The 50,003-nt window shown below is 32.1% G+C and carries 42 protein-coding genes and 3 riboswitches; of the genes, 5 read left to right on the forward strand and 37 right to left on the reverse strand.

The window, feature by feature from the left end:
• Window positions 1–167: 167 nt before the first annotated feature.
• The 20 genes from C661_RS24510 to C661_RS0119460 all read right to left on the reverse strand — a co-directional run bounded on the left by C661_RS24510 (window position 168) and on the right by C661_RS0119460 (window position 19,261).
• Window positions 168–296 carry a hypothetical protein gene (locus tag C661_RS24510; protein WP_017416994.1) on the reverse strand — a complete coding sequence of 43 codons (129 nt, stop codon included), beginning with the start codon at window positions 294–296 and terminating at the stop codon, window positions 168–170.
• A gap of 101 nt (window positions 297–397) precedes the next feature.
• On the reverse strand, window positions 398–1,471 hold the full coding sequence (gene cobT / locus C661_RS0119370) for a nicotinate-nucleotide--dimethylbenzimidazole phosphoribosyltransferase (RefSeq protein ID WP_017416995.1): 1,074 nt from the start codon (window positions 1,469–1,471) through the stop codon (window positions 398–400).
• Window positions 1,472–1,670: 199 nt separating this feature from the next.
• Window positions 1,671–2,459: a sirohydrochlorin cobaltochelatase gene (locus C661_RS0119375; RefSeq protein WP_017416996.1), complete on the reverse strand. Its 789-nt coding sequence runs from the start codon at window positions 2,457–2,459 to the stop codon at window positions 1,671–1,673.
• 235 nt (window positions 2,460–2,694) lie between these two features.
• A complete protein-coding gene (locus C661_RS0119380; protein WP_017416997.1) occupies window positions 2,695–3,204 on the reverse strand; it encodes an ECF transporter S component in 510 nt (169 codons plus the stop codon).
• Window positions 3,205–3,288: 84 nt separating this feature from the next.
• A complete protein-coding gene (locus C661_RS0119385; protein ID WP_017416998.1) occupies window positions 3,289–4,053 on the reverse strand; it encodes a cobalt-precorrin-6A reductase in 765 nt (254 codons plus the stop codon).
• Window positions 4,050–4,766: a precorrin-3B C(17)-methyltransferase gene (gene cobJ / locus C661_RS0119390; protein WP_017416999.1), complete on the reverse strand. Its 717-nt coding sequence runs from the start codon at window positions 4,764–4,766 to the stop codon at window positions 4,050–4,052. The genes C661_RS0119385 and cobJ overlap by 4 nt, the downstream gene beginning before the upstream one ends.
• A 155-nt stretch (window positions 4,767–4,921) precedes the next feature.
• Window positions 4,922–6,028, reverse strand: coding sequence for a cobalt-precorrin 5A hydrolase (gene cbiG / locus C661_RS0119395; RefSeq protein WP_017417000.1), 1,107 nt, complete (start codon window positions 6,026–6,028; stop codon window positions 4,922–4,924).
• Window positions 6,009–6,788, reverse strand: a complete 780-nt coding sequence (cobM, locus tag C661_RS0119400; protein ID WP_017417001.1) for a precorrin-4 C(11)-methyltransferase — start codon at window positions 6,786–6,788, stop codon at window positions 6,009–6,011. The genes cbiG and cobM overlap by 20 nt, the downstream gene beginning before the upstream one ends.
• A 127-nt stretch (window positions 6,789–6,915) precedes the next feature.
• Complete coding sequence (locus C661_RS0119405; RefSeq protein WP_017417002.1) at window positions 6,916–7,599, reverse strand: cobalt-factor II C(20)-methyltransferase; 684 nt, start codon at window positions 7,597–7,599, stop codon at window positions 6,916–6,918.
• A 56-nt stretch (window positions 7,600–7,655) separates the two neighbouring features.
• On the reverse strand, window positions 7,656–8,222 hold the full coding sequence (gene cbiT, locus C661_RS0119410) for a precorrin-6Y C5,15-methyltransferase (decarboxylating) subunit CbiT (protein WP_017417003.1): 567 nt from the start codon (window positions 8,220–8,222) through the stop codon (window positions 7,656–7,658).
• 142 nt (window positions 8,223–8,364) lie between these two features.
• The gene (gene cbiE, locus C661_RS0119415; RefSeq protein ID WP_017417004.1) at window positions 8,365–8,967 is read right to left on the reverse strand and encodes a precorrin-6y C5,15-methyltransferase (decarboxylating) subunit CbiE; all 603 of its coding nucleotides are present in this window, start codon (window positions 8,965–8,967) and stop codon (window positions 8,365–8,367) included.
• 8 nt (window positions 8,968–8,975) lie between these two features.
• Window positions 8,976–10,121 carry a cobalt-precorrin-5B (C(1))-methyltransferase CbiD gene (cbiD, locus tag C661_RS0119420; RefSeq protein ID WP_017417005.1) on the reverse strand — a complete coding sequence of 382 codons (1,146 nt, stop codon included), beginning with the start codon at window positions 10,119–10,121 and terminating at the stop codon, window positions 8,976–8,978.
• A 115-nt stretch (window positions 10,122–10,236) separates the two neighbouring features.
• Window positions 10,237–10,866 (reverse strand): precorrin-8X methylmutase, encoded by a 630-nt coding sequence (locus tag C661_RS0119425; protein ID WP_026051133.1) that lies wholly within the window; start codon window positions 10,864–10,866, stop codon window positions 10,237–10,239.
• 20 nt (window positions 10,867–10,886) lie between these two features.
• Entirely contained in the window at window positions 10,887–12,353 is a 1,467-nt protein-coding gene (locus tag C661_RS0119430; RefSeq protein ID WP_017417007.1) for a cobyrinic acid a,c-diamide synthase CobB, read from the reverse strand.
• Between the two features lie 11 nt (window positions 12,354–12,364).
• Window positions 12,365–13,333: a porphobilinogen synthase gene (gene hemB / locus C661_RS0119435; protein ID WP_017417008.1), complete on the reverse strand. Its 969-nt coding sequence runs from the start codon at window positions 13,331–13,333 to the stop codon at window positions 12,365–12,367.
• 252 nt (window positions 13,334–13,585) lie between these two features.
• Window positions 13,586–15,046, reverse strand: coding sequence for a uroporphyrinogen-III C-methyltransferase (gene cobA, locus C661_RS0119440; RefSeq protein ID WP_017417009.1), 1,461 nt, complete (start codon window positions 15,044–15,046; stop codon window positions 13,586–13,588).
• Window positions 15,046–15,927 carry a hydroxymethylbilane synthase gene (hemC, locus tag C661_RS0119445; RefSeq protein WP_017417010.1) on the reverse strand — a complete coding sequence of 294 codons (882 nt, stop codon included), beginning with the start codon at window positions 15,925–15,927 and terminating at the stop codon, window positions 15,046–15,048. The genes cobA and hemC overlap by 1 nt, the downstream gene beginning before the upstream one ends.
• Window positions 15,896–16,555: an NAD(P)-dependent oxidoreductase gene (locus C661_RS0119450; protein ID WP_017417011.1), complete on the reverse strand. Its 660-nt coding sequence runs from the start codon at window positions 16,553–16,555 to the stop codon at window positions 15,896–15,898. The genes hemC and C661_RS0119450 overlap by 32 nt, the downstream gene beginning before the upstream one ends.
• A 55-nt stretch (window positions 16,556–16,610) precedes the next feature.
• Window positions 16,611–17,729, reverse strand: coding sequence for a pyridoxal phosphate-dependent aminotransferase (locus C661_RS0119455; RefSeq protein ID WP_017417012.1), 1,119 nt, complete (start codon window positions 17,727–17,729; stop codon window positions 16,611–16,613).
• A gap of 257 nt (window positions 17,730–17,986) precedes the next feature.
• Window positions 17,987–18,158: riboswitch (cobalamin riboswitch) on the reverse strand.
• A 179-nt stretch (window positions 18,159–18,337) separates the two neighbouring features.
• A complete protein-coding gene (locus C661_RS0119460; RefSeq protein ID WP_017417013.1) occupies window positions 18,338–19,261 on the reverse strand; it encodes a LysR family transcriptional regulator in 924 nt (307 codons plus the stop codon).
• A gap of 160 nt (window positions 19,262–19,421) precedes the next feature.
• On the opposite strand from C661_RS0119460, the gene C661_RS0119465 reads away from it, so the two are divergent.
• Both C661_RS0119465 and C661_RS0119470 read left to right on the forward strand, forming a co-directional pair.
• The gene (locus C661_RS0119465) at window positions 19,422–21,047 is read left to right on the forward strand and encodes an FAD-dependent oxidoreductase (protein ID WP_017417014.1); all 1,626 of its coding nucleotides are present in this window, start codon (window positions 19,422–19,424) and stop codon (window positions 21,045–21,047) included.
• Between the two features lie 88 nt (window positions 21,048–21,135).
• Window positions 21,136–22,089 (forward strand): ferredoxin-like domain-containing protein, encoded by a 954-nt coding sequence (locus tag C661_RS0119470; RefSeq protein WP_017417015.1) that lies wholly within the window; start codon window positions 21,136–21,138, stop codon window positions 22,087–22,089.
• A 263-nt stretch (window positions 22,090–22,352) separates the two neighbouring features.
• Here C661_RS0119470 and cbiB read toward each other — a convergent pair whose 3' ends face one another.
• Window positions 22,353–23,312, reverse strand: coding sequence for an adenosylcobinamide-phosphate synthase CbiB (gene cbiB, locus C661_RS0119475; protein ID WP_017417016.1), 960 nt, complete (start codon window positions 23,310–23,312; stop codon window positions 22,353–22,355).
• A 33-nt stretch (window positions 23,313–23,345) separates the two neighbouring features.
• On the reverse strand, window positions 23,346–24,845 hold the full coding sequence (locus tag C661_RS0119480) for a cobyric acid synthase (RefSeq protein ID WP_017417017.1): 1,500 nt from the start codon (window positions 24,843–24,845) through the stop codon (window positions 23,346–23,348).
• Window positions 24,846–25,072: 227 nt separating this feature from the next.
• Window positions 25,073–25,254, reverse strand: a riboswitch (cobalamin riboswitch).
• A 243-nt stretch (window positions 25,255–25,497) separates the two neighbouring features.
• Between C661_RS0119480 and C661_RS0119485 the strand changes: the two genes are divergently transcribed.
• Window positions 25,498–27,789 (forward strand): ATP-binding protein, encoded by a 2,292-nt coding sequence (locus C661_RS0119485; protein WP_017417018.1) that lies wholly within the window; start codon window positions 25,498–25,500, stop codon window positions 27,787–27,789.
• A 64-nt stretch (window positions 27,790–27,853) separates the two neighbouring features.
• Here C661_RS0119485 and C661_RS22975 read toward each other — a convergent pair whose 3' ends face one another.
• The 3 genes from C661_RS22975 to C661_RS0119500 all read right to left on the reverse strand — a co-directional run bounded on the left by C661_RS22975 (window position 27,854) and on the right by C661_RS0119500 (window position 33,077).
• A complete protein-coding gene (locus C661_RS22975) occupies window positions 27,854–30,583 on the reverse strand; it encodes a YhgE/Pip domain-containing protein (RefSeq protein ID WP_017417019.1) in 2,730 nt (909 codons plus the stop codon).
• 375 nt (window positions 30,584–30,958) lie between these two features.
• Entirely contained in the window at window positions 30,959–31,525 is a 567-nt protein-coding gene (locus tag C661_RS0119495; protein WP_017417020.1) for a TetR/AcrR family transcriptional regulator, read from the reverse strand.
• A 367-nt stretch (window positions 31,526–31,892) separates the two neighbouring features.
• A complete protein-coding gene (locus tag C661_RS0119500; protein WP_017417021.1) occupies window positions 31,893–33,077 on the reverse strand; it encodes a cation:proton antiporter in 1,185 nt (394 codons plus the stop codon).
• 105 nt (window positions 33,078–33,182) lie between these two features.
• Window positions 33,183–33,300, reverse strand: a riboswitch (Fluoride riboswitch).
• Window positions 33,301–33,458: 158 nt separating this feature from the next.
• Between C661_RS0119500 and C661_RS0119505 the strand changes: the two genes are divergently transcribed.
• Complete coding sequence (locus tag C661_RS0119505) at window positions 33,459–34,031, forward strand: 5-formyltetrahydrofolate cyclo-ligase (RefSeq protein ID WP_017417022.1); 573 nt, start codon at window positions 33,459–33,461, stop codon at window positions 34,029–34,031.
• Window positions 34,032–34,233: 202 nt separating this feature from the next.
• Here the strand turns inward: C661_RS0119505 and C661_RS0119510 are convergent, their stop codons facing one another.
• The 7 genes from C661_RS0119510 to C661_RS0119545 form a co-directional block, all read right to left on the reverse strand.
• Window positions 34,234–35,298, reverse strand: coding sequence for a serine hydrolase domain-containing protein (locus C661_RS0119510; RefSeq protein ID WP_017417023.1), 1,065 nt, complete (start codon window positions 35,296–35,298; stop codon window positions 34,234–34,236).
• Between the two features lie 98 nt (window positions 35,299–35,396).
• Window positions 35,397–35,969: a GNAT family N-acetyltransferase gene (locus C661_RS0119515; protein ID WP_017417024.1), complete on the reverse strand. Its 573-nt coding sequence runs from the start codon at window positions 35,967–35,969 to the stop codon at window positions 35,397–35,399.
• A 168-nt stretch (window positions 35,970–36,137) separates the two neighbouring features.
• A complete protein-coding gene (locus C661_RS0119520; protein WP_017417025.1) occupies window positions 36,138–36,938 on the reverse strand; it encodes a GNAT family N-acetyltransferase in 801 nt (266 codons plus the stop codon).
• 114 nt (window positions 36,939–37,052) lie between these two features.
• On the reverse strand, window positions 37,053–38,483 hold the full coding sequence (locus C661_RS0119525) for a serine hydrolase (RefSeq protein WP_017417026.1): 1,431 nt from the start codon (window positions 38,481–38,483) through the stop codon (window positions 37,053–37,055).
• A 196-nt stretch (window positions 38,484–38,679) separates the two neighbouring features.
• The gene (locus C661_RS0119530; RefSeq protein ID WP_017417027.1) at window positions 38,680–39,912 is read right to left on the reverse strand and encodes an alpha/beta hydrolase; all 1,233 of its coding nucleotides are present in this window, start codon (window positions 39,910–39,912) and stop codon (window positions 38,680–38,682) included.
• A gap of 943 nt (window positions 39,913–40,855) precedes the next feature.
• Window positions 40,856–42,142 (reverse strand): DUF5667 domain-containing protein, encoded by a 1,287-nt coding sequence (locus C661_RS0119540; protein ID WP_017417029.1) that lies wholly within the window; start codon window positions 42,140–42,142, stop codon window positions 40,856–40,858.
• A gap of 251 nt (window positions 42,143–42,393) precedes the next feature.
• Entirely contained in the window at window positions 42,394–43,017 is a 624-nt protein-coding gene (locus C661_RS0119545; RefSeq protein WP_017417030.1) for an HAD family hydrolase, read from the reverse strand.
• Window positions 43,018–43,662: 645 nt separating this feature from the next.
• On the opposite strand from C661_RS0119545, the gene C661_RS0119550 reads away from it, so the two are divergent.
• On the forward strand, window positions 43,663–45,498 hold the full coding sequence (locus C661_RS0119550) for an APC family permease (protein WP_017417031.1): 1,836 nt from the start codon (window positions 43,663–43,665) through the stop codon (window positions 45,496–45,498).
• Between the two features lie 125 nt (window positions 45,499–45,623).
• On the opposite strand, the gene C661_RS0119555 is transcribed toward C661_RS0119550, so the two are convergent.
• From C661_RS0119555 to C661_RS0119575, 5 genes are all read right to left on the reverse strand, one after another.
• Window positions 45,624–46,481, reverse strand: a complete 858-nt coding sequence (locus C661_RS0119555) for a diguanylate cyclase domain-containing protein (RefSeq protein WP_017417032.1) — start codon at window positions 46,479–46,481, stop codon at window positions 45,624–45,626.
• Window positions 46,478–46,828 carry a hypothetical protein gene (locus tag C661_RS0119560; RefSeq protein ID WP_017417033.1) on the reverse strand — a complete coding sequence of 117 codons (351 nt, stop codon included), beginning with the start codon at window positions 46,826–46,828 and terminating at the stop codon, window positions 46,478–46,480. Before C661_RS0119560 ends, C661_RS0119555 begins: the two co-directional genes overlap by 4 nt.
• A gap of 249 nt (window positions 46,829–47,077) precedes the next feature.
• Window positions 47,078–47,341, reverse strand: coding sequence for a hypothetical protein (locus C661_RS0119565; protein WP_017417034.1), 264 nt, complete (start codon window positions 47,339–47,341; stop codon window positions 47,078–47,080).
• A gap of 335 nt (window positions 47,342–47,676) precedes the next feature.
• Window positions 47,677–48,477, reverse strand: a complete 801-nt coding sequence (locus C661_RS0119570; protein WP_017417035.1) for a class I SAM-dependent methyltransferase — start codon at window positions 48,475–48,477, stop codon at window positions 47,677–47,679.
• Between the two features lie 488 nt (window positions 48,478–48,965).
• Entirely contained in the window at window positions 48,966–49,916 is a 951-nt protein-coding gene (locus tag C661_RS0119575; protein WP_017417036.1) for a TDT family transporter, read from the reverse strand.
• Between the last annotated feature and the right edge of the window lie 87 nt (window positions 49,917–50,003).

Here is a 50,003-nt window from a genome sequence, read left to right on the forward strand (position 1 = left end):
AAATGATTTTCTTCCCATAATTCAAACTCCTTTCTCCGTACATTTAGTTTTTGGAGAAAAGTTTTAATTATTCGGTATAAGTTAAACATTCGTCAAGGAACCCTATATAGGGAACCAGAGTTTAAGCTTAACTTATACACGAGTCCTACCCTGGTTCCCTTAAGGGTTTATGAAGCTGAATAAGCTAAAATTCTATCATGGAACCCTATACCAGCAATAATACCGTAAATTGATAAATGGTATTCACCATACTTTTCTGAAGCTAGCAATAGTTCATCTAAAGATATATGAACCATGATTCCTGCCACCATAGCGAATAGTATTTCAAAGGTTACATCATTAAAGAATCTTTATAGTAGAGCAAAACCTACTATGTTAGTTTCACTACATTTTTTAATTATTTCTTTCTTATATCCACAAAGTGTTCACTAGCTATAGCAGCTTCTTGGAAGGTTGCCATGTTATTCATTACCCTTGTAGCTGCAATTACTATATTGTGTACTAAAGGGCAGCCCGTTCCTTCTCCTAGTCTCATATTTAAATTTAATATTGGCTCTAAGCCAAGGTTTTTCATTACTATCTTCTGCCCTACCTCTACAGCACTGTGAGATGGTATCATGTAATCTTTAACTAGTGGGTTTATCTTCCACGCAACAAGAGCTGCAGCTGATGAAATTATTCCATCTACAATAATTGGAACTCTATAGTATGCAGCTCCAAGGAAGCACCCTACTAACCCAGCAATATCAAAGCCCCCTACCTTCGCTAATACATCAATAGGATTTTCTTTACTTGGCTTATTTAATTCAAGAGCTTTCTCTATAGCTCTTTTCTTTTTCTCAAAGCCTTCTTCAGTTAATCCTGCTCCCATTCCTACAGCCTCTTCTGAAGAACAACCAGTTAATGCCATTATTATAGCACTACTTGTACTTGTGTTGCAGATTCCCATTTCTCCTGTACCAATGATTTGATAACCCTCTTTTACTAAATCACCCACAACTTCTATTCCTGCTTCAATGGCCTTTATAGCTTCTTCTTCAGTCATGGCTCTGCCCTTGCACATATTCCAAGTACCGTATCTTATCTTTTTATTTATCACTTGTGGATGGTTAATGTCTCCCTTTATTCCAATATCCACAACTCTTATATCCATATTGGAAGTGCTACACACAGCATTTATTCCGCATAGACCTCTAGTGAAATTCAAAGTTTGGCTTTGTGTTAAGTCTTGAGGACAAGTACTTATTCCTTCATCCCAAATCCCATTATCTGCGCACATTATAACATTACAGCCCTTTGAAACTTCATTATGTAGATTTCCTGTAATTCCTGAAAGCTGAATTGCAATATCCTCTAACCTACCAAGACTTCCTATAGGTTTAATAAGGTTATCTAGTCTTGTTGCAGCCGCCTCCATAGCACCTTTGTCCAACTCTTTTATCTCTCTAATAACTGTTGAATATCTCTCCATTTTATCCCCTCCAAAGTAATAACTTTTAAATTAAAAACCCTTTTAATAAGGATTATTAATACTTTATAACATATCCAAGTAATGATATATAAATACTAAAATTTAAATTGATTCTATTCTATGTAAAAACTTCATATTACTTTCCTTTAGGCATCTGAAAATAAATAACAAGTCAAAGATACCTTATGAGTTTAATGAATTAATTACTAATAATCTTCTCTAATAATTTAACGTAAAGCTGTTGGAAACTTTTTACCTCTCCAAGCCCTTTAAGAATACAATTTACCTTAAAGCCTTCTCCTTCTAGGATAGATTTCCAAGAATCTTCTTCATCTGAAGCCATATCATTTCTTCCGTGATCACCACAAACTAACATAAAAGGTATTAGGTTTAAAACTGTATAATTATTTCTCTTTAATAGTGGTATTATCTCTTCAATCGTAGGATATCCTTCAACTGTAGCTATGTGGACATTGGTAGCTCCCATATTCTGTGCTACAGTTTGTAGTTGGAAATAGCAAGCATTAGCCTGATGAGTTGTACCATGAGCCATTAATATGACTCCCTCTTCTTGACTATAGTGAGCTATTTCTTTTCTTAGAGCTTCAAAGGCATTAATATAATCCTCATTTTTGTAAAGTAGTGGAGTTGAAAGTTCTAGAACTTTAAAGTAATTTAGCTCCTTCATAGCATTTACTGCATGTTGAATTTTATCATATTCTTCTCCAAATATAATGTGTAATGGCTGAACATAAACCTCTTCATAGCCATCCTTATGCAATCTTTCAAGTGCTTCTGTAACATTATCAACATGATAATCGTCTCTATTTTTAAGCTTTTTTATAATCATATTTGAAGTGAAGGCCCTTCTTACCTCAAATTCCATAAAGGTTTCTTTAATTGCATTTTCTGTTGCTTCGATAGAGTTTTTCAAAGCATCCTCATAGGATGTTCCAAAACTTACTACTAATATAGCTTTCTTATTCATAGGTTTTTCTCCTCAACATTGTATTTTTCAAATCATGGATAAACTTATTTTAATTAATAACTTAAAACTTAGCTTTTATTGCTACAAAAAATATTCCTTGAATCCAGCTTTAAAGTATTACCTTGAATTCTTATCTGAGCTTCAAATAGAATTTTTTATCTTATCCCTTACCAAAACCTTAAGGTGTCCAAGGTAGACTGGGTATTAATTAAATGCTAGTCTTAGTTCTTTTTACTTATAGATTGGCGTTATATTTTTCCTTTATTGCTGTTGGCATAAAATAATAAACCATAAATGCTAACAATACATTTATTGCTGAAACCACTGTTAAAATTGGAATTAATCCGTAAACCATATCTCCTAAGATTGGTAATAATACTAAAGTCGATATTGGTCCATTAAATAATGTTCCTACAATGATAGCTACAAAGGCAGCAATGAAGAACCCATTTTTTCTTAGGAATTTGTAAGCGTAAAAAGTTGCTGCCATGGTTATTGCCATATTTACTGAAATAATTAAGTGTACTGGTAAGGATAAAGGAAAACCACTTAAAAGTGCAGTAAACAAATGTCCTATTACTGCTACAATAGCTCCACTTACAGGTCCCATAAGTATTGTTGCAAAATATGCTGGCATTGCATCAAAAGCTATGCTTCCAAAAATTTTTATGTTAGCACCTACAAAGCTTAACGCAACAAAAAGTGCTAAAAGCACAAGTTTTTTTATATTAAAATTAGATTTCATTTTTTTCCTCCTAATAATTTTTTATTAACACATTATTTTTTTAGGATGTAGATATCCACACTACATTAACATTTCAAGGTTTGTTTAAGCCAAAGTTGATAAAATATACTGTTCTAGTAAACTCAAATCTTTAAATATTACAGGATACTCTACCTTTGGTCTTCCAATGAGAATTATTTTTATATTACATTCAATAGCTCCTTGAAGCTTTTCTAAAGTTCCACCTTCAACTCCGCTATCCTTGAGTAAAATCCCTTCAATATCATAATCTAATATAATTGCTTTGTTTAATTCCTTTGAAAAAGGGCCCTTCATTGCAATAATATCCTCAACTGGAACTGCTAACTCTTCACATTCCTTTAGCACTTGGGCTGTAGGCAGTATCCTATGAATAATTCTGTTTTCTAGGTTTAAATTTATTAGAGTTTTAATATTTCTACTGCCTGTAGTGTTTAACAAATTTCCCTTAAAGGAAAGAACTTTAGGAAGGTCACAGTAATCCTCTATATAATGGAGGTTTTCATGTTGTAAAAACTCCTCTACTACAGAAGGTCTTTCATATCTTATATACTTAATAGAAAGTTCTTTGCAAACTTCCAATGCATTTTTAGTTATTTCCTTTGCATAAGGATGAGAACCATCAATAAGAGTATGTACTCCCTTTTCTTTTAGCAAAGCCCTTAATTCTTCTTTTGTAAGAGGCTTATCATTAAGATATTTAAATTTATAATCCTTTAATAAGCTTCCCCCATAGGAACTAGAAGTGGATACCAAAATATCTTCTGTATATTTGTTTAGCATATTTAGTATTAATTTTCCCTCACTAGTTCCTAGGATTAATCCAATCACAGTTTGTAACCCCTTGGAGTAACAAATTTATCCTCTTTATAATAACTGCTGCTATTTCCTATAATAACTATGGACATCATATCAACCACTGAATCATCAAAGGTTTCCAATGTAAAGTTATGTACTTCTTGTCCAGGTCTTAAGGCATTTTTCACTACTGAAACTGGTGTATTTTCATTTCTATATTCTTTTATGATATTTATACATTCCATTAAGTAATGAGGTCTTCCAATACTCTTCGGATTATAAAGAGAAATTACAAAATCCCCATCTGCTGCCATCCTTACACGTTTTTTTATTAATTCATAAGGAGTTAATAAATCACTAAGACTTATGTTGCAATTATCGTGCATTAATGGTGCTCCGAGAACTGATGCAGCTGCTGAAGATGCCGTTACTCCTGGTACTACTTCTACATCCTCTCCCTTAGCCATTTCAAGAATTAACCCTGCCATACCATATATTCCTGCTTCACCAGTGCTGATAATTGCTACAGTGTTATCTTTGCATAACTGAAGTGCTTGTCTGCATCTTTCTTCTTCACCCTTCATTCCAGTAGAAACAACTTCTTTTCCTTCAATTAAATGTTCGATATAAGCAATGTATTTGCTATATCCGACAATAATATTGCTCTCTTTTATAGCTTCTACAGCTCTTAAAGTCATATGTTCTTGTCCACCTGGACCAATTCCAATTACATAAAGCTTTCCCATAACTTGCTCCTTTTTATATTGATTTTAATTCGATTTTCTTTATAACATCTATCATCTATTATGATTATAAGTAATAGTTTTTACTTAGCACTTTTCTTCTTACCAACATGTTCCAACCTGAAGAATCACGCAAAGTGCCTTAGCTTATATCTAACCTAATCTATTTTACCAATTGCTAAGGTCATACCATTAAAGCTTTCTTTTTCATGAATAACCTTACCTTGTGCTAGTTCAATAACTGGCTCACAAACCGCTCCAACTCCAAGGGTTTTTCTTACAAAATCGCTAGTTTTATATTTATGCTCTATGGGTTTAATTTCTTCTGGAGTAAAAGTGCTTATTTCTACCCCTAAACTTTTGCTAAGGTTTAAAATTGCAACCTCTTCTTTTTTAATAGAAACCGTGGCAATACTTGCTACTGCTTTCTCACTTATATTTTTTTCATCAAGGGAAGTTTTAACTGCCAACTTCATTTCTTCAGGTGAAAAATTTTTCTTACACCCTATACCTAGAATAATGTGTTTTCTTATAAGTTTTAAAACTGGCATATTTCTTACTTCTTTTTCAAGGGGCAATATTTTTTTTGAAGTTACAATTACAAGTCCTTGTATCTCCTCAATACTGCCTTTGCTAATCTCCCCTTGTGTCTCTAATTCTACCTGTCTTACTTCTTTATTCCCTTGCAAAGTATTTTCCTGTGCTAAAATATTCTTAGGAATACTTAGGTAGCCTTTCGGGCAACCTATTGCTTCTTCTTCATCTATAAATCCGACTGCCTTACCTTCTACCAGCAGTGCTGCAATTTCTTTCGCCTTATCCATGTTCTCAATATAAAGGTTATTATTCACCGCTATCATATCTGGTGCTACTACCTCTAAATTATCTGTAGCTGTAGTTATAATTGCCTCACAACCTAATATTTCACTAATTACTTTTGTAAGGTTATTAGCTCCACCAAGGTGACCACTGAGTAACGAAATTGCATATTTAGAACAGCTATCAATTACTATTACTGCAGGATCACTTTTCTTACTCACCACATGAGGGGCTATTCCCCTTACTGCAATCCCTGTAGAACTAATGAAAATCACTGCATCATTGTTTTCAAAGGCAACTTTACAACACTGTTTAAAATTAAAATCCTTATCCTTACTATTAAATACCGTAAGACTTAGACTCTTAAACTTATTTGCAAAGTGCAAAGAAAGTTTGTTTATTATTTTATCCCCTAGGGCTGTTACACTAATTATGGCTATTTTCATTTTTACCCGTCCTAAACATATGGGTGAAGTTTTCATCGTATAATAAGCTTTTTTCATAGTTGCAGTCTATAAAATCACCAACTAATATTTGAGCTTGCTTTGTGATATTTGCTTCTTTAACTTTTTCAGCTATATCATCTAAAGTTCCTATTACTACCTTTTCATCTTTCCAAGTAGCTCTTTGAATAACAGCTACAGGTACATTTCTTCCATAACCCTTTCTTAACTTCCCCACTACCTTTTCTATCATTCCAACTGATAGGAAAAGTGCCATGGATGCTCCTATTGAAGCTAATCTTTCTAAGTCCTCTTTTTCTGGTACTGGAGTTCTTCCTTCCATTCTAGTTAAAATTACAGTTTGAGATACACTTGGAAGAGTAAACTCTCTATTAATAGAGGCTGCTGCTGCAGTAAAGGAACTTACTCCAGGAACTACTTCATAGTTAATATTTAGTTTATCTAATTCATCCATTTGCTCTTTAATTGCCCCATATATAGCTGGATCTCCAGTATGTAGCCTTACAATTTTTTTATTTTTCCCTTTTGCTTCAACTATAGTTTCTATAACCTGATTCAAGGTCATTGCAGCAGAATCATGAAGCTTTACATCTTCCCTACAACCCTGAAAATGCTCTCTACTTACCAAAGATCCTGCATAAATAATTACTTCCGCCTCTTCAAGAAGTTTTCTTCCCTTTACGGTTATTAAATCTGGATCCCCAGGTCCTGCACCAATAAAATATACCTTACCACTATCCATCTCTGTACCTCTTTCCTATATACGTGCTATTTTTATATTCTTATCTTCTTATATTGTGATCATGTTATCTTGTTGCATTGCTGTATTCTTATATTTTTATATTGTTATATTCTTATGTTGCTACTTCTTATATTTCCTCATTCCTATGAGCTATTATTAAAGTCATATAGTCTTTATTGTTTAGTATTTCTTCTCTAGTATGGAAGATTTCCTGCCCTTCTCTATAAGCTCTTTTTACTGCAAAGTATTTAAAACCTTCTTTATCTAAGTAGTTTAAAACTTTTTCTTCTTGGTTATAAAACTTCATAACTACTATATACTTCTCATCTTTTACTCTCTCTATTTGGCTTCCTGGTACAATAAGAAGTGGTTCATCTCCAATTACAAGAATCTCTCCTGCAAGGCTAGCACTTGCACAGAAAGAGGTGATTCCTGGCACTGTTTCTGTAGTATAATTTTGTTCTCTTATGTATTTTAAAAGATAAATATAGGTACTATAAATAAATGGATCTCCTATTGTTAAGAATCCTACATTTTTTCCTTGCTGCAAATATTCTTCAATGGTTTTAAAAGCTTCATAAACCTTTTCCTCTTTATCAGGCTTTCCCATTGGGAAATGACTTATTATCACCTTTTGATGTGGCTTTATAAAGTTTTTTGCTGTTTCATAGGCAATACTAGCTCCCCCACCCATGGCACTTGGTGCTATGATTATTTCACAGTTTTCTATTACTTTTATTGCTTTAAGGGTAAGTAAATCCTCTCCCCCTGGTCCAACTCCAATTCCATATAATGTTCCTAATTTACTCATATTCTTCCTCCAATATCTAAGCATCTGAAAATAAATAATAAATCAAAGAAGATGCCTTAATTTGCCTTCGTAGCCGTAACTATAAAAATAGGGTTTTGTGCCTTCAGCATATAGCTGCTTCCAACGGTTTTTGATACTGCAACTTGCATACATTCTACTAAATATCCCAATGTTTTTAAGGTTTTCATAGCCTTGTGTAAATTATCAATAGTTATAAAGTTGAGAACCATTTTTCTTCCTGGCATTAACATACGTCCATATTCCTTGATAATAGCTTCAATATTTCCACCGCTACCCCCTATGAATATTCCATGAAACTCACCTTTAATTTTGGGTAATACCTCTAAGGCTTCCCCTTGAATTATTTCTACATTTTGTGCCTTGAACTTTTCCTTATTAACCTTTATAACCTCTAGTGCTTCACTATCCATTTCAATAGCAGTAACTAGTCCCTCTGGGCAGCACTTTGCCATTTGAATAGAAACACTACCTGTACCAGCACCTATATCAAGAAGGTTAAAATTCTCTTCTAGCTCTAATTTTGTAATGGTTAAAATTCTAACCTCTTCTTTAGTCATAGGGCAATTGCCCCTAATGAATTCTTCATCTTTTATAAACTTCACAATATCACTCCACTTTTATACTAAATCTTTATATATATGTTCTAATAAATAACCTACATTATAACCTTTAGAGTCATCTATATTTGACAACTGCTTGGATGTAGAAAGTTAATTAGAGCTTATATATTAATAAAATAACTTTCTAGTGTCTTTCAATATAGATTACAGATAAATTACTATAATCACCCTCAATAATATCCTTAGGACATCCCGCTGTTATTTTTTCATTTTCGTAAGAAAGATTTTCTCCCACCACTACTTCACAGCTTACTTGATTTTCTATCAAAAGCTTGCATAGTGCTTTTGGATTTCTCTCTTTATCCGTAAGCCAAATAGATTTTTTATATTCTCTTACCTTGGTGACAAAATCTTCTTCACGACCATGAACACTGGATAAGTAAGCATTTTGCCAACTTTTGTTTATCTTACTCATTAAATATTGGTAAGAGCTAATTCCAGGAATAACTTGAACTTCTCCTGAATAATCTCTATTGATGTAATCTGTAATTCCGTAAAAATTAGGGTCCCCTGAGGCCACAAGAGCTATGGTCTTATTAGAATTTTTTTCTAAGGTCTCCATGATATCCTTAAGTGTGGCTTTAGCTTCTTTTTTATTATCTATAAACTCTAAGCTTTCCAATGCTCTTCTAAAGCCAAGGATTAAATCACAGTTTTCCATTATCTCTATAGCTTTTGGCAAAATGTAATCTCTATGCCCTGGCCCAAGACCTACTATGTATACCATGAAACTCCTCACTTTCTTGAGTCATATAAAACTCCCTTTTTCATAGAGTACATTATGACTTCAACCTGAATGCTTTCATAAGAATATTGTTCCATTTTCCTTTTTACTTTTTTTCCAATGGATTCATATAAACCTTCATAGCCCTCCCCAAGAAAGTTAACTGCACCCTCTGTGGTTTTTTCTTCATAGACTCTTCTAACTAAATCATTTGGATATCCAAGAAGTGCTAACTCTAAAGCTAAGGTTTCTAGTCTTACATCACAAACTCTGCTATGGGTGTTAAAGGCTCCACTAGCGATTTTACAAACTTTACCAATATGACCTACCAGAGTAATTTTCTTAACTTTTCTAGCCATTAAAGTATCTAAGGCAAAACCTACGTAATTTGATATGATTACCATGTTTTCTTCCTTTAGGCTTAGCTCCTTAGCCATATTCTCTCCCATGTTTCCAAAAAGTAAGGTTAACTCCTTGTGTCCACTAGCAAGTTTTTGACTTATCTCTAGCTTAATAGATTCTGTTAAAGACTCCTCAGACATGGGCATTACAATTCCTGTAGTACCTAAAATAGAAATTCCACCTAAAATATTTAATCTTGGGTTAAAAGTCTTTTTTGCAACCTCTTCTCCTTTAGGTACCATAATTGTAATCTCTACCCCATATCCCTTTGGTAATACTTCTCTAACACCTTTTTCTATCATTATTCTAGGAACAGGATTTATAGCTGGTTCTCCTTTTTTAATATAAAGGCCTTCTCCACAAACTACTCCTACTCCTGTTCCCCCTTTTAGTACATATCCTTCTTTACCAAGGGTAGCTCTTGCTTTAATTTCTAATCCATGAGTGCTATCTGGGTCATCGCCCCCATCTTTAATTATTGAGCATTCTACATAATCCTCACCAAATACCACATTAATTATTGAAAGGGTTAATACTATATTCTTTGGAGTATTAAAGGTTATACTCGTAATTACCTGTTTACTATCTCTTAAGCTGTAAACCTGTTCTCCATTGTATTTGTCCGTTATTTTTTTTCCTAATAAATTTGTATAAAGCATCATGGTAGCTGCTTTTGCAGCACCAGTAGCTGCTGACCCAGTAGTAAATCCACACCTTAATTTTTTTCCATTTGCTTCAACATATAAATCTAGCATTTTTCTCACCAACTTTTTACATTGCTTTCCTTAGATTTTACTTAAAAATCTCTATTTTAAATCCAAAGTTCTACCAGGTACCCCTATACTAGCCCTACTCTTCCTTTAACAAGTTTTAGTCTCTTTGAACTAGCATATACATAATAGCGTTCACAATGGCTGCTGCCACATTACTTCCACCCTTACGACCTCTTATAGTTATGTTTGGTATATTATATTTTAAAAGTTCTTCCTTACTTTCCTTTGCTCCAACAAAACCAACTGGAGCTCCAACTACAAATTTAGGAGTTACTTTTCCTTCTCTTACTAAGTCTAATAGCTTGAATATAGCTGTTGGTGCATTTCCAAACACAAAGAACTCTACTCCCTCTTCCACGGCTTTTTCAACGCCAGCCATAGAACGGGTAATTCCTCTTTCCTTTGCTATTTTTGCAACTTCTTCATGGGCAACATAGCACTTTACCTCACAGCCTAGCTTCTTTAGTGCAGCTTTGTTAATGCCAGAAAGAGCCATATTGGTATCTGTATAAATTGTTGTTCCACCCTTAAGTAAAGTTTTTGCACTTTCAATGGCATCCTCACTTATATGGACTATGTTTTGATAATCAAAATCTCCTGTTGTATGTATAGTTCTTTTAACAATTAAAAGTTCTTCCTCACTGAAATTGTGTGGAGCCATTTCTTTCCCAATGATTTCAAAACTTCCTCTTTCTATGTCCATAGGGTTTTTAATATATTCCATAATCATCAATCCTTATAACTAAATTATTTCTTTTTCTTATATTCAATAGCCTTATTAATCAGCTGTTTTAAAAAATCTATATTACTAAAAAAATGCACATGTCCATAAGCCCCTAGGGTGTTTTTCTTAACATAACCACAATTCCACTGCTTAACTTCATTAGCATAAGTAGTTTTTTCTAGTGTATAAACTTCCTTTTCTTCTACCTCTACTTTAGATTTATGAAATTCATGGCAATGAATACTAGTACCAAGCTTTATTAATGGATTTTCTTTTTCAACCTTTATCTTTGCATATCCAAAGTTTTGCAGGGTTTTTGTCAAATAGGAGTGACCTTTAAAAAATCCTACAGTGTCATACTTGCTATCTTTATCAAAAGGTATTATTCCTTCTGTTAGATACATAAGTCCTCCACACTCTGCATAACAAGGTAATCCTTCCTCTAATGCTTTCTTTATTGAGTTAATCATTGACTTGTTTTTACTAAGGTCCTCTACAAAAACCTCTGGATATCCCCCTCCAACATATAAAAAGTCCAAATCTTCTGGAATTTCCTTATCCTTTAGAGGGCTAAAGTAAACTATTTCTCCTGTTTGAGCCAGTAACTCTAAATTTTCCTTATAATAAAAACTAAAGGCTTTATCCCTTGCCACACCAATCTTAAGGTTATGGTTATCCATAGTAAACTTTTCATTATTATCATTAACCTTGCATTCTTGTGAGCGTTCTTTGTTAAAGAAATTACTTGAGGAGTTTATAAAACTTTGTTCACTGTGTTGCTCTATGTTACTTTTACTTACATTGGATTCTTTAGAAAAGTCTTTTATAAGAGCTTCCATATCTACATTTTCCCTAATATATTCACTACAAAGCTCTATCTTCTTCTCTAAATCCTGAATTTCAGAAGCTTGTACTAACCCTAAATGCCTTGATTCAAGAGCTAAAGCTTCATCCTTTGGAATATATCCATAAACCTTTAAGGAAGTAGATTTTTCAATAATAGTTTTCAAAAGCTTATAATAAGCACCTGAAATATTATTTAGTATTACCCCTTTAATCTGAGAATCTTTCACATGTTCATCACAGTAATTTATCATTCCTTGAAGCTCAGCAGCTAAAGTTGCACTTTGTGCTTTTGGGCTTAGAACTAAAATCACTGGTAAGTTCAAGACCTTTGCTACATGAGCTGTAGAGTACTGAGAGTCAATTCCCTTACCATCATATAGTCCCATTACTCCTTCAACTACCCCTAAGGTGCCTTGTCCTCTGGAATAGGCTTCTAAAACTCCCTGTTTTCCCATTAGAAACAAATCCAAATTTCGTGAAGGTTTTTTAGTTATAACCCCATGAAAAGCCGGGTCAATATAGTCTGGACCAACCTTAAAACCTTGTACCTCATAGCCCATTTTTATAAGGGCTCTCATTAATCCAACAGCTATGGTGGTTTTTCCACCACCACTGCTGTTAGAAGCAACAATAATACTTCTCATATTGCTATTCCTTACATTTCATTAAGCCATTTACATGCATCAATGGCACAATAAGTTATTATAATGTCTGCTCCTGCTCTCTTAATTGAGGTAAGCATTTCAAGAGTTGCATTTCTCTCATCTAAAAGCCCATTTTCTACAGCGGCTTTAAGCATTGCATATTCTCCACTTACGTTATAAGCTGCAATTGGCATATTGAATCTATCCTTAACTGCTCTTATAATATCTAAGTAGAATATTGCAGGTTTTACCATAACAATATCTGCACCTTCTTCTATATCTGACTCAACTTCTCTTAAAGCTTCCATATAGTTTGCTGGATCCATTTGATAAGTTTTTCTATCACCAAATTGTGGTGCAGAATCCGCTGCTGCTCTAAATGGACCATACATTGCAGAGCTATATTTAGCACTGTAACTCATAATAGGTATACTTTCAAAGCCATTTTCATCTAATACTTCTCTTATAACACTTACTCTTCCATCCATCATATCAGAAGGTGCTACCATATCTGCTCCAGCTTTTACATGGGATAGTGCAACTTTTGCAATATATTTTAAGCTTTCATCATTGTGAACTTTTCCATCAACTATAATTCCACAATGTCCATGGCTTGTATATTGACACAAACAAACATCAGTAACTACATACATATCTTTGTCTAGCTCTTTTATCTTTCTAACTGCTCTTTGAACTATACCCATTTCTTCAAAAGCAGAAGTTCCAACTTCATCCTTATGATCTGGTAGTCCAAAAACCATTATTCCTTTAACCTTAGCTCTTTTAACTTCCTCTACTAATTCTCCTAATCTATCCACTGACCAATGATACTGTCCTTTAAGAGAAGATATTTCTTCTTTAATATTTTCTCCTTCCACCACAAAAATCGGTAGTATAAAATCATTTGGGTTTAGTATAGTTTCTCTCACTAAACTTCTTATTGCTGCATTCTCTCTTAATCTTCTATGTCTTTTGTACATAATATTTCCTCCTAGAATAACTATTTTTCAAAATAATATTTTTTCTAAATAAGTTGCTTTATCTGGTTTTTACCTTTATTTCAATAATTTAATTTCATATTAATATAATTTTTTTAATTTTTATAATAACTGTCACCCTTTAATAGCATTTTAGATTGTTAAATTTCTTTTCAGCTAGAGATGGTACTCTTCATTAAAATTAAACTTCATTGAAGGTTTAATTTTATTTAGAAGTCTATAAACAAACTGAACTTATTCATTATTTAAAAGGTGTTTTATAACTCCTTCATGACTACTTTCCTTACACTGCCCATAGTGTATTCCCTGTCTGTCTAACTCTTTAGAGGTTATAGGTCCAATGGATATAACCTTTTTTTCTTTTATGGCTTCTATGCCAACTAAAGTTATCATATTTTTTACAGTGCTAGGGCTAGTGAAAATTACGGTATCAACTTCTTTAAACTGACCAAGATTATTATTCTCTCCAAGAACAGTTTCATATATGTGACAATCATCAACTTCACAACCTACTTTAGTTAATGCTTCTACCATGTAAGGTCTTCCATTTTTAGACCGTGGTAATAACACTTTATCTCCAGGTTTTAAAATTGGTTCCATAACTTCAAACAACTTTTCACTTACATATTCATTAGCTGTTAAATAAGGTACTATTCCTCTTATTCTTACCGCCTTATCACTAGAAGGTCCTATGGTTACAAACTTTGCCCTTATAGTTCTTGTATCTATATTTTTTTCCATTAATGCATCGAAAAATATATTGGCAGCATTAACACTGGTTATAACTATATAATGATACTCCTCTAATTTATGTAGAAAAGGTTCTATATTAGCTTTAGTTTCACTGATTTTAATTGAGTTTATCTCAGTAACTTCAGCACCTAACTCCTTTAACTTTTCACTGATTTCCTCACTTTGTTCCTTTGTTCTAGTAATACAAATATTTCTTCCAAAGAGAGCTTTCTTTTCAAACCAGTTAAGCTTATCATGAAATTTCACTACTTCCCCAATAACAATAATAGCTGGATTTGCTAGTCCCTTAGCTTTAGCTAAAGTTCCTATATCCTTTATAGTTCCTGTAGCCTTTTTTTGCTTCGAGGTAGTTCCTCTCATTACTACAGCAGCTGGGGTACTTCCATCCATTCCATTGCTAATTAGCTCTGAGGTTATTCTTTCTAAGCTTTCAAAGCTCATCATAAATATTAAAGTACCTTTAAGCTTAGCTATTATAGAAAAATCCAAATTCAGTTTGTCTACACTCTTTCCAGTAAACACATGAAAACCTTGAGCTATTTTTCTGTGGGTCACAGGAATACCACCATAGTTTAAAACTGAAATTGGTGAGGTTATGCCTGGAACTACTTCAAACTCTATATTTTCTTCTATAAGAGCTAAGGCTTCTTCTCCTCCACGACCAAAAATGTAAGGATCTCCACCTTTTACCCTGCCTACTGTATGACCTTGTTTTGCTAAAGTTACAAGCATTTCGTTAATTTCATCTTGAGTTTTATAGTGGCTTCCTGGTTCCTTACCACAATAATAAATCACTGCATCTTTATTTACATACTTAAGAATGCCTTCCCCTGAAAGCCTATCATACATTATGGCTGTACATTTTTTCAGCACTTTTATTGCCTTTAAGGTAATGAGGTCTTCATTACCAGGGCCACCTCCAATTAAATATACTTTACCCATTAGTTCCTCCCACTGGTAAGTATTTTATCAGCAAGTTCCTTACCTAGATTTATATAGTCTTCTTTATTCCCACTTACACTATCCTTAATAAGCTTTCCTTCTACCTCATAGATACCCACTACATTTAGTGTATTCCCGTGAAGAGTTGCATAAGCTCCAATAGTGCAATTGCAATCTCCCTTAAGTTCTCTCATAAAGCTTCTTTCAGCTTCAACACAAAGCCTTACTATTGGATTATCTAAAGTCTTGAAAGCTTCACTATTTTTGCAATTCTCATGAATTTCTATTCCAAGAGCTCCTTGACCAATGGCTGGCACCATTTCATTTGGCTCAAAATAATCTGTAATGATGCTCTCCATACCAAGTCTTTTTAGTCCTGCAGCTGCTAGAATAATTCCATCTAGATTCTCACGTTCTATCTTATCAATCCTAGTTTGCACATTTCCTCTAATTGGAACAATTTCAATATCTGGTCTTAGTAGTTGAAGTTGCGATGCTCTTCTTTTACTACTAGTTCCTACTCTTGCTCCTTGTTTTAAATCCTTAAATTTTACACCCTTCATAGAAACAAAGGCATCTCTCACATCTTCCCTTACAGGCATGGCTGCAATTTCAAATCCCTCTGGCATTTCATAGGGCACATCCTTCATGCTATGAACTCCTGCATCAGCATGCCCCTCTAATATTGCTTTTTCTAGTTCCTTAATAAATAAGCCCTTACCACCTATTTTATCAAGAGTCACATCTAATCTTTGATCTCCTAAAGTATCTGTTAAGACTTTTTCACAAGTAATATTATGAAACTTCTTAACAATCTCTATAACATAATCGGTTTGCACTAAGGCTAACTTACTCTTTCTTGTAGCTATTTTCAAATTCAATACTCTCACCCCCGTAAAATAAATCTAATACTTTCTCACCGTAACTCCTTTGAAAGAAAAATAAAAAGTCTTCGGAAGAAACAAAATCTAAAACTTCTAACCTTTTAGGAAAATCCTTCATACGCCTTCTCAGCTCAGTTACAAAAGAAATATAATCATCATAGGTAGCTATGTAATTCTTTATTTTATTAGCTAAAAATTGTGAGGTTTTAGGGCTCTTACCTTTAAGCCTTACTCCTACACTAGTTTCCTTACTTGAGGTCGTTGCACATAGGGTTGCCATTGATTCTTCTGGTATTGTGGTATCAATATAAACTTTGCAATTGCTATCACATAATTCTCTAATGTGCTTATTTATCCTGTTGTCACTAGTGCAAATCACAACTAAGTGGCAAGTGTTAATAAGATAATCCTCAAAATTCCCTATTGTGATCTTTAGCTTTTCAGACTTTAAGCTGAAAAGTTCTTCCTTAAAGCTTGGTGCAATACAGTGTACTGTAAACCCCTTTTTTAAAAAGGATTTAGCTTTAACTAAGGCTGATATTCCACCACCTACTAATAGTACCTTTACCTTCTTAGCATTTAAACAAAGAAAAGTAAAATCTTCAGAATTATTCTCTTTATTCATAGTACTTCCTCACTACTAATACTTCTTTCTTGTTACAGATTTTTATGAATTAAAACTATAGTGATCTTTCAATATCTTTTAATTCCTCAATTAAAATTTCATTAGCTTTTCTATCCTTTATTGCAAGCCTTACATATGAATTATCTAAACCTACGTAGTTATTACAGTTTCTTATTAGTATTCCTCTTCTTAGCATATTTTCATAAAATTCACTACTGCTAATATATTTTAACTTACAAAGAAAATAGTTTCCGTAACTTATGTACACTTTCTCAATAAATTCTATGGTGGAAAGGGCATTGTGCATAAAATTTCTTTCGTCTTCTATCCATAGCTTAGATTCTTCTATAAACCCTTTATCCTTTAGAGCATACTTAACAGCTAACTCTGCAAAACAATTTACTGACCAAGGATTTTGATTATTTTCAAAATACTCAAGTATATTTTTATTCCTAGTTATACCGTATCCAAATCTTATTCCTGGCATACCATAAAACTTAGTAATTGCTCTTATAATTACTAAAGAGCTATATTTGTCTATATATTTAATAAGACTTTTATCATAATCTAATACAAACTCTATGAAAGCTTCATCTATAATAACAAGCTTATGCTGCTCTTCACACTTCTTCAGGATAGCTTCAAAGTTTTCAAAATTAATAACGCATCCATTGGGATTATTGGGATTACCTATAATCAATGCCTCAGTATTTTCTACAGCTAAAAGAATTTCCTTGTAATTATACTCCATATTTTCATTAACATAGGCATAGTTAATTTTCACTCCATGTTTTTTACTAAAATCCTCATACTCCACAAAGGAAGGAACTACAATAGTTATAGATTTTAAACTACTTATTATTAAATCTAAAACTTCTGAGGCGCCATTTCCTACAAGAATATTACTTCTGCTTATACTAGCTAAATAATTCTTTTCATGGTTTCCCTTATTTTCTTTAGAGAAATATTCTTCACTAGCTTGAAGATATGTAATTATGTTATCCTTTAAAGTTCTATATTTTACATCTGGATATAACATAACATTATTTAAAGCTTCATCTATATGAGATGAAAACTCTTTAGATATAGGCAGCGGATTTATATTTGAACTATAGTCTAACAATTTTGTTCCCTTTAATAAGCCATCACTATATACATCTCCACCATGTTTCATAGCTTCACTTCCTTACCTTACTATATGTGCCAGAATCTCAGGTCCCCCTATAACTACAATAAGCATAATTACAATAGTTATAATTATATTTATTATGACCTTTTGTTTTGTAAGTCACTCTTTACTTAACATCACAAATTACTCTACTAATAATATGATGTTAGTAAAAAATAAAAAAGGTGAACCTGAAAGGTCCACCTACTATTACAAATTCCAAAAACTAAATTTTTATATAACAATAGTTCTTTCCCTCCGAAAGATTGTTTATAATTTAGGCAGGTCTCCTGGCTTATGAATCTCTCTACACCTTACCTTCCTCTTACGAGTGGCTATTAAGGTTCGTCCTCATTTACAGTAGCGGGGGCTGCTGTGGAATTTAACCACATTCCCTTTTCACTTATTTAAAAGCACCTAAAAATACTATATTTAGTTTTCAAGGTAATTATAGCCCTAAAGCAAAATTTAGTCAACAATTTTAGTTTTGGAATTTATAGGTTAATACTTATATGACCTAAGTATTTTCATACTTCACCTTTATAATTTGTAGGTACGGAAAAAACTTATATATGCTAAAAGTATTTCTTCTCAGATATTATTGTAGACTTACATCAATGATTGATTAATTGACTTGGATTAGCTCCTATTAAAATATCTGTATGTTTATGATTCTTCACTACTTCTATAAGGCTTTCCATGGAATCACTTATAAATTTATTTTTATGATATACAATATTAAAATGTCTATTCCATGCCCGCTGAGAATTTTGGATAACATGAATTTCTCCATTTTTTATTTCATCCTCAACTAAGCGAATTGATATAACAGCTAAACATTGATTTTCTATTACTGCATGCTTAATGGCTCCTGGGCAATTGCTTTCCCATACAGTTTTTACTGTTAACCCGTGCTCTGCCATATAATTTTCAAATAGCTCCCTAGTCCCACTTCCCTGTTCCCTCATTACAAAGTTCACATTAAGAAGTTCTTTCAATGTGACTTTAGCCTTTTTAGCAAAAGGGTGCTTAGTACTGCAAACAAGAACTAGATAATCATCTACTGCAGGAATGCATACAAGTTCAGAACTTTTTATATTTCCTTCTACAATTCCAATATCAAGTTCAGATTTTAGTAGTTTATCTTCTATTATCTGCGTGTTATTTACATAGGCATAGGTTTCAACTTCAGGGTTACTAGCTTTAAAGTCGCTAATAACATCAGTAAGAATACAATTTCCCACTGTAATTGTTGCTCCAAGCCTAATTTTCTCTTTATGCTTTGCCTCAAACATCCTTTCCTCTAAATCATCAAATTGGTTTATGACCTGCCTAGCATAAGAAAGCAGTTTCTTACCTTGTTCTGTTATATAAAGTTTCTTAGAAAGACGTTCAAATAAAAGGACTCCATAATGTTCTTCCAACTCCCTTACCGCTTGACTTACTGTAGGCTGAGAAATGAAAAACTTTGATGCAGTTATACTCATTTTCCCACTTTCTGCTACTTCAACAAATATTCTTAGATGCCTTATTGTCATATTTTCTTTCACATCCTTTTTATAAAAATCTAAACTTACTAGAAATTATTGATAGGTTTTACCTATGACTTTCATAAGATATTATCACTTTCTTATTAATTAAACAAGTGTTATGCTAATATTATGACAATGTTAAAAAAAGTACAAAGGGTGTGAAATCATGAAAGTTCTTATTATTGGTGGTGTAGCTGCTGGTACAAAGGTAGCAGCAAAGCTAAAACGCGAAAATCGTAACTGTCAGGTTACTATACTCACAAAAAGTAAGGATATTTCCTATGCGGGGTGTGGACTACCTTATTATGTGGGCAATGTAATTCAGGAAAAGAATAAGCTAATAGTTAATACACCAGAGAGCTTTTCCAATTTAACTGGAGTTGAAGTGTTAACAGAGGTGGAAGTATTAAGGGTTAACCCTAAGAATAAGACTGTTGAAGCACTAAATTTAAAAACAAAGGATACTTATACACATGAGTATGATAAGTTAGTTATTGCGTCTGGTGCTGATCCAATAAAGCCACTTATTGAAGGAACAAATTTAAAAGGTGTTTTCTTTATGAGAACTCCTGATGACGCTATTTCCTTACGTTCCTCAATTGAAGCTGGTGAAATTAAACGGGCTGTTGTAGTTGGTGGTGGCTTTATTGGCCTTGAAGTTGCAGAAAACCTGCTTGCTCAGGGTATTAAAGTTTCTGTAATTGACATGGCAGATCATATATTGCCTGGCTTTGATAGTGAATTTGCGCATTATACTGAAAATCACTTAGCTAATCATGGCATAATTACATTAACAGGAACAAAACTTCAAGCTATTCTTGGAGAAGAAAAAGTTGAAAAAGTTATAACTGATAAGCGTACTATAAAAGCAGATGCTGTTATCCTTTCTCTAGGTATTCGTGCTAATACAGCTTTTCTGAATGATACTGACATTGAGTTAATACCTAATGGAACCATTAAGGTAAATGAGTTCTTAGAAACTAACCTAGTTGATATTTATGCTGTTGGAGATTGTGCTTGCATAACCAATAGAATTACACAAACACCTACCTGGTCTCCCATGGGCTCTTCCGCTAATATTGAAGGGCGTATTTTAGCCCAAAACATCAACGGTAAAAAAACAAGTTACAAGGGAGTTTTAGGGACAGCAGTGGCAAAACTTCCTGAACTTAACGTAGGAAGAACTGGTTTAACAGAAAGTGCTGCTAAGGCCTTAGGTTTTAATGTAGAAACTGTTGTAACAGTAGTAGATGATAAGGCTCACTATTATCCTGATGCCTCAATTTTTATAATAAAAATCATAGCTGATAAGCTAACTAAAAAATTGCTAGGTCTTCATGTTCTTGGAAAAGGAGCAGTAGATAAAATAGTAGATATTGCTGTAACTGCGCTATCTATGAATGCTACTTTAGAAGATATTGAGAATATGGACTTAGCATATGCACCTCCATTTTCTACTGCAATTCATCCTTTCACTCACACTGTGAATATTCTACTAAATAAGATTCATGGAGAGCTTAATAGCATTACTCCTAAGGAGTACCTAGAGGGTGGAGCTACAGGATATAAAATTGTTGATGCATCTATTAACCCAAGTATAGAGGGTGCTTTTTATATAGATCTTACAAAAGTAAATGGAGAGTTACCTGATTTAATGAGACATGAAAAATTGCTTTTAATATGCGCAAAAGGTAAGCGTGCATATATGTTACAAAATCGCTTGAAATACTTTGGTTACACTAATACCTTAGTTCTCGAAGGCGGTAGTACTTTTAATGAAATTATACTTTAAAAAGTCAATTTACCTTTTAAACTTTTAAAAATAGTTCAATTATGCTAGAAATTTTCTTTTAAAAATGCTTAATAGGAGGTCTAAAATTATGGCAACTTTAACTATTAATTCTAATAATGAAAAAAGAGTAAAAGCTCTAGGTTTTCTTAGCAATAAGGGAACTGATAATTTTTCAGGAAGAGTTATCACTGTTAATGGTAAAATTACAGCAGCTCAATTTAAATGTATTGCAGAGGCTGCTGAACTTTATGGAAATGGTATTGTAACCTTAACTACAAGACTAACAATAGAATGTCAAGGTATTCCCTACGATAAGATTGAAGATTTTAGAACATATATTGCTAAAGAAGGTCTTGTTACTGGTGGAACTGGTTCTAAAGTGCGACCAATAGTTTCTTGCAAAGGTACAACCTGTCAGTATGGTCTAATTGATACTTTTGATCTATCTGAAGAAATTCATCACAAATTCTATGAAGAATATGCTAGTGTTAAATTACCTCATAAATTTAAAATTGCCGTAGGCGGATGCCCAAACAACTGCGTTAAACCTGATTTAAACGATTTAGGAATTATTGGTCAGTTAATTCCTAACTTCGATGAAGATTATTGTAATGGCTGTAAGAAGTGCTCTATTGAAGAGGTCTGTCCAGTAAATGCTGCTAAAGTTGTAGATGGATTATTAGAGATTAATAAAGAGGAATGTAACAACTGTGGTCGTTGCATTGGGAAGTGTCATTTTGATGCTATTGAAAATGGCATAGTAGGTTACAAAATCTACATTGGGGGCAGATGGGGAAAGCGTGTAGCTCATGGTATTCCTCTTAGCAAGGTATTCACTAATAGGGAAGATGCTATTAATCTAATTGAAAAGGTTATACTTTTATATAGAGAACAAGGGAAAACTGGAGAACGTTTATCACAAACCATTGAAAGAATTGGGTTTGAAAATATTGAAGCTCAATTACTAGCTAATGATCTTTTAGATAGAAAAGATGAAATAATAAACAGCGAATATCACTTAGTTGGTGGAGCTACTTGTTAATCTAATCTTTTATCTCCTACGACAATCATATTAATAATATCGTAATATTGATAGGGAACTAAGATAAATTTATATAAGTTTATCTTAGTTCCCTTATAGTTTATTAAATAATAAACAAGTTCATTTTGTTTAACAACTTTGGAAGCGAATTTGGACTACTACCAAAGCAATTCTTTAGGAAGATATCTATCACCTATAGAAGTCGTTAATCATTAAGCTTTAAAAATGTTATTAAAGAAATAAATTAATTTTGGAATCTAAAATTATACTACCCATAACATTGCCAGTATTAATAGTAGTACTTCCGTTAAATACATTAGTTTTCCTGTCTGAAAAATATGTTCCACTGCTAGTTCCTTAATAGGTTCTCCTATGGTTGGTTTATACATAACTTCACCGAAGTAAGAGTTAGTTCCTCCAAGTTGTATTTTTAAAGCACCTGCTGTAGCTGCTTCAGGATAAGCACAATTTGGACTTTTATGATTTTTTCTATCCCTTATCATTATTTTAAAGGTCCCTATTATATTTCCACCTAATAAAGGTGCCACTATACACATTAAAACTCCTGTAATTCTAGCAGGTATAAAGTTAAATACATCGTCAGTCTTTGCTGGAAAGAAGCCAATGTATCTGAACTTTTCATTCATATAACCTAGCATTGAGTCCATGGTATTTATACCCTTATACATCATAGCCAAAGGAGCTCCCCCAACAATTCCATAGATAATAGGTGCTATTATCCCATCGGAGGTATTTTCGCTAATGGTTTCAACAGTAGCTCTTATGATTTCATGTTCACTAAGCTCCTTTGTATCTCTTCCTACAATATAAGATAATTTAACTCTAGCCTCTTCAATATCACCCTTTATTAAAGGGCGATATACATCAACCCCTGCATTATACAAGGACTTAGCTGCAAGTGTTGTCCAAAGCAGTAATATATTTAATCCATGAAAAACATAGATATTAATTCTAGCTACATAAAGAAGCATGTAAGGAATTAGGTAGGTACTCACTGCCACTATAATCACAATAAATCCCCCACAAAGCTTAAGCCCTTTTTCTGACTTGCATTTTCCTCTAAAAATCTTTTCTAATTTGCTAATCAGCTTTCCAATATAAATTATAGGGTGTGGTAACCATAAAGGGTCACCAACTATAAAATCTATAATGGCAGCAAAAAACATATAAATTATATTGAGTTTAATATTAAAGTTAAACATGCTATACTCCTTATACTTTAGTAACAAAACTTGCTATTTTCTAAACCCCATTGCTTCATAAATTTTATCCATATCTAAAGACTTTCTAACAATATCTGCAAGTCTATCTAATTCTTTATCCCTTAGACTTTCGTACTCCATAGATTTTTTAGCCTCTATACCCTTCTTAGTTCTAAGCTTATTTACTATATATTGTCTAAAATTAACTCCATCGAAAATTCCATGAATATAAGTTCCCAGGATATTTCCTTTTTTATTTATTGCTCCATCAAAATAATCTTCAAAATCATTATTTTTCTTACTTATCTTAACTAAAGGGGTTGCGCCTTCACCTAAGGTTGTTTTTCCCATATGAATTTCATAGCCATAAAGCTCTATATTTCTCTCTGCTTCTGGAAGTACTTCATTACCTATAGTTCCTTCAACTCTAGTAGTAACCTTCTTTTCTTCAAATACTGTTTTAGTATCTAAAAGTCCTAGACCTTCCATAACCTTTAAGTTTGTTTCCACTCCCATTGGATCTTCAAGGGTTTTTCCTAGAATTTGATACCCTCCACAAATTCCTATGATCTCCCCATCTTTGCTATATTCTAAAATTTTCTCAGAAAGCCCTGAGGATTTTAAAGCTTGTAAATCTCCAAGTGTATTCTTAGTTCCTGGTATAATAAGTAAATCTGGATCTTTAAATTCCTTTACATTTGTTATGTATCTAAGTGAAATATCTTCTTCACAACTTAAGGCATCAAAATCAGTAAAATTTGATATATGAGGAAGTTTTATTACTGCAATATCAATTTTATTTGTCACCTGTTTATTAAGTTCCACTGCCCCGTCTTCATCTTCTAAAGCTAAAGTGAAATGTGGTACTACTCCTAAACACTGCTTTTTAGAGATATCTTCAAGCATTTTAATTCCCGGTTCTAAAAGACCTATATCTCCTCTAAATTTGTTTATTATTGTACCTTTTACTCTTTCTCTTTCAGCATCACTTAAAAGCATCAAAGTTCCAACTAGAGAAGCAAATACTCCTCCTTTATCTATGTCTCCAACAAGAATTACTGGAGCATCTACTAGTTCAGCCATTCCCATGTTTACAATGTCATTTTCTCTTAAATTGATTTCTGCTGGGCTTCCTGCCCCTTCCATAACAATAATATCAAAGTTATTTTCAAGGTCCTGAAATTGATTTTTCAGTTCATCCTTAAATTCAACCTTTAAATTGTGATATTCTTTTGCATCGCTATTTCCATATACTTCTCCATTAAAAACAATTTGACACTTCTTATCAGAAGTAGGTTTTAAAAGTATTGGATTCATAAACACCTGTGGTTCAAGTCCTGCTGCATAGGCTTGAAGAACCTGGGCTCTCCCCATTTCCTTTCCATCTAGTGTTATATATGAATTAAGTGACATGTTTTGTGATTTATAAGGACAAACTGAATATCCATCCTGTTTAAAAATTCTACAAAGTGCTGTAACTAAAATACTCTTTCCCACTGAAGATGCAGTACCTTGTACCATAATCTTTGCCATTATGTAAACCCTCTTTCAATATTATTTTATAGGAAACTCATCTTGTATCCTATTGTAGCTTAATTTTTAGAAGTTCTCTGAAGTGACTTGAAAAATTTCACTTAACAATATTACCTAACTTTGCTAGGCTTGTAAAAATAAAAAAGGGTAAGTCCCAAGGACTTACCCTACTATTACAAATACAAAAATATTTATATTTTCCATAACAATAGTTCTTTCCCTCCGAAAGCTTGTTTGAAACTTAGGCAGGTCTCCTGGCTCATGAATCTCTCTACACCTTACCTTCCTCTTATGAGTGGTTTACAAGGTTCGTCCTCATTTACAGTAGCGGGGGCTGCTGTGGAATCTAACCACATTCCCTTTTCACCTTTGAATTATCTTCAAAAGCACCTAAATTAGATATTTAGTTTTCATTATGATTATAGCTTTAACTTTAGATTAAGTCAATAATATAAAAGAAAGACAGCTCTATACTTTCTTTCTATTTATAAGGTATAATATAATCAAAAGGTATTATTATCCAACAATACATAGCACCTGATATTTTGTATTATTAAATACTCATACTTCTATTAAATTGTTATATGAAATTATACAATATTTTGTAAATATATGTTATATTAAACTTGAATTAACTTTAAGGAGGCTAACCATGGAAGTAGCTATAGAAAATAAAAAATTATCCAAATCCTTAATTGTAAAGATTCTAATTAAATACCTATTATTTCTTCTACCATCTGTAATGTTTTTATATTTAACCCAAAACTATTGGGAAAATAATTTAGTTACTTACCATATAATATTTGAAGGTTTTTGCATTTTTTTTGCCTTGGGTATATTTTCTCTATATTGGCATAATTATACCCATTATTCTATGAGCTTTTCTGTACTAGGTTTTGGATTTCTACTAATTGGTATCTATAATTTAGTTCATACCTATTATCTTTTCAGTCCAAACCTCTTAAATTCAGTTCACTTAAATCTTTCTACCTTTTTAGATCAAATTGGATTGCTTATGCAAGTTTCCGTTATATTAATAGGTACTTTTAACTTTAAAATTAAGATTACTAAAATAGCTAATTCCTTTATGTTAGGAATCACCATATTAGTGCTTGGAGGAATATCCGTGTTAATCCCCCAGCTTCTTACCTTAACCTTACCCTATATTGGCTCTGCATACATACTTACAGCAATTAAAGTAGCCGTAATTAATCTTGCAATCCTTACTTCACTAAACCTAACATATATGTTTGAGAAAAAAGATGAGCTAAACTACCAATATATCTTTTTATCCTTGTTAGCTATTATAACTACTGAGGTAATTTTATTAACTACAGGTGATTTAAAAAGTATTCTTTGGCTTTTCGCCCATATTCTAAAAGCCGTATCCTATTACTTTATTTATAAGGGGGTCTTCTCTAGTGCAGTTGTTTATCCTTATGATAGCTTAGAAAATAAGCATAAACAATTAGAACATGCCTATGAAAACCTAACAAAAGCAAATGAAGAAATAACCGGTCTTTCTAAAACTTTAAGCGATGTACTAGACGCTCTTCCACTTGGTGTTTTTATGTATGATGAAAATAGCAAGATAAACTATATAAATAAAAAATTTGAAGAAATCTTTATCTGTGATAGAAGTGAAGTACTAGGGCTTTCTACAAAAGAGTTTCTTCATAAATTTCCAAGACTTGAAGAGGATGAAAGGCTCCTTTCAGACATGGTTTTATCGGGAGATAAATCAGTTTTAAATGTTGTTCGTACATATAGAGTTGGAAATGGAGAATATAAAAAACTATCAGTGAAAAATAGTAGAATTAACAATGGGGTTATATCCTTACTAAGAGATGCAAAAGAAGAACAGGAAATTAAGAACCTTCATCTTCAAACAGAAACCATCTTAAATGCTGTTAATAATGCAATAATCATGATAGATAAGGATAAAAAAATAGTGCTTTGTAATACGGCTGCTGAAAGAATCTTCGAAATAGATAAAGCAGAACTTATAGGCATGGATATAGATAAGTTAAATGATTTACTCACCTTCCAGAAAAAAGAAAATCCTTATGCAATTTTATCTGGTGAAAAAGATTTTGATGTATGCGAAGCTTCCCTTAAAACTAATAAAGGAAATAATATTGAGTTAATTATTTACTCTGCCCCTATTAAGAATATTGATGGTGAAATAATTGGTGGAATAAGTGTAGATACAGATGTAACAGAAATTAAAAAACATCAACAAGCTATACAACAGCAAGAAAAATTAGCATTATTAGGTCAGATGGGGGCTGGTATAGTTCACGAAACTAGAAATTTTCTTACTACCATAAAAGGCCGTTGCCAATTAATTGAAGTAAATGCAGTTGATGAAAAAATTAAAGATCACGCATTAAAAATCAATAAGGATGTTGATGAAGTAAATAGAATAATAGGTGAATTTTTATTTCTATCCAAACCTAGAGAAGTACTACTAGAAGAAATATCTATGATAGACCTATTTGAGTCAATTATAAACACAATTGAAAACACATCAATAACTAAAGGTATAAATTTGGAACTAGACATTTCTAACCATGAAAGATATTTACTTTGTGATGAACTCCAAATAAAGCAAGTGGTATTAAATATCTGCAAGAATGCAGTAGAAGCTATGAATGGAGTTCCTCAACGGACACTTAAGATAAAAACTGGCTACGTGGAAGAAAATAATGAAATGTATATGAAAATTATTGATAATGGAAAAGGGATGACTAAGGAACAGCTAGAGAAAATAGGAACCATGTTTTATACCACAAAGGAAACTGGTACAGGCCTAGGATTAAATATTTCTTATCAAATCATTAAAAGTCATAAAGGAAGAATTCTTGTAGAAAGCCAAGTGGACGAAGGTACTACCTTTACCATTTTCCTTCCTTGTCTTGCTGATGAAGAATTAGATGAATAAAGCCCATTAATAATGATGAGTAAAAAACAAAGGCAAGAAAACTTAAGTTTTCTTGCCTCTTTTATTATGCTCCTATTTCTTTTCTTTCTTCCATTTTAGCTTGTAGTAAATCTCCTCTTTCTTTTAATATCATTGATATTGCAAGGAATACTACTAAAATTGAAGTTAAAACAAACATATCATGTCCTATTAGTCCTAGGTTGCTTCCAGATATGATTTCTCTTAAAGCTGATACGCAATAAGTGAATGGCATATAAGGATTTAATACCTTAAATAAATCTGGTACAACTTCTAGTGGGAAAGTTCCTGCACAAGAAGTTAGCTGTAGAATTAATAAAACTATAGCAAGTAATCTTCCTGCATCACCTAGAATAAAGATTAAACATTGAATTATTGCTATGAAAGATAGTGACATTAATACATTAAATAAAAAATATAGTGGAAGGTTTTGTGGTTTTAAACCTAAAGTTAGAACTACTGCACTAACAAGAAGTGCTTGTAGGGTTCCTATAAATCCATAGGATAAGTATTTACCAAAAACCGTTGAAACTGGACCTGCATCCATGCTATCTTCAACCTTTGAAGATATTACAAAGAACATCATTATTGCTCCAACCCATAAAGATAATGGGATAAAATAAGGTGTAAATCCTGTTCCGTAATCCTTAACTGCATTTACTGCTGCATCATTCATAACTACAGGTTTAGATACAAAGCTAGCCATATCTTCACTAGTATTTATAAGATTCTTATCTAACTTATCTGCACCTTCATTTAACTTTTCTGCTAATTCCTTAGAACCATCATTTAACTTTTGAGTTCCATCTGTTAATTCTGGAATTTTTCCATTTAATTCTTTTAGTCCATCATTTAAGGCAACTGAACCATCTGCTAACTGATTAACTCCTGAAACAAGTTCTGGCATCTTTCCTTTAAGTTCTCCTAACCCACCATTTAAGGCATTTGAACCTACAGCAAGTTTATTAGTTCCTTCAGCTAGTTGTGGCACTTTTTCTCTTAGTTGTTCTAAGCCTACTCTTAGCTGCATAGAACCTGTTCCTAAGGCATCTATACCTTTATAAACCTTGCCTGTTCCTTGCTCAAGAGCTGATATTCCATTAGCTAAAGTTGGTATATTGGAATTTAGTGATCCAAGTCCTGCTTTTAGCTCATTAGCTCCTTGACCTAATTTATCAGCTCCATTTACTAATCCCTCAGTTCCTGAAACTAGTGCATCCATACCAGATTTTAAACTTGGTTTTCCATCATAACCAGTATTAACTGCTGCATTTAATCCAGCCACAGCTGTCTTTAAGCTTGGCTTATCCTTAGTATCTACAGAAACACTGTTATTTAAAGCAGACACTGCTGTTTTAAGTGATGGCTGGGTGGCGCTCTTATCTACGTTAACAGAAGCATTTAAAACTCCAACCATTTGAGCTAATATTTGAGCTCTTTGTGTATCATTAGTTGCTGCATTATACTGCTGAGTTAAAGCTGCAACTACTTGTTCTGGAGTCATACCATTTCCTGAAGGTACTACTCCACCATTTACTACATTATTAAAAGTGCTTAATGCTGTTGATAAAGAAGAAACTCCTTTATTTATGCCTCCTACACCTTGTACTAAGCTTGGTGTAGTACTAGTGCCTACATTAACTGCATTGTTTAAACCTTCTAGTGAAGCGCCTAATTGGTCTACCCCACCCTTAGTTTGTTTAATACCTTGTAATAAGCCTTTTAATCCATATTGTAATCCTAAAGGCTTTCCATTAGCATCTACTGCTGTAGTATTTATACCCTGTTCTAACTTATCTGCACCCTCATAAAGAGCTGTTGCTCCTTTTGATAACTCAGGAACCTTTTCAGTAATTTGGGTCATTCCTCCATTTATACGGTTCACGGCTTCCTTTAATCCTTTTGGATTACCATTAGCATCTACCTCTTTAGAGTTAATTCCATTAGCTATAGAACTAGCTCCATCATAAAGAGAATTCACTCCTGAAGTCAAAGCTGGAGTATTTTGATTTAAAGAACTTAATCCATCCTTAAGCTGCAAAGAACCATCATAAAGTTTATTTACTCCATCTGCCATTTGTGGAGAACTACCCTTTAGTTTTCCAAGTCCCTCAGATAGTTTAGTAGATCCATCATAAAGCTTGTTTACTCCATCTGCCATCTGTGGTACTTTATCATTTAAAGTGCTTATTCCCTCTGAAAGTTCCTTACTTCCGTCAGCTGCTTTTCTCATACCATCTTTAACTTCATACAAACTGTCAAAGGTTACTTTAGTATATTCTTCACTGATGTTTTCTATTATCTCTGCTTTTAGCTTATCCTCAACTCTTCCCCCTATTTGTGCTGCAAGAAAGTTTTTCTTGTCATTAGAAGAATAAGTTATAGAAGGCTGTTGTGGTTTTCCATCCTTGGCACTCATAACCTTCTGTGAAAAATCTTCTGGAATTACAAACATGGAATAATATCCATCCTTATCTAATCCCTGATTTGCTTCTTCAAGACTAACAAATTGCCACTTCACTTCTGTGTTTTCCTTCAGGTTTTTTACTATATCCTGTCCATAGTTAACTGCTTCTCCATCCTTTGTTCCGCCCTTATCAAGATTTACAAAAGCTACAGGTAGCTGATTAAGTCTTGAGTAAGGATCCCAGAAAGCAGCTAAATAAAGTAAGCTGTACAGCAGCGGTACAATTATTATTGCTACAACTGAGACTCTGATAAACCTGTTCCTAAAGATACTTGAAATATCTTTCCAGGCAATCTTTGCAAATTTCATGATCCTCACCTCATTTATTTTTGTACTGACTGGTCAGTTTAGTTATACTCCTTTTTTAAAGTGAAGTCAATATATTTTTTGCTACTTTTTAATTGTAAATTTTTTAGTTTTTAGGAATACCTTGAAGTCTCATATTCTTTAGCTATTTTAGAATAAATAAATTCATTTATTCTGAAAACTTCGGGAATTAATCTAACTGGAAAAATATCCTATTATTACATTAAAGCTGTGCTTTCAATAAAAGTGTCCCCACTTAACAACTTTAAGCAATAACCCCTAGAAAAATATGATTAAAAATAACTTTATATAATTACCTATAAAAAAACTCTTTATAGACTATAATCCCGTAGAATTACAATTTATAAAGAGTTTTTATTATGCTTTTAGACCCCTTAAGCTATATTCAATTAATTCATCCACTACATCATCCAAATTTATACTATCTATGTTAATAACCTCATAAACTGCTGCTGAACATAGAGTTCCGAAAAATGCATAAGCCATAAAGGAAGCATTGCCTTTTCTTATAATTCCAGCTTCCATAGCTTCCTCAAAAAAGTCTTTAATTTCTTCTATGTAAGTTCCTAGCCTATTTCTAAGTTCTACCTGCCTAATCTCCTGCCCCCATAACTGGCTCATTAACACTTTGAAAAAATCTTTATTTCTGTAAAGTATAGAAAGTTGTGCCTTGCATATTATTCTAAGTTTTTCTAAAGGATTCGTCACTGTTTTAATATGCTCCTTTAGCTCCTCTACCATTAAACCAAGCCCTTCTTCTATTATGAAATTAAAAATTTCTTCCTTACTCTTATAATGGTAATATAAAGTTCCCTTTGCTACCCCTGCAGCCTCTGCAACTTGGTCCATGGTAGTACCATTATAGCCAAAGTTAGAAAAAGTTTTTATAGCAGCTTCAAATATAACCTTTTTTGTTTTATTCATTTTTATCACTCCAAATTATAATATAAGAAACCAAAGTTAAATCCTAATTTACAAAAGCTACTCTTAATTCCCTGAAAATTTTAGTAATTGTTATTATAAAATTCATCTTTGAAACCTTATAGACATAAAATCCTATATTATAATAACACAGTTTTTCTTTTAATACTACCTAGTATAATTTTTTTTAATTATCTATAAATTTAAACTTAAGCATTTAAAAATAAATAACAAGTCAAATATGTAACAGATATTTTAAGTTAGACAAGGAAGCAGGTTCCGCAGATAGTAGCGCTATCTAAGGGTTCTGTTGACGCAGTATAACTGAAAATAGACAAACATACTGGCTTATTTATTTTTTGCAAATGCCTTACTTATCTATTTGCAGCAATTTAGTGGAAGATGAGCTAATGGCAACTGCCCCAAGAGGTGCTGTAATTAAAATTGACAACACTGCTATAGCTAAAATAATATCTGCTGAAGCTACCCCTAAAGATAAAGGAATTGCTCCTATAGCTGCTTGTACTGTAGCTTTTGGTACATATGCAATAATGCAAAACAATCTTTCCTTCCAGTTTAGATTGGTTCCCATGACAGAAATCAAAACTCCAAGGCTCCTTCCAATAAGACCAATTAAAATAACTACTATCCCCATAGCCCCAGCATTAAGGGCAACACCAATATTAACTTGAGCTCCTACTAATACAAACAAAAGTATCTCAGCAAAAATCCATATTTTATTTAACTTTAAAGATAATCTTTTACCAACCTCAGGTAGCTTTTCAAGAATAATAAAACCTATAGTCATAACTCCTAAAAGTCCTGCAATTTCAATTTTATTTTTTAACAAGTTTTCAATAGCGGTAAGTAAAATTGAAGCTCCAATTATAAGCAGTACTTTTTTAGTATCTCTAATATGGTGCTTTTCAAACATTCTCACCATTATGAAGCCAATAATAACTCCTGCTCCAATACCTAAAATTATTGACAACGGAATACCTAATAACCTTATCCCAATATTCACCTGACTTCCACTATATAACCCTAAAAAGGTACTAAATATTGTAATTGCAAACACATCATCAATAGAAGCTCCTGCTAAAATTAAAGTTGGAATTCCTTTATTAGTTCCAATTTTTCTATCCATAAAGTTTAACATCTGAGGAACTACTACTGCAGGAGATACTGCTGCTAGAATAAATCCTAGTATACCCCCTTGAATAAAAGTAAATCCTAAAAACTTTACAGAAGCAAAAGCAATAAAAAATCCTTCTATAATTCCAGGAATACAACTCATCTTAATAGCAGTTTTCCCTACTTTATTTAAATCCTCTCTACTAATTCCAATACCTGCCCTTAATAAAATGATTATAAGTGCAATTTTACGAAAATCAGCAGATGCATTTAAAAGTGATGGTTCCAATAAATTAAGTCCATAAGGCCCTAATATAACCCCTAAAATTAGCATTCCTAAAAGCCCTGGAAGTTTTATTTTTGTAAAAATTAAATTAGCTAAAAGTCCTAACATTATTATAATTCCTAAACTCGTTGCCATGTTTTATCTCCCCTCTTGTCTTTAATATTAATTGATTAAAAATTCCTTTTTGTAAAGTTCCTTCTTCATTAAACGCAAAAAATCCTACAGGTACACCGTAAAATATCACCTGTAGGAGTCATTAGCATAAGGCATCTTCAAAAAATAAATAAGTTAGTATGGTAACTTATTATTTATCTTCAGATACAATGCGGTTTTGGTGAACTCCATCACCTTTTAACTTGTAATTTGATTTTACTACACTGAAAATAAATTGTCTAGACATAGGGTTAAACAACTTTCCAATAGTTAGTAATTAAAATGTCTAAGTTATTTTTTTATAGGAACCCAATTAAAAATATTATATAATCATATTATAAATATCAATGAGGAGTGAAACCAATGATCTTTACTTCAAAAAAAGAATATAGAGAAGAAGTTCTAACTAGGCGTTCAGATACTTCCAATGAAATTAGAGAACAATGGAATGAAATTATTTTTAATAAATTAATCAGTAGTGATTACTATAAAAAGTCCTCTGTGATTTTTACCTTTGTATCCTTTAAGGATGAAGTGGATACCCACAGGTTTATTGAATATGCCTTAAAGGATGGTAAGAAAATTTGTGTACCTAAAGTTCCTTCGAAAAAGCAGGGCATGGAAGTTTATTTTATAAATAGCTTTGAGGATTTAAAAAAGGGGTATTTTGATATTCTCGAACCTTTGGAAGGCTGTATTAAAGCCTCTGCAGAGGAAATTGATTTTATATTAATGCCAGGAGTTGCTTTTGATAAACAAGGGAATAGAATTGGCTATGGCGCTGGATTTTATGATAGATTTCTTTCAGAGCTTAAAAGGCAGGTTCCTAAAATTGCACTGGCATATGATTTTCAACTTTATGAAAAAGTGCCAACGGATGAGTTTGATGTTAAGATTGATGGGGTTATTACAGAGAAGGATTTTATAACTTTTTAAAGTTATAATAGTAAGCACCTATCCACATATCTTATGAAAATTGCTTACAACTTGTTGAGTTTATAGTTACTAAAATAAATTTTCACCTAAACTGAAACTTTTCTATTGAAAAAACGTTCACAGACCAAAATAAAATGTACCCTATAGGGTAGACAATTAAAAAAGTCTAACCTATAGGTTTTTTTCTTTACAATCATTACTCTTATAATTTACCTACTAGTAATTCTTGAATTTCCATTGCCATTGCCCAAACATTACAATCTTGGTTAGCAAGTACTATAACTGTTGCATCCACAGATGGATAGTAATTAAATTTACAAGCTACTCCCGGATTTACCCCATCTTTTGTAATTAGTAGTATATACTCTTCATCTTTTCTAAAGATGAATTCAAAACCATAACCCATTTTAACAGTAGCTTTTTCATATTCTCGATAAACCACCTTTGGTGTAAATAAATCCCTTGTTAATTCCCTTGATAAAACTTCCTCATTATAAAGCTTATGGATGAAGATATCTAAATCCTCAACTGTTGTAAAAGCTCCTCCATCTGGAGAGCCTATGGGTGGATAGGAATATATATTTTTTCTCCATTCAATAAATTCATCCTTTTCATTACAAACCATAGCATAGCCTTCTGCTACATTTGCATTTACTCCATCCATACTATAAAACCCTGAATTTGTCATTCCTATTTTTTCGAAGACTTCCTCTTTTATATAATCCCTATATTTCTTTCCTGTAATTTTTTCTATAACTAAGCCAAGAAGTATAAATGCCACATTATTATATCTACAGCCTTCCCCTGGGGCAAAATTAGGTGCTTTGTGAATAAATTGAGGTAAAAAATCAACTAGCTCTCTTATGGAATAGTTTGGTTTAGTCTTCCAAATTTCCTCATAGCTTTCACCTGCTTCTTCCTCTGCATCATCACCAATTCCTGAGGTGTGAGTTAAAAGATGATAAATAGTAACTTCCTTTGAAATTGTTGTGTCTTTTATATCTAGTATTTCTAAAACTTTATCTTGAAAGTTTAAATCACCTTTTTCAATTAATAGTAATACTCCTATAGTGGTAAATAACTTAGTTACAGATGCAGTATCAAACTTTGTATCAACAGTATTTTTTACTTTCCACCCCTTATGAGCGTATCCATATGCACCACTAAATAATATATCATTGGCTTTTTTAACTAGTATTGCTCCTGAAAAATCTTTCTCAGCTGCATACCTTTCAACTATTTCTTTAATTCTTTCTTCAATTTTCATTATATATCCCCCATATTATCTATATTTGAAGTAAACATTCATTTCAAACTTTTCTTCAAGGTTCCTTTTATAAAATATTTTCTATTCTTAGAAGCGTGCTAATCCTCATCCTTTAGATTATCAAAGTACTCTTCTCTTGTAAGTGCATAGAATGGCTCTCCATTATAAAATTCAAATTCCTCTGAAAGCCCAGCTACTATATACTTGAATTTAAAACCCATATTTTCAATAACGTTCTTAGATCCAAGGTTATCCGGTTTACAAAGAGCTACTATTTCATTTAGTTCTATAACACTAAAGCTATATTGGAGCAAAGCTGTACTTGCTTCCTTAGCATAACCTTTTCCCCAATATTCTTTCCCTATTAAATAGTAAATTTCTTTCTTGCTAATATCATAATTTAATATTCCTATTCCACACCATCCAATGTGTTTTCCGCTATCTTTTAGAGTAATATTAAAAGAATACTTGAAGTCTTCACCAAACCCCTTATCATATGATTTAATTAACCAATTAAATAATCCTTTATATTCCTGAAAACTCATAACATCCATATCTAAATACTTAAATAGTTCCTTATCCTGCATTAGCTGAAAGCATTGTTGTAGGTCATCTTCTTTATATGGCCTAATAATTAGTCTCTCTGTTTCCAGTCTCATATCTTTTACCATACTTGTCCCCCCTTATATGCCTAAATTAATCACCAGTGAATTTTAAAAAACTATTTACAAGTTACATTTTACGTGGAAGATAACAAGAAAAAAATATTAAAATATATATTCTTTTCTTCTTATATTGTTAAGAAGATATAGTGTTTATGTGGGTTTTAGCCACTTTCCCTACTTAACATAGATGACTCTCCAGGGACATACCTCTGTAATACCTATATTCTTGTAAACCTCACGAGCTATTGGATTATTATAAAATAAGTATGGATACTTTCCTTCTTTTAATAGCATTTCAAAGAGTCCTATTAAAGCTTCGCTACCATAGCCTTTATTTCTATGTTTAGGATTAGTAACAACCCCTATGACTATAGCACCTTTCTCTCCTTCTCTAACTGTGGAACAAGAAGAAACCATTTCCCCATGAATACTAAAATAAGCAGTACGGTCAGTGGTGTCTTTAAGCCTTTTCATTTCCTCTTGAATATATTCCCTTTTATCACTTGGAAGTACATCTCTGTATTCTTCTGTTGACATGAGTAAATCATATTGCATTGCAATTTCCTTTTCTGTTTTAATAATACCTATTGGTAAATCTTCATATCTTCTTTTAGCTTTAATATTTTTTATAACCCCCATATAAGATATAGTATCTTCTTCAACCTTCACATAAGGTAAAAACTTTTCCATAAGGCCACTTGGACCTGATAGTTTCGAAAAAGTCAATTTCCACAATATATCTTCATAAATGCTAATACTTCTATCTTCTGGACAGTAGTAAGTTACGTTGTTAAAGTTATTTAATAATATAGATTTCAATACACCTTCCTCATACTCTCCAAATACGCGAAAGCCTTCTCTTCTATAATTATTCCTTACTAAATCTTCAACAATGAAATAATAATTTGTGATTTCTACCCCAAAGAGACCCACAACCTCTTCATGATTTTTACTTGTTAATTCTACAATCCCCATATTTTTATCCCCTTATATACTTTTTTAATATCTTAAATCCTTCCCAGTAATAATCTGGTGTTTGAATTTTTGCCCAACTACAAATGTCTAAGCCACTTTAAATAACTTAACATTTTATTTACCTTCTAATTCTTCCATTACTTTCTTTCCACTTAAGTTATTAGGATTTAATTCTACTGATTTTTTATAATTTTCTAAGGCTTTTTTCTTATCTCCATGAGCTAAATACATTTCTCCTAAACTATCATAAAGATTTGAGGCCTCTGGAAACTCTATAATACCTATTTCTAATATTTCTATTGCTTCTTTAATTGCCTTTGCAGCCAAAAGACCATAAGCTATAGAATTAAAGCCTCTTTCATTAACATAGTATTTATCAATAGATTGCTCCTTTATTTTGCAATACTCTTTTAATGTAGCCTCATAGCCCTTTTCAACAATTATTTTTGCTATATGCTGCGGAAGAGAAGTTTTTACCCTTTCAGGTTCAAGGCCTATAACCACATCCATAAGTGTAGTAGTTAAGCTATTCATTGACATATAATCCGAATTTGACATGACTACTAAAGCTGAATTACTATCAGGAAAAAGTATTAAGTTACTCAAATATCCAGTATCCCCACCACTATGGGATTTAACTTTATGCCCTTTATGCTCTCCTAAAAACCATGCAAGTCCAACTTTTATAGTATGACCTTCCCAACCAGTAACTGCTTGTTCTCTCCAAAGTTCTAAGTAGCTTTCCTTTTCTAAAATTCTTTTCCCATGAAGCTCACCATAGTTCATGTTTGCAATGGCATAATTACACATTTCCACTACATTTGAACAAAGAGTAGAACTTGGACCGTGGCAGCGGTTATAAGGATAGATTTCACTAACTTTAGGCCCAAAGCCTCCTTCAATTCCCAAAACATGAGGAGTTGTTATTAATTCCTTTGAAACTAGTGGCTTATTAAAATCACTGTCCTTCATATCTAAAACATCTAAAATATTCTTTTTCATATATTCTTCAAAAGATACTCCTGAAACCTTTGCAATAACATCCCCCAGTATTTCAAAAGCAATGTTACTATAAGCAAACTTTTCTCCTGGATTCCACATAAGGGCTTTATCCTTTTGTGCTCTTACATATCTCTCTAAGGCCTCTTCATCATATTGAGGCTTATCCCACTCATAATCTGGTTCATCTGGCATTCCTGATATGTGATTTAATAACTGCCTTATGGTAATTTCCTTATATCTTTCATCTTGAAGCTGAAAATATGGTAAATACTCCACCAAAGATGCATCTAGCTTTATTTTTCTCTTTTGAACTAACTGCATTATTCCAGTGGCTACAAAGGTCTTTGATACTGATGCCATGTGAAAAAGAGACCTTTCTGTAACAGGATCCTTTGTTTCAACATTTTTAACACCAAAGCCTTTTCTGTAAATCACTTCATTGTTGTAAACTACCCCTACTGCTAACCCCGGGATTGTCTCATTGTCCATAAACTCCTTTATAACCTTATCTAAGTTTCCAATAATTTTGTTTTTAACTTCCATGATAATCCCCCCCCTATTTACTTGTTTTATTTTTATATTCTATTTTTATATCTTACTTTTCCACAGCTCTTATAATGAACAACTTCATTCTGTTGAGAGACTTTGGAAACAGATTTAGGCTGACACCAAAGCGATTTTTCTAAACTGAACAACTGTGCCTTATAAAGGTTTGCAGACTGATACTTCCAAAATTTATTTAAATACTATGATTATTCCCTAGAAGAAATTTGAATCCATTTGCTAATTCCATATCAAGGTCCATATAAGTATGTGAACCTAAAAACTCCTGATACTCATAGGTATATCCTTTATCTTCTATCAACTTTGCGAATTCTTTATTTGCATTATAGTGAACTATTGCATCTTTTTCATACTCTCCAAAAGTCATATAAAAATCTAGCGGTAGCTTGTGAGCCTCTTGGTACATTTCTATGATTTTGCCCTTTTGGTTTTCGCCTTCCCCAGAAGTCCAATACATTGATCCTGATTGGCAAAATACCTTGCCGAATATCTCTGGATGTCTAAAACCTATAAATGCAGAATTAAGACCACCATAACTAAACCCACCAATAATTGTGTTTTCAGACTTCCTAGTTACATTGTAATTTTCATATATGAATGGTAATAACTCTTTCGCTACAAGGTCTGAAAACTTCTCACAGCAGGTAAGCTCTATATCCCTATCTACTGCTTCAATAAAAGCAACACATACTGGTGGAATTTCCTCTTTGGAAATTAAGTTATTAAGAATTGTTATAAATTTTGTTACATGAACATAATGCCAACCATCAGTAAAAATAGCTAATGAATACGGCTTAGAATTTTTATCGTAACCTGCTGGTGTGTACATCCATATTCTTCTTTTATTGTTTAAAACGCTACTTTCAAATTCCTCAATAACTTCTACTTTCCCCTTGGCTACCTGTGGTTCTTCAATTGTCCAGCTATTTTCTTTGTAATCTGGTAAGGCTATATAAGACTCCTCTTTACATATTAAATAAGGTTCAGGATCCTTGTCATACTCTACGCACACATATTTTTGCGGGTTTAGAGGATCTATGACAAAATTGAACTCACTCCAATCTTGGTTATCTTCACCATTGAGTACAAAAATATATACTGCATGTGCCTCTTTATTTACTATCCATGACCTAAAATGCAAGTCAGTGCCCATCATCCTATATAATTTTGTAAAATCAGGATCCATGCCAAAGATCTCCCCAATAACTCTAATGTTATCTATAGGCTTTATTTCTCTCCAAAGTAAAGTAACAAGGCAATTTTCATTATCCCCCTCTATTTCTTCTATAAGAGGTGCACCCTTTTCTTTAACTTCCTCCCAAAATAACTTAAGTGATTCTTCTTTGTTAACTTTTATATCTTCATATAATTTTCTTAGTCTTGGACTTTCTATTTTTCTAGTATTCATTTTAATTCCCCCGTATTTTAAAAAATTCTTTCCCTAAATTCATATCAGTTAACTTAAGTCCCTTTAAGACCCCTAAGCTATGATATAAAGGTACAGCTTCATCCTCTATAGCCATACACTAATACTTTCACAAAAAAATTAAGGATGCAGATGAACAACTCTTCATCTACATCCTTTTTTTATTTATACAAACTTAATGCATGGTAAATAAACTTATTCCATAAACTCATATTATAAATTCCATGTGAAATATACTTTAATAAAATCTATGGATAGCCTAAGAGTATAGCATGTTTTATAATTTAAAGTCTACACCTTAGTCTTTTTAGCCCTTAAAGTCCATAGTTTTACATAAACTATACCTCAGTTTACATGATAAGTTTAGAATTCATTGCATTAAAAATATATAATAAAAAGCCGTGATGCAAACCAACACAGCTCCAATTTCAATTATTTTCAAGTAACTATAGTAAAATAGCAATAAATTTAGGTTATATCATTGAAAGGGTTACCCCTTATACCTTTAAATGATATTTGAAAATAAAAACCTATAGTATTTATTGTTAAAACTATAATTCACTTTAATATACTGAAAAGCAAGGAAATGTAATTGATGTTGTTCATCCTTATAATTAAAATCTTAAATCCATAGCAAATAAGCCTAATTAAAAATTAAGGTTAAAAGTATACTGCTATAAATTTTATGTGATTTTAAAACTACTAGAATAATAACATCATAATCATTACTTTCCCTCTCTTTCACTTCCAATAATTTAATTATATTGATTATATTACCACAAGTCAATATAATTAAACTTACTTTTTTAAATATTCAGCCTCTTTACTTGATTTATCATTATACTAAACTCATCAGCTAAAAAATCTCATAAAAAACAGCAATACAGTTAATTTATATAACTTATTGCTGTTCTTTGCTATATGTTTAAGGTCTTGTTTTATCCTTATCTTTATTCTTTTCTTCTGACTTTTTAGAATCTTCCTTGTCTTTCTCTTGAGCTTTTTTAGCCTCTTCTTTTGCCTTTTCTTCAGCCTTCTTAGCTTCTTCTTTAGCTTTCTTTCCTGCTTCTCTAGCTTCTTCGGCTGCTTTTTTTGCTTCTTCTCTCTCCTTCTCTTGAGATGCCTTATATTCTTCTTTTGCTTCCTTTTCTATATTTTTAACTTCATCTTTAATTTTAGTTTCGTCCTTAGCCTTCTCTTCTACTTTTGTCTCCTCTGTCTTTGTAGGCTCTCCACTTTGTATAGCTTTTTCTTCTACTTTTTCTATTTTTTCATTTGCCTGTTCAACCTGCTTCATACCTGACTTAATGTAGTTTTCTGCTTGCTCAACTAACTGCTTCACTTCTTCTTTTGCAGCCTCAGCAAGATCCTTTAACTCTTCAAGCTCATTTTTTAAAGCTTCTGCAGCCTTTACCTTTTCTTCTGCTAATCTAATTGCTTCAGCATCTCCACTTTTTCTTGCTGCTTGTAGTTCTTCCTGAGCTAGTTTAAATTGCTCTTTTGCATCAAAGAAAGCTGTTTTTGCTGCATAAAATCCATTAATAGCGGTAATTGTTTTATCTTGATCATTCAGTGCATTTTCTATAGCTTGTTTGGACTCTTCTGGAGCTTTCTCAAGAATTGTTTTTAGTATTTCTTCACTTTTACTATAGGCTTCATTAAGATCTTCAAGTGTCTTCACAGCTTCATCTTTAGCTTCAATTGCATTATTTATATGCTGTGCTGCTGAAGCTAACATCTCCATATAATCAGTTGCTGCTTCATTTGCAAGCTCATCTTCACCTTCACTAATCATTACTGCTGCTTCTGCCGCTCTTTCTGTAGCTAATTTTGCTTGAAGAGCTGCTAACTTTTCTTCGCTTTGAGTAATTGCAATTTGAAGGTTTTCTATGGCAACTTCTAATTTATAAAATATAGAAGTTGGCAATACTCCTGCTGAATCTTCAATTTCTTCTTCATTTACTGGGGCAGGCGTTTCTGTAGATTGTCCATTTGTAGGTGTAGACTCTTGCTCTTCTGTAGCTACTTCAGTTTCCGGTGTAGTTGTTTCCGTAACAACTACATTTGCAGCTTCAGTAGTTTCTGTTTGTGTAACTACTTCATTACTAGATTGCTCATTAGTATTTATATTTGTAGCTTCACTTGCATACACCTTACCCCCTATACTCGTTACGTAAGTTGCTAGCAATAATGCGACTATTTTCTTTTTCATTTCAAATCCTCCCACATATTAATTTTTTATTGTACTTTGTTGATATAAATATACGGATATATAGCTTCAGTTTGTGGGGTAATTATTAGAAAAATTTACTTAAATTAAAATTTTTCTAATATTTAAACATAACAATTAAAAAAATTCCTCCTCACACTAGTTATTCAACTATCCCTGTGTAAAGAGGAATTAATTTAATACAGCTTTCGATTAAATTCCAATTAAAGCTATAAATAATGTTTTTATGAAAATTAAAATATACTAATTAAGTCAGCTACTTCTTCAAGGATATAATCATAATTTGTAACTTTCCCAAACCCATAACTAGCGTACACAAAAGGAATATTTGCCAGTGATGCTCCATCACAATCTCCCTGAGTATCTCCTACATACACTGAAACTTTAAGGTTATTTCTCTCTATAATCTTTTTTATATTTTCTCCTTTTACAAGTCCAGTGTTACCAGCACACTCAATATCTTTAAAATACTTGCCCATATTGTGGTATTCTAAAAAAGTTTCTATGTATCCACACTGACAATTGCTTACTATAAATAAAGAATACTTTTCTGATAAGATTTTTAAAGTATCCTCAAGATTAGGATAAAGTGTCCCACCTTCCTTAAGAAGTAATTTCTTCTCTTCCTTACAGCAAAGTTCCATAATACCTTCTGTAGTGACTTCATCTACATGTGGAAGTAGTTTCCTTCCAATATCCTTAATTAAAAGACCCATGGTTCCTTGTAGTTCCTTTAAGGTTATTGGTTCTCTAAATTGTCCATTAGTTGAAACTACCTTGTTCCAAGCCTTCATGATTACTTCTGTGGAATCCCATAGTGTTCCGTCTAAATCAAAAATAATTGAATCAATATTCATTGCTCTTTCTCCTCGTTAAATTATATTAATAACTACTATTAAAACTATCTTTATTCTTTGTTTCTTTAATCCTACTTAATTTATTTAAATTATACTTGAATAAACAGAGGTAATCTCTGCTAAATATTCACTGTCTTACTATATAGTATCACATAATTTGAACTATTATTTGTGATTTTACTTATAAAAAAATGTTGTATATATTAACTAATCTAAACATATATGTAGTTAGTATTTTTTATTCAACACTTTCATGTGATAATATTGCTAAAATAGTTAATTTCCTTTTTTCTACTTTTGCAATTCAAAACTTTAAATATTTCATTTAATTTCATTTTAAAAATCCACTTTTTACAAACCAGCTTCTCTAAAGCTAAATATTCTAACAAATTAAATAAGTTTTCCATATAGGATTAAAAGGTAATAATAACTTCATATGAAATTCATTTTTGCAATTCTTGCATCTTTCTCGAGAAAACAAGAGAAAACCTTACATAACCAAAGCTATAATTGTGCCACTGCAAATTGCCACTTTAAACAGCCTTTTTAGGCTTAAAATTGAAATTGAATATAGCATAATAACTGTATATAATAGCATCTATGTAATTTAACTTTGAAGTTTTTATATAAATTGAGGTGATTAAAATGTTTAAGGCATTAAAGGCTTTGCTGATTGGTAAAGCATTAAAAACTGAAGAATTAAGTCATGAAAAGTTTAATGTACTATGGGGACTCCCTGTACTCTCAAGCGATGCTATATCTTCTGTAGCTTATGCTGGAGAGGAAATATTGTGGGTGTTAGTGCCAATATTAGGGCTAGCAGCTTATAAGAATATGTTCTATGCAGCACTCGCAATTGTACTTCTATTATTTATACTAGTATTTTCTTACATGCAAACAATAAACAGCTACCCAAATGGTGGTGGTTCTTATATAGTTTCAAAGGACAATCTAGGCACTATTCCTTCTTTAGTTGCAGCATCAGCTTTAACTATTGATTATATCCTTACAGTTGCAGTAAGTACTAGTGCTGGATCATCAGCTATAACTTCAGCTTTCCCGGTACTGTTGCCGCATAAAGTTATAATAACCTTATTTTTTATTGTTATTTTAACTATTGGTAACTTAAGAGGAATTAAAGATTCTTCTAAACTCTTTGGTGTTCCAACTTATTTATTTATTTTTTCTATTTTAATAATGATAGTAACTGGTGTTATAAAAACTCTTGTGTTTGGGGTAACACCTTCAAGCATCATTGATATTCCACAAGCTACTGGAAATATAACTCTTTTATTATTCTTAAGAGCTTTTGCCTCTGGATGTACAGCTTTAACAGGGGTTGAAGCCGTTAGCGATGGAATTCCTAACTTTAAGGCACCAGCACAAAAGAGAGCAAAAACAGTTTTAATTCTACTTTCTTTTATAGTTCTTATGATTTTTGGTGGTTTATCTTATTTAGCTACTTTATATAAAGCCGTTCCAAATCATGAAGTTACTGTAATTGCTCAAATTGCTATGCAAGTTTTTGGTAAGGGCTCAATTATGTTTATGGTAATTCAATTTACCACTGCTTTAATTCTAATTATGGCAGCAAATACGGCTTTTGCAGACTTTCCACTACTACTTTCCTTTATAGCTAGAGATGGCTTCTTACCAAGACAGCTATCAAAGCGCGGAAGCAGACTTAGCTTTTCTAACGGAATAATTCTTTTAGCCTTGGCTTCTTCTTTTCTAGTTATAGGTTTTCACGGAAATACACATTTACTAATGCCTTTATATGCTATTGGAGTGTTTATCTCCTTCACTCTATCTCAGTTTGGAATGTTTAGAAGATGGACAACCTCCAAATCTGAAGGTTGGAAGCACAAGGCAGTAATCAATGGAACTGGTGCTTTAATTACAGCTATAACAGCTACAATAATTGGTTCAACTAAGTTTTTTCATGGAGCATGGATAGTTTTTATCCTAATACCTTTATTTGTCCTTATAATGTACAGAGTAAAACTCCATTATAATAGCGTAGCAGAGCAATTACGTATTGATAGCTTGCCACTTTGTTTAAACAATAAACCAATAGAAAACTATGTAGTAGTGCCAGTGGATACCTTTAATAAAGCTTTTATAAAGTCATTAAACTATGGAAAAACTATTAGTGATCATATAGAAGCTTATCATATCTCCATTGATGATGAAAAAACCGAAAAACTACAAGATAAATTTAAAACGGCTAATTTAAATAGTCTACTTGTTATAGAAAAATCTCCTTACAGAGTTTTGACTAGTACACTATTTAAGCATATTTGTGCCCTAGAAAAACACCTAGGAAAAAATACTATGATTACTGTAGTACTGCCCCAGTTTGTAGTAGATAAATGGTGGCATCAACTACTTCATAATCAAACATCTTTATTTATAAAAGCTAGGCTACTAAAAAAACGTAATATAGCTATGGTAACAATACCATACTTAATTGAAGAGTAATGATAATTAGTAAAAAAGACTCAAGGTTTTATCCTTGAGTCTTTCTATCATAATAGACTATAATAATTTTCATTGTTTCAACTCAGTAGCTAGTAAATATTCACACATGAGCTTAATTCTTGTAACTATGCAATCTCATCTATGTTTTTAATAATAACGGGAGTAGTAATGTCCTTTTTAGCCTTTGTAGATGCTAAACTTGCAACATTCACTAAGTCATTTAGAAATACAAATATTTCTTCATCTTCTTTAAACTTCACTCTACCTCCTGTAATTCCCACTGCAGCTGAAACAGGAATATTATTGAAAAATGGATATTCCTCTATAGTTTTTACTATATTCTCAGCTAATAGTTTACAATCATTTGAAGAGTTAGATGATACTATGGCAAACTCATCTCCAGCATATCTACATAAATAACTACCATCTTCTAGACAATTCTTTAGTATATCTGCTACGCCTTTTAATATCATGTCGCCAGCTATATGTCCATACTTTTTATCAATACATCCGAAATTGTTTAGGTCTAAAAAAGTTATTGTAGCATTCTTTCCATGTCTTATAAAATTAAAGGCATGGTAAAACATATATTCTTTCTTATACAGCCCAGTAAGCGAATCTAAATGTTTTCCTAATTCAATCTCTAAAATTGATCTTGTTACATACCCTATAACCTGACCTTCTTTTTCTACTAGTACAATACTACCTTTTTTGTTGTAATCGAAGATTTGCTTTACTTCCCATATGCACATATCATAATTAACTACTATATATTTATGAGACATTACATCTTCTGCTATTCTATTTGGGTGGGCTCCAACTAATTCATCTTTTGTAATTACACCTACTATTATATATTCATCATAAACAGTAAAACACTCTATAGATTCTTGATGAAAAATGTCCTGAATTTTTTTAGTTCCATTCAACACATCAATCTTCATTATCTTTTTTTCTATTATATCAAAAACCTTTTTTATCATAAGTCGATTGATTTGCTAACATTAAGAGTTATATTTACTTGAGCTCTTATAATCATTGACTCGTTAGCAATAATGCCTCCTTCTTCCATAATTATAGGAATAAGTTTATCTTGTGATAACATATTTAGTAAAGATTTTCTTACAACAATGGCTTCAATAAATTCATGCTCAACTTTAATTATTTCATATTGCTCTGGTGAAAGTACATCTACCATCCTTCTTACTGCTTCTGGTCCTATAGGTGCTCTATTGCCAACTAGTAGTACATCCTGCATTGGCGGCATTTCAAATTCTGAAAACCTCATATTTATTTCTGCTTTTTTGCTGCCCTCTATTCTATTACCCATAAACCTCTCACCTCCCATAACACTAAGTAATATATTATCATATTTTGTCTAATTTTTCTATTATATGCAAAATTTTTGTATGAAATACTGGTTATTTATCCAATATATAACATTAATGGATTAAATCTTAACTTATCATTAAAAACTTATAATATAATTTAGTTGATAGTTTTATAATAAAATCACTTAAAATATGCAAAAATTAAAAACTCAAGGTTCTATCCTTGAGTCTTTTTAACACAAATAGTTTTATAATTTTACTTTATTCTTTTTCCTGAATCTATTTGCAAAACCTATGGAAAGTAAAGTTATTATAAATATTCCAAAACTTATATCTACAATTCTTTGCTCAGGTTTCTGTAAGTAGTTATAGATTGGGTACTTAGTTCCGTAGATAGCACATGCACTAAAAAATAGCATGTTGATTAAATATACTTGTTTCCTATCTTTTGAATATTGATACCCATTGTACAAAATTAAAACAATTAGGATAACCATTAGTCCTATATCCATAGTACTTGTTCACCTCTTCTCTTTTAATATTCTCTTAATACCCTTAGAAACTTTAATTGATACCATATTATAATTGTAACATAATCTATATACATTATAAATATAATTTTACTATTTTTACATATAATGTATTGATTTAAATTATGTATGACTTACATTTCTAAAGTTTAAATTATATATTGAGAAAGAGAAAAATTTTTTCAGTAAATAATATTATTTAACTTCAAATATCTCCAAATCCCTAGGAATACGAACTCCTGAAAAAATCGATGATACTTCATTAAGTACTACTTCTTCAGTTTTGCTAAGCAATATAGGCATTAGATAAGGATTTTTTACTTTTTTCTACAAATCAACAATCCATGATTACTAATTCCTAACAGGCTTTTTTCTCTGCTCATAGCTACACTATAGTCATTCCATAATTTATAATTTTCATCATTTAACTCATTAATAGAATTTCTTAATAAGGAACTTATGCCGTCAGTTGCTACATGATCTATAATATCAACATTAAACCTACTCATAAACTCCTCCATTTCTGTAGGAGTTGTAAAAAAGCCTACTGTGTAAAAGCATTGGTCCCCACCTTCTTTACAATATCCCTTACTTAATATTTCTTCCACAAAAGTAGAACTAAAATATTCTCTTTGGTGAGCCATTACCACATGAACTATATAGTGCTTATTAATATATGCAACTGCTAAAGTTCCACCTGGTTTTAATGCTCTTAAAGATTCCTCAATACATTTTATTCTTTGCTCTTCATTTGTAAGATGATACATTGGTCCAAGACAAGTTACTACATCAAAAGTTTCCGATTCATATCTGCTTAAATCAGTAGCATCCACTACAGCAGTTAATATGTCCAGTTTAGAATTCCTTGCTTTAATTTTTTCCTCAATAATATCTACATGTTTTGGTGTTAAGTCTGTGGCAACTACTGTATTTCCTCTCTCCCCATAATAAAAGGAATAAGCACCCGTCCCTGCACCTAGTTCAAGAATCTTATGGCCTTTAGAAATATACTGATTTAAAACAGTTGTTGTAACATGAAACTCAATTTTCCTTGAACTATCCAAAACTAGTCTATTATCCTCATCATACCTATCGTAAAAACTTATAACATCTCCCATATTCTCTTTCCCCCACTTTTTACAAATATATTAACAGAACTATTAGATTCCTGTGCTAGATTACACCTCTTTATTTATGCATTATTTAATTTTGTATTTTCATTTTCTATGGATTGCACTACTTCACTAGTGCAAAACATACTAATTTTTGATTTTTCCCAAAAACTATGCTTTCACCTCCTCATAGAATGTTAATCTTTAATTTATGGTTATTATATTCCACAAAATGTATTAATTTCCTCCTTTTACAACAAAATTCTGTATAAATCTCCTAAAAATATGTAAATAAAAAAGCCGCAGATCATTAACCACGACTTTTTTAACTTACTATTTTCATAAAATAACTGAGAAAGAAACTTCCTTCTCTTCATTTTAGTCTTTTAATGTATCTATGTTTTATTATTTAATATTCAGCTTGATAGGAGTTAATCTAAATAAAATCTTAACTATAAATGTACAAACTTTATTAGAACATTTATAAATAGAAATTACTTTGAAATTTTTGCTGAATCTGATACAACAGCTTTCTCTGGTAGAAGAAATTGAACGTATCTAAGTAAAACATACAATACTATGATAACTCCCACTACCTCTTGAAACTTTATTAGATATTGTAAAAAGCCAATGCCTTGGCCAGACTTATTTAAAAACCCATTAGTTAACTTCATTGCAATACCACTTATTATAAGTGGAAATGTAAACCCAGAATAACTTGGATAGAATTTTAATTTTAAAAGATTAAACATTTTAATAATAACTACTACATACATGAAAATTGATAATACCATTAAAACCCAAACTATTGCCATAGTTTTAGTTTGAAAAGAATTCATATACCCAGCTAATAATAAACTTGCTGGTGCTGCAAATATAGCAAGGGTAGGTAAAGTTGGTTCTGGCATTTCCTTAACCTTTAAAACTCTATAAGTAACTATTGGTAAAAGTATTATATAAGTTATAAATCCAAACCAAAAGGATAACTTGCCTACAGTCGACATGCCATATGCAGGTCCTGTCACACTAGCTACCACTATACCCACATAAACTATGAACCAAGATGGAAATACTTGTTTAACTTTAAAATTTAGTACAAATTTCTTTGTAAACCATAAAATTAATATAACATGTATTGCTAATCCTATAATCCATACAACAAAAGCAAATTGTGGAGCATAAGGTTTAACATAAGTTGATAATATCATGATAGCCATTGAAAAAGTCGGAAACACACTTCCTACCACTGGATTATCTATGGCTTCTGCTACCCCCTTTGGATACTTTATCATCTTTGCAATCATTAAAATAAGTAGTATTGCTGATACTAGTCCGAATATATTACGATATACTTCTCCATAGGATTGTACAAGATTGCCTGTAGCTGCCAATCCTAGCATTAGTCCCACTATTGGAACTGGGCATTTTTTCAAAACTTGACCCATTAAAGCCTTCCCCCTATAATAAAAGTTTTAGAAGTTTTCATAAACTCCGTCAATAGTATAACATATGTAATTGCTATTATTTTATTG

Source organism: Clostridium tunisiense TJ (assembly GCF_000300195.1).
In the GTDB taxonomy this organism is placed as follows: Bacteria; Bacillota; Clostridia; order Clostridiales; family Clostridiaceae; genus Clostridium_J; species Clostridium_J tunisiense.

Excerpts from the sequence above, each read along its gene's own strand:
- C661_RS24510 (WP_017416994.1), bottom strand. The coding sequence starts at position 296 with ATGGTTCATATATCTTTAGATGAACTATTGCTAGCTTCAGAAAAGTAT.
- cobT (WP_017416995.1), bottom strand. The coding sequence starts at position 1,471 with ATGGAGAGATATTCAACAGTTATTAGAGAGATAAAAGAGTTGGACAAA.
- C661_RS0119375 (WP_017416996.1), bottom strand. The coding sequence starts at position 2,459 with ATGAATAAGAAAGCTATATTAGTAGTAAGTTTTGGAACATCCTATGAG.
- C661_RS0119380 (WP_017416997.1), bottom strand. The coding sequence starts at position 3,204 with ATGAAATCTAATTTTAATATAAAAAAACTTGTGCTTTTAGCACTTTTT.
- cobJ (WP_017416999.1), bottom strand. The coding sequence starts at position 4,766 with ATGGGAAAGCTTTATGTAATTGGAATTGGTCCAGGTGGACAAGAACAT.
- cbiG (WP_017417000.1), bottom strand. The coding sequence starts at position 6,028 with ATGAAAATAGCCATAATTAGTGTAACAGCCCTAGGGGATAAAATAATA.
- cobM (WP_017417001.1), bottom strand. The coding sequence starts at position 6,788 with ATGGATAGTGGTAAGGTATATTTTATTGGTGCAGGACCTGGGGATCCA.
- C661_RS0119405 (WP_017417002.1), bottom strand. The coding sequence starts at position 7,599 with ATGAGTAAATTAGGAACATTATATGGAATTGGAGTTGGACCAGGGGGA.
- cbiE (WP_017417004.1), bottom strand. The coding sequence starts at position 8,967 with ATGGTATACATAGTAGGTCTTGGGCCAGGGCATAGAGATTACATTTTG.
- cbiD (WP_017417005.1), bottom strand. The coding sequence starts at position 10,121 with ATGCTAGATTTATATGTTGAAGCAAATGGAAAAAAATTAAGGTGTGGA.
- C661_RS0119430 (WP_017417007.1), bottom strand. The coding sequence starts at position 12,353 with ATGAGAAGTATTATTGTTGCTTCTAACAGCAGTGGTGGTGGAAAAACC.
- hemB (WP_017417008.1), bottom strand. The coding sequence starts at position 13,333 with ATGTACAAAAGACATAGAAGATTAAGAGAGAATGCAGCAATAAGAAGT.
- cobA (WP_017417009.1), bottom strand. The coding sequence starts at position 15,046 with ATGGGTAAAGTATATTTAATTGGAGGTGGCCCTGGTAATGAAGACCTC.
- C661_RS0119450 (WP_017417011.1), bottom strand. The coding sequence starts at position 16,555 with ATGAATAAAGAGAATAATTCTGAAGATTTTACTTTTCTTTGTTTAAAT.
- C661_RS0119455 (WP_017417012.1), bottom strand. The coding sequence starts at position 17,729 with ATGAAACATGGTGGAGATGTATATAGTGATGGCTTATTAAAGGGAACA.
- C661_RS0119460 (WP_017417013.1), bottom strand. The coding sequence starts at position 19,261 with ATGACAATAAGGCATCTAAGAATATTTGTTGAAGTAGCAGAAAGTGGG.
- C661_RS0119465 (WP_017417014.1), top strand. The coding sequence starts at position 19,422 with ATGAAAGTTCTTATTATTGGTGGTGTAGCTGCTGGTACAAAGGTAGCA.
- C661_RS0119470 (WP_017417015.1), top strand. The coding sequence starts at position 21,136 with ATGGCAACTTTAACTATTAATTCTAATAATGAAAAAAGAGTAAAAGCT.
- cbiB (WP_017417016.1), bottom strand. The coding sequence starts at position 23,312 with ATGTTTAACTTTAATATTAAACTCAATATAATTTATATGTTTTTTGCT.
- C661_RS0119480 (WP_017417017.1), bottom strand. The coding sequence starts at position 24,845 with ATGGCAAAGATTATGGTACAAGGTACTGCATCTTCAGTGGGAAAGAGT.
- C661_RS0119485 (WP_017417018.1), top strand. The coding sequence starts at position 25,498 with ATGGAAGTAGCTATAGAAAATAAAAAATTATCCAAATCCTTAATTGTA.
- C661_RS22975 (WP_017417019.1), bottom strand. The coding sequence starts at position 30,583 with ATGAAATTTGCAAAGATTGCCTGGAAAGATATTTCAAGTATCTTTAGG.
- C661_RS0119495 (WP_017417020.1), bottom strand. The coding sequence starts at position 31,525 with ATGAATAAAACAAAAAAGGTTATATTTGAAGCTGCTATAAAAACTTTT.
- C661_RS0119500 (WP_017417021.1), bottom strand. The coding sequence starts at position 33,077 with ATGGCAACGAGTTTAGGAATTATAATAATGTTAGGACTTTTAGCTAAT.
- C661_RS0119505 (WP_017417022.1), top strand. The coding sequence starts at position 33,459 with ATGATCTTTACTTCAAAAAAAGAATATAGAGAAGAAGTTCTAACTAGG.
- C661_RS0119510 (WP_017417023.1), bottom strand. The coding sequence starts at position 35,298 with ATGAAAATTGAAGAAAGAATTAAAGAAATAGTTGAAAGGTATGCAGCT.
- C661_RS0119515 (WP_017417024.1), bottom strand. The coding sequence starts at position 35,969 with ATGGTAAAAGATATGAGACTGGAAACAGAGAGACTAATTATTAGGCCA.
- C661_RS0119520 (WP_017417025.1), bottom strand. The coding sequence starts at position 36,938 with ATGGGGATTGTAGAATTAACAAGTAAAAATCATGAAGAGGTTGTGGGT.
- C661_RS0119525 (WP_017417026.1), bottom strand. The coding sequence starts at position 38,483 with ATGGAAGTTAAAAACAAAATTATTGGAAACTTAGATAAGGTTATAAAG.
- C661_RS0119530 (WP_017417027.1), bottom strand. The coding sequence starts at position 39,912 with ATGAATACTAGAAAAATAGAAAGTCCAAGACTAAGAAAATTATATGAA.
- C661_RS0119540 (WP_017417029.1), bottom strand. The coding sequence starts at position 42,142 with ATGAAAAAGAAAATAGTCGCATTATTGCTAGCAACTTACGTAACGAGT.
- C661_RS0119545 (WP_017417030.1), bottom strand. The coding sequence starts at position 43,017 with ATGAATATTGATTCAATTATTTTTGATTTAGACGGAACACTATGGGAT.
- C661_RS0119550 (WP_017417031.1), top strand. The coding sequence starts at position 43,663 with ATGTTTAAGGCATTAAAGGCTTTGCTGATTGGTAAAGCATTAAAAACT.
- C661_RS0119555 (WP_017417032.1), bottom strand. The coding sequence starts at position 46,481 with ATGATAAAAAAGGTTTTTGATATAATAGAAAAAAAGATAATGAAGATT.
- C661_RS0119560 (WP_017417033.1), bottom strand. The coding sequence starts at position 46,828 with ATGGGTAATAGAATAGAGGGCAGCAAAAAAGCAGAAATAAATATGAGG.
- C661_RS0119565 (WP_017417034.1), bottom strand. The coding sequence starts at position 47,341 with ATGGATATAGGACTAATGGTTATCCTAATTGTTTTAATTTTGTACAAT.
- C661_RS0119570 (WP_017417035.1), bottom strand. The coding sequence starts at position 48,477 with ATGGGAGATGTTATAAGTTTTTACGATAGGTATGATGAGGATAATAGA.
- C661_RS0119575 (WP_017417036.1), bottom strand. The coding sequence starts at position 49,916 with ATGGGTCAAGTTTTGAAAAAATGCCCAGTTCCAATAGTGGGACTAATG.